Annotated in this window: 56 protein-coding genes and 1 pseudogene (1 of these 57 running past the window's edge); 23 read left to right on the top strand and 34 right to left on the bottom strand. The window is 50.0% G+C overall.

The window, feature by feature from the left end; genetic code table 11:
* Positions 1 to 109: 109 nt before the first annotated feature.
* Positions 110 to 478, top strand: a pseudogene (locus AB1611_12060) (transposase).
* Positions 479 to 503: 25 nt separating this feature from the next.
* Here AB1611_12060 and AB1611_12065 read toward each other — a convergent pair.
* The 6 genes from AB1611_12065 to AB1611_12090 form a co-directional block, all read right to left on the bottom strand.
* Complete coding sequence (locus AB1611_12065) at positions 504 to 1,397, bottom strand: response regulator (protein ID MEW6380325.1); 894 nt, start codon at positions 1,395 to 1,397, stop codon at positions 504 to 506.
* A gap of 15 nt (positions 1,398 to 1,412) precedes the next feature.
* Positions 1,413 to 1,838 carry a response regulator gene (locus AB1611_12070; protein ID MEW6380326.1) on the bottom strand — a complete coding sequence of 142 codons (426 nt, stop codon included), beginning with the start codon at positions 1,836 to 1,838 and terminating at the stop codon, positions 1,413 to 1,415.
* A gap of 30 nt (positions 1,839 to 1,868) precedes the next feature.
* Positions 1,869 to 2,978: an ATP-binding protein gene (locus AB1611_12075; GenBank protein ID MEW6380327.1), complete on the bottom strand. Its 1,110-nt coding sequence runs from the start codon at positions 2,976 to 2,978 to the stop codon at positions 1,869 to 1,871.
* A 201-nt stretch (positions 2,979 to 3,179) separates the two neighbouring features.
* Positions 3,180 to 4,199, bottom strand: a complete 1,020-nt coding sequence (locus AB1611_12080) for an RnfABCDGE type electron transport complex subunit D (protein MEW6380328.1) — start codon at positions 4,197 to 4,199, stop codon at positions 3,180 to 3,182.
* Positions 4,200 to 4,215: 16 nt separating this feature from the next.
* Positions 4,216 to 5,556: an electron transport complex subunit RsxC gene (rsxC, locus tag AB1611_12085; protein ID MEW6380329.1), complete on the bottom strand. Its 1,341-nt coding sequence runs from the start codon at positions 5,554 to 5,556 to the stop codon at positions 4,216 to 4,218.
* Between the two features lie 55 nt (positions 5,557 to 5,611).
* Complete coding sequence (locus AB1611_12090; GenBank protein MEW6380330.1) at positions 5,612 to 6,361, bottom strand: cytochrome b/b6 domain-containing protein; 750 nt, start codon at positions 6,359 to 6,361, stop codon at positions 5,612 to 5,614.
* A 407-nt stretch (positions 6,362 to 6,768) separates the two neighbouring features.
* Between AB1611_12090 and AB1611_12095 the strand changes: the two genes are divergently transcribed.
* Complete coding sequence (locus tag AB1611_12095) at positions 6,769 to 7,845, top strand: alpha/beta hydrolase (protein MEW6380331.1); 1,077 nt, start codon at positions 6,769 to 6,771, stop codon at positions 7,843 to 7,845.
* A 153-nt stretch (positions 7,846 to 7,998) separates the two neighbouring features.
* Here the strand turns inward: AB1611_12095 and AB1611_12100 are convergent, their stop codons facing one another.
* From AB1611_12100 to AB1611_12125, 6 genes are all read right to left on the bottom strand, one after another.
* The gene (locus tag AB1611_12100) at positions 7,999 to 9,378 is read right to left on the bottom strand and encodes a DUF333 domain-containing protein (protein ID MEW6380332.1); all 1,380 of its coding nucleotides are present in this window, start codon (positions 9,376 to 9,378) and stop codon (positions 7,999 to 8,001) included.
* A 393-nt stretch (positions 9,379 to 9,771) separates the two neighbouring features.
* Positions 9,772 to 10,818: a hypothetical protein gene (locus tag AB1611_12105; GenBank protein MEW6380333.1), complete on the bottom strand. Its 1,047-nt coding sequence runs from the start codon at positions 10,816 to 10,818 to the stop codon at positions 9,772 to 9,774.
* Positions 10,819 to 10,844: 26 nt separating this feature from the next.
* Positions 10,845 to 11,957, bottom strand: coding sequence for a hypothetical protein (locus AB1611_12110; protein ID MEW6380334.1), 1,113 nt, complete (start codon positions 11,955 to 11,957; stop codon positions 10,845 to 10,847).
* A 52-nt stretch (positions 11,958 to 12,009) separates the two neighbouring features.
* Positions 12,010 to 13,389, bottom strand: a complete 1,380-nt coding sequence (locus AB1611_12115) for a sigma-54 dependent transcriptional regulator (protein MEW6380335.1) — start codon at positions 13,387 to 13,389, stop codon at positions 12,010 to 12,012.
* A 54-nt stretch (positions 13,390 to 13,443) separates the two neighbouring features.
* Positions 13,444 to 14,844: an ATP-binding protein gene (locus tag AB1611_12120; protein MEW6380336.1), complete on the bottom strand. Its 1,401-nt coding sequence runs from the start codon at positions 14,842 to 14,844 to the stop codon at positions 13,444 to 13,446.
* Between the two features lie 44 nt (positions 14,845 to 14,888).
* Positions 14,889 to 15,167 carry a hypothetical protein gene (locus tag AB1611_12125; protein MEW6380337.1) on the bottom strand — a complete coding sequence of 93 codons (279 nt, stop codon included), beginning with the start codon at positions 15,165 to 15,167 and terminating at the stop codon, positions 14,889 to 14,891.
* A gap of 518 nt (positions 15,168 to 15,685) precedes the next feature.
* Here AB1611_12125 and AB1611_12130 point away from each other — a divergent pair.
* A complete protein-coding gene (locus AB1611_12130) occupies positions 15,686 to 16,690 on the top strand; it encodes an alpha/beta hydrolase (protein MEW6380338.1) in 1,005 nt (334 codons plus the stop codon).
* Between the two features lie 109 nt (positions 16,691 to 16,799).
* Here the strand turns inward: AB1611_12130 and AB1611_12135 are convergent, their stop codons facing one another.
* Genes AB1611_12135 through AB1611_12145 form a run of 3 tightly spaced genes read right to left on the bottom strand, consistent with a single transcriptional unit; the run spans position 16,800 to position 17,922 of the window.
* The gene (locus AB1611_12135; protein MEW6380339.1) at positions 16,800 to 17,384 is read right to left on the bottom strand and encodes a hypothetical protein; all 585 of its coding nucleotides are present in this window, start codon (positions 17,382 to 17,384) and stop codon (positions 16,800 to 16,802) included.
* Positions 17,381 to 17,749 carry a hypothetical protein gene (locus tag AB1611_12140; protein MEW6380340.1) on the bottom strand — a complete coding sequence of 123 codons (369 nt, stop codon included), beginning with the start codon at positions 17,747 to 17,749 and terminating at the stop codon, positions 17,381 to 17,383. The genes AB1611_12135 and AB1611_12140 overlap by 4 nt, the downstream gene beginning before the upstream one ends.
* Positions 17,750 to 17,781: 32 nt before the next feature.
* The gene (locus AB1611_12145; GenBank protein MEW6380341.1) at positions 17,782 to 17,922 is read right to left on the bottom strand and encodes a Gx transporter family protein; all 141 of its coding nucleotides are present in this window, start codon (positions 17,920 to 17,922) and stop codon (positions 17,782 to 17,784) included.
* On the opposite strand from AB1611_12145, the gene AB1611_12150 reads away from it, so the two are divergent.
* On the top strand, positions 17,882 to 18,022 hold the full coding sequence (locus AB1611_12150) for a hypothetical protein (protein ID MEW6380342.1): 141 nt from the start codon (positions 17,882 to 17,884) through the stop codon (positions 18,020 to 18,022). The genes AB1611_12145 and AB1611_12150 overlap by 41 nt on opposite strands.
* A gap of 51 nt (positions 18,023 to 18,073) precedes the next feature.
* Here AB1611_12150 and AB1611_12155 read toward each other — a convergent pair whose 3' ends face one another.
* Positions 18,074 to 19,435, bottom strand: a complete 1,362-nt coding sequence (locus AB1611_12155; protein ID MEW6380343.1) for an FAD-dependent oxidoreductase — start codon at positions 19,433 to 19,435, stop codon at positions 18,074 to 18,076.
* Positions 19,436 to 20,002: 567 nt separating this feature from the next.
* On the opposite strand from AB1611_12155, the gene lpxC reads away from it, so the two are divergent.
* Positions 20,003 to 20,959 (top strand): UDP-3-O-acyl-N-acetylglucosamine deacetylase, encoded by a 957-nt coding sequence (gene lpxC, locus AB1611_12160; GenBank protein ID MEW6380344.1) that lies wholly within the window; start codon positions 20,003 to 20,005, stop codon positions 20,957 to 20,959.
* Between the two features lie 63 nt (positions 20,960 to 21,022).
* On the opposite strand, the gene speB is transcribed toward lpxC, so the two are convergent.
* From speB to speD, 4 genes are read right to left on the bottom strand one after another with little or no spacing between them, the layout of a single operon-like run.
* A complete protein-coding gene (gene speB / locus AB1611_12165; protein MEW6380345.1) occupies positions 21,023 to 21,895 on the bottom strand; it encodes an agmatinase in 873 nt (290 codons plus the stop codon).
* Complete coding sequence (speE, locus tag AB1611_12170; protein ID MEW6380346.1) at positions 21,879 to 22,733, bottom strand: polyamine aminopropyltransferase; 855 nt, start codon at positions 22,731 to 22,733, stop codon at positions 21,879 to 21,881. Before speE ends, speB begins: the two co-directional genes overlap by 17 nt.
* 13 nt (positions 22,734 to 22,746) lie before the next feature.
* Entirely contained in the window at positions 22,747 to 23,214 is a 468-nt protein-coding gene (locus AB1611_12175; GenBank protein ID MEW6380347.1) for an arginine decarboxylase, pyruvoyl-dependent, read from the bottom strand.
* A gap of 8 nt (positions 23,215 to 23,222) precedes the next feature.
* Positions 23,223 to 23,642: an adenosylmethionine decarboxylase gene (speD, locus tag AB1611_12180; protein ID MEW6380348.1), complete on the bottom strand. Its 420-nt coding sequence runs from the start codon at positions 23,640 to 23,642 to the stop codon at positions 23,223 to 23,225.
* Between the two features lie 364 nt (positions 23,643 to 24,006).
* Here speD and AB1611_12185 point away from each other — a divergent pair, with 364 nt between their 5' ends.
* From AB1611_12185 to AB1611_12260, 16 genes are all read left to right on the top strand, one after another.
* Positions 24,007 to 24,225 carry a NifU family protein gene (locus AB1611_12185; GenBank protein MEW6380349.1) on the top strand — a complete coding sequence of 73 codons (219 nt, stop codon included), beginning with the start codon at positions 24,007 to 24,009 and terminating at the stop codon, positions 24,223 to 24,225.
* Between the two features lie 209 nt (positions 24,226 to 24,434).
* Entirely contained in the window at positions 24,435 to 25,958 is a 1,524-nt protein-coding gene (locus AB1611_12190; protein ID MEW6380350.1) for an Rne/Rng family ribonuclease, read from the top strand.
* A gap of 23 nt (positions 25,959 to 25,981) precedes the next feature.
* Positions 25,982 to 26,299: a 50S ribosomal protein L21 gene (gene rplU / locus AB1611_12195; protein ID MEW6380351.1), complete on the top strand. Its 318-nt coding sequence runs from the start codon at positions 25,982 to 25,984 to the stop codon at positions 26,297 to 26,299.
* Between the two features lie 26 nt (positions 26,300 to 26,325).
* Complete coding sequence (gene rpmA, locus AB1611_12200; protein MEW6380352.1) at positions 26,326 to 26,577, top strand: 50S ribosomal protein L27; 252 nt, start codon at positions 26,326 to 26,328, stop codon at positions 26,575 to 26,577.
* The gene (gene obgE, locus AB1611_12205; protein MEW6380353.1) at positions 26,577 to 27,614 is read left to right on the top strand and encodes a GTPase ObgE; all 1,038 of its coding nucleotides are present in this window, start codon (positions 26,577 to 26,579) and stop codon (positions 27,612 to 27,614) included. Before rpmA ends, obgE begins: the two co-directional genes overlap by 1 nt.
* A gap of 119 nt (positions 27,615 to 27,733) precedes the next feature.
* Entirely contained in the window at positions 27,734 to 28,888 is a 1,155-nt protein-coding gene (gene proB, locus AB1611_12210; GenBank protein MEW6380354.1) for a glutamate 5-kinase, read from the top strand.
* A 92-nt stretch (positions 28,889 to 28,980) separates the two neighbouring features.
* Positions 28,981 to 30,237 carry a glutamate-5-semialdehyde dehydrogenase gene (locus AB1611_12215; GenBank protein ID MEW6380355.1) on the top strand — a complete coding sequence of 419 codons (1,257 nt, stop codon included), beginning with the start codon at positions 28,981 to 28,983 and terminating at the stop codon, positions 30,235 to 30,237.
* A gap of 11 nt (positions 30,238 to 30,248) precedes the next feature.
* Positions 30,249 to 30,938, top strand: a complete 690-nt coding sequence (nadD, locus tag AB1611_12220; GenBank protein MEW6380356.1) for a nicotinate-nucleotide adenylyltransferase — start codon at positions 30,249 to 30,251, stop codon at positions 30,936 to 30,938.
* A gap of 6 nt (positions 30,939 to 30,944) precedes the next feature.
* Positions 30,945 to 31,331 (top strand): ribosome silencing factor, encoded by a 387-nt coding sequence (rsfS, locus tag AB1611_12225; GenBank protein MEW6380357.1) that lies wholly within the window; start codon positions 30,945 to 30,947, stop codon positions 31,329 to 31,331.
* A gap of 118 nt (positions 31,332 to 31,449) precedes the next feature.
* Positions 31,450 to 31,905, top strand: coding sequence for a 23S rRNA (pseudouridine(1915)-N(3))-methyltransferase RlmH (locus AB1611_12230; GenBank protein ID MEW6380358.1), 456 nt, complete (start codon positions 31,450 to 31,452; stop codon positions 31,903 to 31,905).
* 49 nt (positions 31,906 to 31,954) lie between these two features.
* Positions 31,955 to 33,157: a 2,3-bisphosphoglycerate-independent phosphoglycerate mutase gene (locus AB1611_12235; protein ID MEW6380359.1), complete on the top strand. Its 1,203-nt coding sequence runs from the start codon at positions 31,955 to 31,957 to the stop codon at positions 33,155 to 33,157.
* Positions 33,158 to 33,174: 17 nt separating this feature from the next.
* Positions 33,175 to 33,960, top strand: coding sequence for a ComF family protein (locus AB1611_12240; protein ID MEW6380360.1), 786 nt, complete (start codon positions 33,175 to 33,177; stop codon positions 33,958 to 33,960).
* Between the two features lie 125 nt (positions 33,961 to 34,085).
* Positions 34,086 to 35,093 carry a type I glyceraldehyde-3-phosphate dehydrogenase gene (gene gap, locus AB1611_12245; GenBank protein MEW6380361.1) on the top strand — a complete coding sequence of 336 codons (1,008 nt, stop codon included), beginning with the start codon at positions 34,086 to 34,088 and terminating at the stop codon, positions 35,091 to 35,093.
* Between the two features lie 45 nt (positions 35,094 to 35,138).
* Positions 35,139 to 36,332 (top strand): phosphoglycerate kinase, encoded by a 1,194-nt coding sequence (locus AB1611_12250; protein ID MEW6380362.1) that lies wholly within the window; start codon positions 35,139 to 35,141, stop codon positions 36,330 to 36,332.
* 47 nt (positions 36,333 to 36,379) lie between these two features.
* Complete coding sequence (tpiA, locus tag AB1611_12255) at positions 36,380 to 37,156, top strand: triose-phosphate isomerase (protein ID MEW6380363.1); 777 nt, start codon at positions 36,380 to 36,382, stop codon at positions 37,154 to 37,156.
* A gap of 252 nt (positions 37,157 to 37,408) precedes the next feature.
* A complete protein-coding gene (locus tag AB1611_12260; GenBank protein MEW6380364.1) occupies positions 37,409 to 38,023 on the top strand; it encodes a helix-turn-helix domain-containing protein in 615 nt (204 codons plus the stop codon).
* Positions 38,024 to 38,292: 269 nt separating this feature from the next.
* Here AB1611_12260 and AB1611_12265 read toward each other — a convergent pair whose 3' ends face one another.
* Entirely contained in the window at positions 38,293 to 38,895 is a 603-nt protein-coding gene (locus tag AB1611_12265; protein ID MEW6380365.1) for a porin family protein, read from the bottom strand.
* Between the two features lie 874 nt (positions 38,896 to 39,769).
* Here AB1611_12265 and AB1611_12270 point away from each other — a divergent pair.
* A complete protein-coding gene (locus AB1611_12270) occupies positions 39,770 to 42,121 on the top strand; it encodes an ATP-binding protein (GenBank protein ID MEW6380366.1) in 2,352 nt (783 codons plus the stop codon).
* Between the two features lie 33 nt (positions 42,122 to 42,154).
* Here AB1611_12270 and AB1611_12275 read toward each other — a convergent pair whose 3' ends face one another.
* From AB1611_12275 to AB1611_12335, 13 genes are all read right to left on the bottom strand, one after another.
* A complete protein-coding gene (locus AB1611_12275) occupies positions 42,155 to 43,588 on the bottom strand; it encodes a sigma-54 dependent transcriptional regulator (GenBank protein ID MEW6380367.1) in 1,434 nt (477 codons plus the stop codon).
* Positions 43,589 to 43,597: 9 nt separating this feature from the next.
* Positions 43,598 to 44,902 carry a response regulator gene (locus tag AB1611_12280; GenBank protein ID MEW6380368.1) on the bottom strand — a complete coding sequence of 435 codons (1,305 nt, stop codon included), beginning with the start codon at positions 44,900 to 44,902 and terminating at the stop codon, positions 43,598 to 43,600.
* Positions 44,811 to 45,743 carry a PAS domain-containing protein gene (locus tag AB1611_12285; GenBank protein MEW6380369.1) on the bottom strand — a complete coding sequence of 311 codons (933 nt, stop codon included), beginning with the start codon at positions 45,741 to 45,743 and terminating at the stop codon, positions 44,811 to 44,813. The genes AB1611_12280 and AB1611_12285 overlap by 92 nt, the downstream gene beginning before the upstream one ends.
* Positions 45,744 to 45,952: 209 nt before the next feature.
* A complete protein-coding gene (mfd, locus tag AB1611_12290) occupies positions 45,953 to 49,558 on the bottom strand; it encodes a transcription-repair coupling factor (GenBank protein ID MEW6380370.1) in 3,606 nt (1,201 codons plus the stop codon).
* Positions 49,524 to 50,051, bottom strand: a complete 528-nt coding sequence (gene rfaE2, locus AB1611_12295) for a D-glycero-beta-D-manno-heptose 1-phosphate adenylyltransferase (GenBank protein MEW6380371.1) — start codon at positions 50,049 to 50,051, stop codon at positions 49,524 to 49,526. Before rfaE2 ends, mfd begins: the two co-directional genes overlap by 35 nt.
* Positions 50,052 to 50,146: 95 nt before the next feature.
* Positions 50,147 to 51,460: a UDP-glucose/GDP-mannose dehydrogenase family protein gene (locus tag AB1611_12300; GenBank protein ID MEW6380372.1), complete on the bottom strand. Its 1,314-nt coding sequence runs from the start codon at positions 51,458 to 51,460 to the stop codon at positions 50,147 to 50,149.
* Between the two features lie 128 nt (positions 51,461 to 51,588).
* Complete coding sequence (locus AB1611_12305) at positions 51,589 to 51,885, bottom strand: nucleotidyltransferase domain-containing protein (GenBank protein ID MEW6380373.1); 297 nt, start codon at positions 51,883 to 51,885, stop codon at positions 51,589 to 51,591.
* A 10-nt stretch (positions 51,886 to 51,895) separates the two neighbouring features.
* Positions 51,896 to 52,327, bottom strand: a complete 432-nt coding sequence (locus AB1611_12310; protein MEW6380374.1) for a hypothetical protein — start codon at positions 52,325 to 52,327, stop codon at positions 51,896 to 51,898.
* Complete coding sequence (locus AB1611_12315; protein ID MEW6380375.1) at positions 52,314 to 52,604, bottom strand: nucleotidyltransferase domain-containing protein; 291 nt, start codon at positions 52,602 to 52,604, stop codon at positions 52,314 to 52,316. Before AB1611_12315 ends, AB1611_12310 begins: the two co-directional genes overlap by 14 nt.
* Positions 52,595 to 53,095 carry a hypothetical protein gene (locus AB1611_12320; GenBank protein MEW6380376.1) on the bottom strand — a complete coding sequence of 167 codons (501 nt, stop codon included), beginning with the start codon at positions 53,093 to 53,095 and terminating at the stop codon, positions 52,595 to 52,597. Before AB1611_12320 ends, AB1611_12315 begins: the two co-directional genes overlap by 10 nt.
* Before the next feature lie 130 nt (positions 53,096 to 53,225).
* A complete protein-coding gene (locus AB1611_12325) occupies positions 53,226 to 54,275 on the bottom strand; it encodes a glycosyltransferase family 4 protein (protein ID MEW6380377.1) in 1,050 nt (349 codons plus the stop codon).
* Positions 54,230 to 55,240: a glycosyltransferase family 2 protein gene (locus AB1611_12330; GenBank protein ID MEW6380378.1), complete on the bottom strand. Its 1,011-nt coding sequence runs from the start codon at positions 55,238 to 55,240 to the stop codon at positions 54,230 to 54,232. The genes AB1611_12325 and AB1611_12330 overlap by 46 nt, the downstream gene beginning before the upstream one ends.
* Entirely contained in the window at positions 55,221 to 56,480 is a 1,260-nt protein-coding gene (locus AB1611_12335; GenBank protein ID MEW6380379.1) for a glycosyltransferase family 4 protein, read from the bottom strand. The genes AB1611_12330 and AB1611_12335 overlap by 20 nt, the downstream gene beginning before the upstream one ends.
* 425 nt (positions 56,481 to 56,905) lie before the next feature.
* On the opposite strand from AB1611_12335, the gene AB1611_12340 reads away from it, so the two are divergent.
* Positions 56,906 to 57,671: the 5' portion of a glycosyltransferase family 2 protein gene (locus tag AB1611_12340; GenBank protein MEW6380380.1), read on the top strand. 914 nt of this gene lie beyond the right edge of the window; 766 of the gene's 1,680 nt are visible here — the first part of the coding sequence; it begins with the start codon at positions 56,906 to 56,908; its stop codon lies off the right edge, out of view.

A 57,671-nucleotide genomic window follows, 5' to 3' on the forward strand; every position in this document is an offset into this window, starting at 1 on the left:
TAAAAATTAATAAAACTAAATGCCAATCTAACCATTTAATCTTCTTCCGGCTTCCAACTCTTGATTCCTGGCTCTTCTTGCACCAAAGTTTGAACAAAATTTCTATTGTACGGGCAGTAAGGGCCTAACCTTTTTAACAAATAACTTCATACTTCCTGCCCTTACTATTGCTTTATTTTATAAATGCCGATGGCAAGTAGAATTATTTTTTAAATGGATCAAACAACATCTCAGAATAAAGGTCTTTTACGGAACTTCAGAAAATGCCGTAAGAACTCAAATATGGATAGCAATCTCGGTATATGTCCTTGCAGCTATCATAAAAAAGCGTCTCAATTTGGATCACAGTCTCTACACTATTTTACAGATTTTAAGCGTGAGTATATTTGAGAAAGAACCAATTTTACAAATACTTAATAAACAGGAATGTAAAATCCAAGAGACCAGCCCTTATAAGCAATTGTTATTATTTGACTAATAACCGGACACTAGTGATACATCCTTTATACCTGAGTCCTTCGCCCGGTGATATAATTTTCGAGCATCTTGTTGACTCGCTCAAGCTCGTTTGATTTTTCTTCGGTTTCCTTCAAAAGCTCCTCGATCCTCTGCTCGGCTAGTTTTCGTTCCGTGATATCTTTGAAAACGAGGCCGATTCCCATAGTGTCACCGTGATCGTTTTTAATATGGGAGAAGGAAGCCAGCACAAATTTCTTTTTATTATCCTTGGTAGTGATTTCAAATTCAAGGTCCCGTTTGGATGCAGTGCTTTTTACCATTTCCTGAAAGGATTCCTTCGTGCCGGAAGAATAGAACAGGTGGCCAAGATCAATATTGGCCATCTCATCGCGGGAATAGCCGGTGATTTTCGAGGATGCGGGATTTGCGGACAAAATCTGAGCTTCGGGATTGAGAATAATAATCCCGTCGAGTGATGTTTCGAACAGGTTCCGGTACCGCTCTTCGGATTCCCGGAGTTGACTTTCCAGCCTGGCCTTCTCCTGTTCAAAAAGCAACCGCTGTAAATTCTCTTTAATTACATAAGGAATGCGTTCAACGTAATTATCCTTCTTGATGACGTAATCGAAAGCCCCCTCTTTCATAATCTGGACAGCGATATCTTCACTCCCATGAGCAGTGATAATGATAACCGGCAAATCAGGCTTTATCTTCTTCAAGGAGCGCAGGACACTTAAGCCGTCCATTTCCGGGAGCGAGTAGTCGAGGAGGATAATATCGAATTCGTTTTCATTCTTGATCAGATCCAGGCACTCCTCGCCTGAAGAGACGTGAGTGAAGAAGTACTGCATGGTGCTTTTGTCCAAAACACGCTTGACCAGCTTGGCCTGAATCAAGTCATCTTCTACCAATAATATCCGGGGATTCTGGACTTGCATTGAGGTACTCTCCTTTCAGTAAATTATCTCATTGACTGTCAGCCAATAGTACTCGATAGAGCGAATTTTCTGGTTAAATTCATCATAATCCAATGGCTTGATAACATAGCTGTTGGCATGGTATTCGGAGCATTTCTCCAAATCGGTCCGGTTGCTGGAAGTAGTTAATATTACCACCGGGATGTGCTGCAACTGCGGTGATTGCTTGATCCTGCGCAGAATCTCAAGGCCATTGATTTTCGGCAGATTAATATCCAGCAGGATCAGGTGAGGGTAAACAAACTCCTCGCCCGATATCTCGGTATTCTGATTGAAAAGATAGTTAAAAACCGCTTCTCCATCTTTGATAACTGTTAACTGATTATTAAATCCACTTTTTTTTATAGCCCGTTCAACCAGTTTGATATGAACTGGATCATCCTCAACCAGGAGAATATTCATATAATTGTAAATCCTATCCAGGGGGTTGTCTTATATTTTTCTTACCGGAAGGGAAAAATAAAATGTAGACCCCTTTCCTTTTTCCGATTCAACCCAGACCCGGCCTTTATATCCTTCAATAATACGTTTGACAATGGTTAACCCGACTCCGGTGCTATTTGGATCCTTAACCTCATTGAGTGTCTGGAAAATATCGAAAATCTTCTGATGGTATTTCGGCTCGATACCGATCCCATTGTCCTGAACAGAGAAGATGTGGTAATTATCGCTGACTGTATGGTTAATGGTGATACTGGGATTCCGGTTATCTTCTCCCATGAATTTGACGGCATTATTCAGCAGGTTGACCAGGGCAAGCACAATCATTTCCTTGTCACAGAAAATAGTCGGCATATCTTCACCGATTATCAGCTTAACCCCTTTTTCTTTCAGAGATAATTTAACCTTATCGACCGACTCCTGAATAATCTTTCTGGCAGGCACCTCCTCACTGCGATTCTGCCCCCTGCCGACGCGGGAAAGATCGAGCAGGTCCCGAACGAGCAGACCCAGGCGATGAACACTGTTTTTAATATCCAGAAGAAATTCCCTCCCCTGCTCGTCCAGTCGATCGGAGTAGTCTTCCAGGAGTGCTCCGGCCAGTCCCTGCAGTGAAACCAGGGGAGATTTCAAGTCATGAGAGACGGTATAGACAAAGTTTTCCAATTCGGCATTCTTGAGCTTCAGCTCCATATTTCTGATCCGCAGTTCCTCTTCCAGATTCATCCTTTTGGTAATATCCCGGACTATGCCGATAACCGAGCTTGTTGTGCGCTCCTGTCCCTGTATCTCCAGACAGGCGGGGACTGAAGTAATTTCAAGCCAATGGCCGTATTTATCTTTTTTAACCTGCTGCAGGGCGGATTTTCCCTCTTTCAGAATCTCTTCGATCGGACAGATGTCCTCACAGGGAGAAGTCCGGCCAAAAAATATCTCAAAGCAATGCTGGCCTACCTGGTCACCATACATATCGAGAAGTGGCTGGTTGAGGAATTCAATCTCTCGCCGCTCATTTTTGATGATAATCCCGTCTCCCATATTCAGGAGAGCATTGCTTAAGTTATAATCTTCTAATTTAATGGCTTTTTTCGGGGGGGTCACAAGGATTCCTCTTTCTTTGGGCTGGGATTGGCTCTCTCTTAAGTTATCCGTGCATCCTGTCGGCCAGCAGGTTTTTCATGAAATATCCTTTCGTTGATATACCTCATTAATAGTATTATGCAAAGAAAGGGCAAAGTCAATAAATAAACAAAAATAACTATCGGTTAATTGCTCAACAAACTGCTCTCAGCGCCTGCAAAACTAACCGCCAAAGCGGCGCGGCTGGGTAAAGCGGTCAATGAAAAGAGCAATGACATTCATGTGAAGAATAGCCGTGCACATTCCCTCGACCCGGGTTCCATAGTTTCTCACGAAAAAGGTAAAAATGCCGATGCCGATGCCGTAAATGATTTTCCCCCGGCTGGTCACTGGACTGGTGACCCAGTCAGTGGCCATAAAGAAGGCCCCCAGGATTAACCCTCCAGCCAGGATTTGAAAGAGAGGGTCCTTGCCAAAAGCGATGGAGAAAATGGCTGTAGTGATCAGAATGCTGCCCGGAATATACAGATCGATATGCTTCCGGTAAATGAGGTAAGCGGCGCCGATCAGCAGGGCTAACGAGGACCCCCCAAGAACGCCGCCGATATTGCCAAGAAGCAGACTCCCATAGCCCGACAGCGTGCTGAAGACCGGCGACCCTGCCCGGCTGATAGCCAAAGGGGTAGCGGCAGTAATCCCATCTATCCTTTTCCCTGATACAAGGTCAGTGATAATCACCCCGTTTTCAAAAAATCTGGCGGTCAGAAGTTGAGTGAATGCATAAGATTTCCACCAGAGAGGTTTAATATATTCTTCCACCAGGGGATGATAGACGGTAAAGACAAAGAGAAAAGTCCGGGCAAACAAAGCAGGATTGAAGATGTTTTTCCCCAGTCCTCCAAAGAGCTCCTTGGCTATGGCAATAGCCATTATCCCTCCCAGGGCTGCCAGCCACCAGGGAGTAGTCGGCGGCAGGGAGAGTGCCAGGAGCAGCCCGGTCACGACAGCGCTCCCATCGGTAAGGCTGAAAGGCCGATGAAGAACCGCCCGGATGAAGAATTCGGTCAGGGTGGTTGACAAAATACAGACAAAGGTTACAAAAAGTGCATTGACACCGAAAAAATAGACTGCCAAGAGCAGGGTCGGGATAAGAGCGATGATTACATCGCGCATGGCTTCGGAAATACCGTCGGAAGTTTTAATGTGAGGAGGAGGGGTGACTATTAACGGATATTCCTTCATGAAGTTTAACCTCTCATCATTTCATCATAGGTTTTCTCTTTTGGGCCATTATCTGGGCTTTGGCCTTTCTGATAAGCTGAATCATCGGTCTGCGGGACGGACAGACAAAGGCACAGGAGCCGCATTCCATACAATCCAGGGCCCCGCATTCATCCGCCTCACGGTAGCGTTCCTTTTCCGAATAATATCCAATCAGGTTCGGCGTCAGGAACATGGGGCAAATGTCAGCGCATTTTCCGCATTTCAGGCAAGGCCAGTATCTATCGGGATCAGGAACCAGATGCCGGGGAAAGACCACGATTCCGGATGTTCCTTTGACGATTGGAATATCAAGGTTTGCAATAGCAAAACCGGTCATCGGCCCGCCAACGACTATTTTCCCCGGCGGGCCATCTTTCCATCCGCCGCAGAAAGAGATCAGATGGCTGATAGGAGTTCCCAGTTTGGCCAGGATGTTCTGAGGAGTCTGTATTCCCGGCCCGCTCACCGTCAATACCCTCTCGATCAGCGGCTTGCCGAACCTGACGGCTTCATAAACGGCCAGAACGGTTCCTGCATTCTGGACAACGGCACCGACCTCGCTGGGAAGTTTCCGGAGAGGAACTTCCCGGTTGAGCACCGCTTTGATAAGCTGTTTCTCACATCCTTGCGGGTACTTGGTTTCAAGGGCAACTACCTGGATGTTGGAAAATCCGGCTGCTTCGATGCGCGCACGAACAGCCTGTATAGCGTCAGGTTTATTATCTTCAATGCCGATATAGGCGCTCTGAGCTTCGATGGCCCGCAGGACCAGGTTGACCCCTTTCAGGATGTCATCCATCCGTTCCAGAAGCAGACGGTGATCACAGGTCAGGAAGGATTCACATTCACAGGCGTTGATAACCAGACTGTCAATCCGCTTGTCCTTGGGCGGGTACAACTTGACAAAGGTCGGGAAGGCAGCCCCCCCCATGCCCACGATACCGGCCTCTTTGACGAGCGTCTTTATCCTTTCTGCCGGCTCTTCTTCCGGATTGGCTATCTCCGGAAAAGGGACCGACTCCTGATTCCGGTCCGGAATGATGATAATGCTCATCATATCCACCCCGGTGAAATGAGGGTGAGGTGCGATCGATTCGACAATGCCGGAAACGCTTGCATGGATCGGTGCAGAGATGAAAGACTCGGATTCGGCGATTTTCTGGCCTGCCTTGACCTGCTGTCCGACTTTTACCAGAGGCTTACAGGGGGCACCGATATGCTGACTTAAAGGAAGAATTATTTTTTCGGATATCGGTGCGGTAACAATAGCTTTATGTTCTGTCTCGTGTTTGTGATGCGGAGGATGAATTCCTCCTCTAAAAGATGATAATTGCATACCTTTTTCCCGATCGATTAAAGGATAGAAGGATGAGACTTTTTGTTCATGAGATTCAGTGAGCTGATTCTTCAGCTATTTTGGGTTCGATATTGAAAAGGATCAGCTTAAATAATGGCCACCCCTCCATACAGGCAATATAGGCATGGATAGTAGTAAAAATAACATAGAACCACATGATGGCGACATGGATGCCGGTAAAAAATTGTTCCGCCTGCTGAACGGACCCAAAATAAACTGCCAGGCCGGCTAATAAAAATCTGGGCCACAGGATCAAAAACCCGGTTATGCCCTGAATGATTAACATAATCCAGAAAAGGTTGTAGGTCAGCTTTTGCATCGAGGCATACTTGGCGATATGAGGATAATGGTCCTCAAGGAAAAGATAGTATTTGAGGACTGCGGGCGTATTGAGAATATCCTCCTTCCCGAAGGCGAAATCCTGATAGGTTTTTACCTGCCCATGGAAGGCATACCAGAATCTGACGAGAAGATTGGCCAGGATAACGATCATGAAACAGTAGTGGTGAATCTTCATCTGAGTGTGCTGCGGTTTGAGCCAGTCGAACCGAAGGCAGAGGCCGGTAAAAGTAAGGCCTATGATAGATATCAGATGGATCCAGTGCATCAGTCTGACCGGCGACAGAATGTATTCCTTTTCCGTTACCGGATTATAGTTACCTTTGAGAAACCGGTTTTGGAAACGGCCACTCAGAATATTGCCCAGGAAGTGAAGAAGGATGACAATCAGTGAGAAACCAAAGATACCTACTGCGATGCGATCAATGACAGGATACGCAACCATGCCTCTTTTACCTCCGGGAAAGATTATCGGTCCTGATGATTAATTATGACACCTTAATTACGAGGTCGTAAAACTGTTGAGGCTTTTAAATTACCAAAAGGGCTTGTAAGCACAAGAAGCCCCTCCATATATAGCACAGATATATTTTTTTTGTCAAGCATAAAGAGGCGCGTTTATGATTAAATCCTGACTTATTGAAGTATGAAGCCTCTACAGATTGAACCGGAATGAGGCAGTATTTGCATTTTTTCTCCGAAGCAGGCTTTCGGAGATAGCGATAAAATCATAGGTGATATTAGCTGCATTTTTAACATATTATTACTATATTTTTACTATGTATTAAGCTTCTTTTTTTGCACTTCTTATGCTTCAAGCTCATCATATTGACTTACAGAGGAGATTACCCTATGTCCGCCAAAGCAAAGCTGATAAATAAAAACTCTGTGACCAGTTTCCTGAACGGCTGCATTCTTTCTCTCATGCTGCTTCCCATCCTTTTCTCCCTCCCTGTCTCCAGTGTCCGGGCCGCAGCTCCACCTGCTCAACCCCTCAGCGGACCGGGCGGGTCCGATTACCCGCACACCGGAGTCATCTCCTCTGTCCATGGGCAGGGAGATCTTAAATATTATATCTTTGAACCGCATGGACCGAAACCCGAGATTGCGCCGCTCATTGTTTTCGCTCATGGATGGGGTGGCATAAATCCTACCGACTATGGCAGTTGGATCAACCATCTGGTCAGAAACGGGAATATTGTGGTTTATCCCGTGTATCAGACATATCGAGACATGTTCACGGGATTCTCAGCATATACCGCACATTGCATGACAGCCATCCAGGATGCCCTGGAAGAGCTCCGGAGGCCAGGGCATGTAACACCGGAGCTTGATAAATTCGCAACGGTAGGACACTCTCTTGGAGGGCTTCTGGCGGCTAATATTGCTTCCTCCTGTGCAGCCGCAAGAGCGGCAGGGCGGGCTGATCTGCCTGTCGCCAAAGCGGTTATGTCGGTCGAGCCGGGCGGAACGCCGGTTTTGCCGCTCGAGGATTTATCCCCGATTCCCGCTGATACGCTTTTGCTTACCGTGGTAGGCGATCAGGACAAAATCGTCGGCAGTTTTGATGCCAGGAAAATTTTTTCCCGCACCTCGCAAATCCCGCTTGAGAACAAGGATTTCATCACTCTGGTGTCTGACTATCATGGACAGCCTGCCCTGGTTGCAGACCATTTTGCCCCAACGTGCGAATCACCTCTGGGCAGCAGCCTGATGCCCAGCTTGAGCGATGTGTTCGGTGGTCAGAAATACGCCTCTAATGCCCTTGATTTTTATGGCACCTGGAAATTATTCGATGCGCTCACCGATGCCGCCTTTTATGGGAAAAACCGGGAATATGCTCTTGGCAACACTCCGCAGCAGCGCTATATGGGCACATGGAGTGATGGCAGGCCGGTAAAAGAGATGGAAGTCACCGATACGCCGTAGCAGTTGTCCCGGTTATATGCCTGAAGTATTTCGGATAAAATATAAAACCCGGCCGATGCTCTCCTCGTCATCGGCCGGGCAACCATAAAGGATGTAATTTTGCAGTGTGGGAAGCCTGCCAGGGGTTTCCCCCGGCAGGGTGCCTTTATGGCTTTAAGGCTGGCACTCACCCCTGAAGTAAGCCCACTCTTCACATTCAGTCTTGTCGCTGAAGATGCAGACTCCGTACTGGCTCCCATCTGCATCGGTTCTGATTTCACTGATTCCGCCATTTTCTTTGCAGTAGGCCGAAGCAGGATTGCCTATGCCGACACTTCCTGTCTGGCCGCCGAGTTGAGGAGCTATCTCAGGACCGCCGTAAAATTCGGGGCCTTCGTAAGACGACTGGCACTCACCCCTGAAGAAAGCCCAGGCATCGCATTCGGTCCCGTCACTGAAGATGCAGACTCCATTCTGAGAGCCGTCTTCAGCGGTTCTGATTTCATAGATGCCGCCATTTTGTTCGCAGTTGACCGCTGAAGGATTGGGTATGCCGGTATTTCCCGTATTTCCATCATAGCGGGGTGCCACGGGCTCCGGCCTGGACGTGGTGTCTTCACAAGACTGGCACTCGCCCTTGAAGTACAGAGAATCGGGGCATTCACATCCATCACCATAGATGCAGACCCCGCGCTGGCTGCCGTCTTCATCGGTTATGATTTTGTAAGTTCCGCCATGTTCCTTGCAGAAGGTTGCAGCAGGATTGGCTAAGCCGATATCGTTTGTATGGTCATTGGAACCGGCAAGTATGCCGCTGAAGTTGTAATTAAACGGACCGAAGCTGCTGTTAAAAGGATTGGCCGACCAGCTCGATGTACCATAGGTACCGAAAGAATTCCTGGACCAGTCAACCGGATTGGAACCGGCAGCAGTAGAGGGGAGCCCAAAGAGGCTGGAATTGCTGATGGAGAAAGAATTATTGAACCCGAACAGGTTAGAGCTGCTGGTCGAATTGCTGCCGCTCCAGCCAAAATTGAAGGCATTGGCAGGATAGCTGGACCAGACCGGGGCTGCATTGAAGGTGTTGCCATAAGAATTTCCGAAAGAGGCAGCGGTCCTGCTGTATCCGCCAAGGTCGGCAAACGGGCTGTAGCTGGTGAGTCTGCCGAAGCTATAAGAGCTTGCTGGTGCGATCAGAACCGGCTTGGCAAAGAGCAGCGAGGGCTGCGGCGATATCAGGTATTTGTCAAATATTGGCTCGGGAACTTCTTTACCGGGGCCGATCGATACTATTCCAACTTCCGCATATGGGTCATCCGGGGCTACGAGATTATCCGGGATATTATTGCCTTCAGATACCCCCTTGCCAATGCCGATCGATACTATTCCGACTTCCGCGTGCGGATCATCCGGGGCTGCGACAACGATTTTTTCTTCCCTCGAAAACCCTTTGTCAATCTTCCTTTGGGCAATCGACGGGGTAGTAAAAAAGCATACTAAAGCCAATGAGGTTACTGCAAAGAAGAGTTTGTTGAATCCAGTCTTGCGTTTCATGATTGATGCTCCTTTCGATATTCCTCTGTTAGAAACTATCTTACTTAACCTATACTGAAGAAGAGAGATTGGAAAATCTTATAATAATATGCAGCTACTTTACCCTTAAATTTATCTGAACCTGAATTCTGCAATAGGAGTAATGCAAGGGTCATGCCAGGACAATTTCTCTTGAATTTTCTGGATACAGGATCAGGAGAGCGGCAGAGGACTGGCAAAAGGCCCAAAACTTCTGGCTGGTTTGGGGATCGAGGGCATAACGTGGAGGGGATACCTGTGCGCAGGTATCAGATTTCTGAGAAACCACACTCAAAACCGGGAAATTTTATATCAAAAATCTGAGAGTTTCTTTCAGAAATTTGATGATAGCTGAAAACCCCATGAAAAAGCTGCTTAAAACAAATAGCTCACCGTCGCGGAGTATGATTGCTTCTGATATTTCTCTGATGATGAGGAAGGGTCTGTCCGGGAGAGCAGGTACTTCATTTCCAGAGAATAATTATCTCGAATATCCTTCGAGAGACTCAATACCAGGACATTATTCGATTGTTCAATGGTATCATCATCCGGCACCGAGGATATGGTGGGCTCCTGAGAATCGTATTTACAAAGCTGCAATTGCCCGTAGCATTGCAGGGTCACCTCCCAGCACAGCGGCAATGCAGTGAGAATTGAGAACTGATGGGCGTTGAACGAGTATTCTGCGTGGTCTGAAGTGTTCCTTTGAAGAGCATAGGCTGGGTTGATAAGAAGGCCATGAATCCACTGACAGCCGAAAGAAAGCTCATAGAAGGTGTCGGCATGTTCCTGAACAAGGGTTCCCCGATGTTTTTCGAACCGGAAGATCTCCACCTTGGCGCTGAGGCAGCCGGTCAGGGTGCTGGTGAAAAGGGCATTGGTCATGAATTGGATCTGGTGATTTTTTGAATCAAGAAATTCCCGGTCCACGTAGTTCCGGTGATGGTATAAGTATCTGATGCCACTATCAAAAGCGTTTTCACAGTATTTCAATACTACCCCACTGTTCCAATACCGATATCCATATTCGCCCTGAATGGGCACATCTTCAGCGCGAGAGATGCTCTTGTATTTTACCTTGCCGAGGACCTCAGAGGAGACTTTTGGTGAGATAAGGAGGGAAAGTCCCAGGTCAGCCTGATTGAGGAGAATATTTTCATCCTCGCTTACCATCACCCTGGAACCATTTTGGAAACGAAATACACCTCCAAGGCGTTTGGAATGAGGGAATAATGAAATCCTGGAATCCAGGTGGACACTGGGAAACAAATGATTTGTCTTTGATGCGGCCTGGGTGAGCACGATATTATCATATCCCAGGGATAATCTGCCCGTAACTTTGCCGTTCTCAGTTCCCGGAGCGGAACGAGGGCAGGAAAATGTTCCGATAAGTGCAAGCAATAAAATGATAATCCTTCTCACTGACCCGTAACTTCTTGAGCCCCTGGTCAGGGCTGCTTCTCTGGATCCAGCTCCTTGGCCCGCTTGTAGAAGTTGTGCGTTTTTTGCTGTAATTGTTGAATCTGGCTTGCGAGCCGGGACTTTTGCTCTTTCAGGAGCTCGATTTGCCTGTCTATACTGTTTCGGGATAGGATTAAATCAGAGGGTGAAGAATCGACACCCTCTCTCCCGACAATGAACGATGGGGCCCCGGTTTCCGGGCTGGCTGGAGGAGACATCGGCTGGCTCTCCAGGGGAGGGACCCCGCGTAAGGGGGGGGTAGCCAAAATCATCGGAGGCGGTTCTTCCTTACCCCCTTCCGGCTCCCCGCCTTGCCCGCTGTTGGTCTTGGAGGCCGGTTCCCGGTGGGCAATCTTTCGTTCTTTGACCATGAGCGTATCATCAAAAAAACTCATCCCATCAGCAAATTTTCTTACTTTATCGCGGAGCGCTTTTTCGCTCTCCAGCCTGGTAACCTGGGCCTCGATCTGGAATATTCTGGCCTTGAGCAATGCAGCCTGGTCGGAGAGGAAATCGGCTTTTTTGCGGATTTGCGAAGAAGTATCGTTATCCTGAACTTCCAGGTTTACTTTCAGCGTTTCAAAAGCTACCGGTTTTTCGAGGCCTTCGGATTCTTTCAGGTATATCAGCAAGTGCTTTAAAAGAGCCTTCCGCTCCCTCTCACCCGGTTGCTCTTCGAGCCGTTTCACCAGAGCGGTGATCGCCAGTGAATATTTTTGCCTCAGTTGTGATTCGGTATCCGCTGTCTGCCTCGAAACAGTTTCCAGACTGGATACCAGCCGCTGAGAATCCTGCATCAGCGAATCCAGTTTCCGGTTTCCCCTCCCTTCCGATTTTTGCTTTTCCTGTAAAATTTTCTCTGCCAGCCGGTCGATTTCCTTGAATAATCTGGTCTTTTCCGATTGCTGCTCAGCCAGCACCCGGCTGAGCCGGGAAATAGTGTCAGCCATGTCTGGAGACCAGGAAGGGGCGGCATCCGGGGCCGCTATTGCGGTGTATGCAGGGGACGCTCCGAAAATCAGAAGAATGCCAGCCAGCACAATCCATCCGATCAAATTCTGACTCCTGACTCCTGACTCCTGACTCCTGAACTTACTCATAATCCCTTTCATGGTATTTTTGCCTCGTTGTATCATGCTGCTCTATAGAAGATTACTCGATCAGTTTATATTTTTCCAGCTTATAATATAACGCGCTGGTCTTTATCCCCAGAATCTCCGCCGCCTTTGTTTTCACCCCGCCTGCTTTCTCCATTGCCCGCTTGAGGAGCTGGAGCTCCAGACTTTCCAGATTTGGATTGAGCGATAAATCTTCTTCAGACAAATGCACACCATTCAGCTTGTCCTTTTCCAGGAAAACGGGGAAATCGCAGAGCTGAATCTCGTCCCTGTCGCACAGAACCAGTGCCCGTTCTATCAGATTCTCAAGCTCCCGGATATTACCCGGCCAATCGTATTCCTGCAACGCCTCGATGGCTGTTGGGGCTATTTTCGATACCGGCTTCTTGAGTTCAACCCCTTTCTTCCTCAGGAAATGATCGACCAGAAGAGGAATATCCTCCTTCCGATGCCGCAGGGGCGGCAAATCAAGAGGAATGACATTTAAGCGATAGTATAAATCCTCCCTGAACCTGCCCTGTTGAGCCAGCTCAAAAAGGTTTTTATTCGAAGCCGCAATAACGCGCACATCGACTTTTTTTGTATGCTCTCCGCCTACCCGGTCAATTTCCTTCTCCTGAAGAACCCGCAGGAGCTTTACCTGCACATTCTCGGAAATATCGCCGATCTCGTCCAGAAAGATCGATCCGCCGTCAGCCAGCTCGAACTTGCCCCGCTTTTGCCTGATGGCATTGGTGAATGCACCTTTCTCATGCCCGAAGAGTTCGCTTTCCAGTAACCCTTCCGCCAGGGCACCACAATTCACCTTGATGAAGGGATTATCCTTGCGGGAGCTGAGATTATGAATAGCGTGGGCTATCAGCTCTTTGCCCGTGCCGCTTTCCCCGGCAATGAGGACCGAGGAGTCTGTCGGGGCGATCTTCCTGATCTGCTCGAAAACAAGCTGCATCGGCTTCGACTGCCCGATGATCTGACCAAAGTTATACTGCTGGGAGACCTGGGTACGCAGGTACTGGTTCTCCTCGCCAAGACGCTGGTTTTCCTCCCGGACGGCTTTATTTTGCAGCACTTTTCTGATTCTGGTCCGAAACTCTTCGAGGGAAAGAGGCTTGCTCACACAGTCCGATGCGCCTTTAGTCATTGCCTGGACAGCAAGCTCCATCGTTCCATAGGCCGTTATCAAAACCACATCGGTTTCCGGGTTGATTTTTTTTATTTCTTCGAGTACTTCAAGGCCGCTCACCGGCTCCATGCGGTAATCGGTGATTACCAGATCGAGATTCATCTTTCTGCACAGCAGGAGCCCTTCCTTCCCGTCTTTGGCCGAGTGCACCTCATGCCCCTCTCGCCTGAGGCTGTAGCACATCCCTTCCCGCATGGTGGAATCATCCTCAATCACCAGGATCTTTCTCATGCAACTTCTCTCCTTCCTGCAATACCTCGACGATACATCCATGAAGAGTCCCGGCTAAACCGGGATCCGGATCGCGGCCGTGGTCAGTCCGCCTTCCCGGCTTTGAATCTCGATACTCGCCCCATGATCGGACAGGATTTTCTGCACAATAGCCAGCCCCAATCCCGCCCCCTTCTCCCTGGTCGTAAAAAAGGGCTCAAACAGCCGTGACAGGTTGTCATGCGGAATCCCCGGCCCATTGTCACTGACCACAACTTCCATCAGGCCATCCTTTTTTTCCGCCCGGACAGTTATTTTCCCCTGGGGAATGCCACCCTGTTGTATCGCTTGCAGTGAATTTTTTAAGATATTTATGAATACCCGCTTGAATTGCTCCGGGTCAACGGAGACTTTCAGGCGAGGTTCGATCTCGGACCGGAACTCGATGCTGGCTCCTTCAAATTCCAGGGCCAGCATCGAATAAGCCGCCTGGATCAGCTCCTCCAGGTAAATTTCAACCTTCTGAGGCGGTTTGGGCTTGGCGAAATCCAGAAACTCGGTAATGATCTGGTTCAGTTTCTTCACCTCTCTGGTGATTTTTTCAAGATGCTCCTTTGCAGGAATAGCAGCCATAGCGGAGCTTTGTCCATCCTCCGCCTGCCCAAGCTCCTCTGCCAGAATGCCGGCGAACAGCTCGATGCCGCCCAAAGGATTTCGGATCTCATGAGCCACATTGGCAAGCATCAGTTTCATCTGGGCATCCCTCTTTAAGATAGAAAGGCGCATCTGCTCAATGGTTCTTCCCAAAAACCCTATCTCGTCATTGGCCCGGATTTTGATTTCAGTTTTGAAATCCCCGGATCCGATATTCTCGATAGCGGCCACTAATTTGTGAATCGGATTGGTAATCGTCTTCGAGACAATATAGCCGATAGCCAGACTTATCAGAATACATGCCAATCCGAAGGTCATGACGTTGCGTTGAAATTTTTGTAAAATTTCCAGAAAGACCGCACTGGCATCTACTCCTACTATTGCAATAACCTTGCCATCGAGCAGCACCGGCGCATACCCTGACTTATAATAATTCCCATCCTCACCTAAAAACAGGACCGAAGCCATGCCCTTCTTCTGCCAGACACTTTCAAGCTCGAGCTGATCAAACTTCAGTTTCAGATACTCGGTTCCGATCGCGATTGCAGGCTGAGTATCGAGCAGGCTGCGGTTATTTTTATCGAAAACGTAAATCCGATTGGCTGCGGTCGCCTGCCTGATCTGGTCCAGCTGCACAATCAGATTCCGGTAAGTCAGACCGGACTCATTGCCGGGGGTGAGCTGTTTGACGATATCTCCATCCAGGTGAAGAGCAATGGTCCGGGCGATATCGATCAGACGCTGGCCAAGCTCCTGGTCGAGATAGTGCCGCGTATACCCGTAAAAGTACCATCCACAGGCAAGAACCGATAAAAAAATCAATACGCCGAAGATTATAGCCAGTTTATTGCTGATTTTATACATTCTTAATGTAAGGAGCGGTCCTCGACCACGATATTCGATACAGGCATCTCTGGTTTGAGATTTTTTACACTCCTGACCTGTCCGATTTTTCCTGTACCACCGCCTAAAATATGCTTATCCTTCAGGCGATCCAGGACTTCCTGCTCAAAGTTATAGTGTATGGGTCGCAGTTCTACGATATCCTTCCCACGACGACATACTCTTACAATCTCCCCGTGCTCAACCTTTTTCAGAATAGCGCTCAGATTATCTCTGAGCTGCTTGACCCCTACGGTTTCCATATCATTCTCCTCATCGGCAATCATTTGCTTTACAATAATAGCCACATTTTTCGGCTTCTGTCAATTCACCGGCAGTATCGAGTATGCAGCCTGTGTCTCTCTTCTGATTCTCTGGCATATACTGTCACTTTCCCCCTTATTCAGCAATGAGTTATTTCATCCTGCACGAAATAAATATATTAAACAAGTAAATTTATCATAAAATTACTGCAAAACAAGATAAAAAAAGCGTGACAAATTGAAACTTATATCGTATGATACCGCGCATTCGTTACTAACCTATCAGTAATCTTTATTATCATATTTTATAACCTATTTACTTATAAACCTAATATACCAAGAAAGGAGGAATGTTCTCGGAAATATCGTGTCTTACCCTGCAAATTGAGGCTCATGAGGTATCGATTCCATTTGGTTCAGGAGACAGCATAGAATTCAAAGATTACCGGAACAGCAAAAAATAACAGCAATGCTCGAACCTTACCGTTATTAATTTTAGCCTGAAATAGGAGATTGTAGTGTCATTACGGCGTCAAACCATAAGCAATACTGTCATGAGCGGTATGTTCTCGAAAATTGTGCAAGCATTTCTCATTTTATTGTGTACAGGTCTTGTTTCCACTTCCACTGCTACTGCTCTGGCTGCCTCATTGCCAGCACAGCCATCAACCGGGCCTGGGAGTACGGATTATGCCCACAGCCAGATTATCAGCAGCAGTCATGGTGCAGGTACCCTGCAATACTATATTTATGAACCGGACTCGCCAAAGCCGAGCCGTGCACCCCTGATTGTCTTCCTGCATGGATGGGGAGGAATGGATCCGAGTAATTATGAAGCATGGATCCGCCATATTGTTAGAATGGGCAATATAGTTGTTTATCCTGTATATCAGACCATGGCCACTACATCCACGCACTATAATTCCAATTCTCTTGAAGCAGTGAGGAACTCTCTGGAAACACTGCACAGCGGAGGGCATGTAGTGCCTGATCTTGGCAGATTTGCCATAGTAGGTCACTCAGTCGGCGGGATACTCGCCGCCAATATGGCTGCTTTGGCCGAAGCTGCCGGACTGCCTGCTCCCAAGGCAGTCATGTCTGTTGAGCCGGGCATCAGCACCATGTTTAATCTGGAAGACCTTTCGACCATTCCTTCCGATGCCCTGCTTCTCAGTGTAGCTGGCGACCGTGATAGCGTTGTCGGTGATTCGGACGCCAAAAGCATTTTCCGGAATACCCCGCAGATTCCTCCTGAAAATAAAGATTATATCACCATGGTTTCGGATAACTACGGCTCTCCCTCCCTGCTGGCTGACCATTTTGCCCCCTGTTGTTCAAATTCCAATAATGTAGACCCCCTTGACTATTACTGCCTCTGGAAACTGTTCGACGCTCTGACCGATGCGGCTTTTTATGGGAGAAACCGGGAGTATGCCCTCGGTAATACACCGCAGCAGCGGTACATGGGCAAATGGAGCGACGGGACCCCCGTGAGGGAGTTGATCGTTACCGATAATCCCTAGCCAGGAGAGGGATTATCAATACCCTCGCCGGGTAGAGAAACCAGATAAAGAGCGGGGAGGAGCTATTCCTCCCTGCTCTTTTTGCATAACTGACGCCAGTCCAAAGAAATCACAACAGGTAGCTCGCCAGAACGTCCACATGGCTGATAGCCGAAGATATGGTTGAAGACATCGCATATCCCCCGCCATGAACAGAGAGAACCGGACAGGATACCCGCTTTGCCAGATCGAGCACGTATCTGGTCAATAGCCGGTAATCCTGCACAGACCAATCGGTAATGCCCCTGCCGCAATCATCCCGGTGCGAATCATAACCGGAGAAGATGAGAATCAGCTCTGGAGTCCAGGGTATGTGCTCTACAGCGGACTGAAAAGCAGGCAGGCTTTCAGGGGCACGATAAAACCTGCCAGGCAGACCTGTTCTTTCGATAAAATCATCCTTATAGAATTCGTCCAAAAGAGGAATGTTACACTGTCCAACCGCCTCAGCCGCTGTGGTTGTACCCTGCTCCACGACCCGCATCGTCATCATGTAAAGGTCTAATGCGCTGTGGATGCTGATGCAGTAAACGCTCTGGTCATTGGCGAAGATGGATTGAGTGCCGTCCCCATGATGGATATCCCAGTCTACAATCACCACTCTTGTAAAACCCTGGGCTTGGGCATAGCGGGCTGCGGCTGCCAGAGGATTCAAAAGACAGTATCCATGTCCCCAATCCACATAGGCATGCTGCCCGCCCAGACTCCAAGTCCGTACAGATATCCCGGCAGGCAGTATTCAAGCCCCGTACATTCAAGGCTTAACCTGGGCAATTCTACTCCAGGTTCACCGCAGGCCATCATTCTGAGCCTATTGAGATAGGATTCGGCATGCACCCGAAGATAATCCCGATCTTCGGCCTGTCTTATGACAAGTGCAGGATAGTGTGCCAATTCCTTTGCCAATTCTTCTCTGATCCGGCTAAAGTGAGGATAGGAGTGGCCGATAAACCTGATCTGCTCGGCAGGCTTTGATAGATAACAGGTATGGAGATGGAGATAGGTGGCAAATCCTGACATTGGTATATTATAGCAGTTTTCGCTTGAATAAACTACAGTAATAGGAAAGTGCCGATAAGTATTGACCCTACGATAGCCCGGAGGAAAGAAACTAACAGGCCGTCCTTCACCCCATACAGAACGATGACCACCATGATGATGATATTGGCCAGTCCCAGCCTCAGCCAGGGCACAGGATTGGGAATGGCCGACTCGACAATGAAAAAGATGACGGCCAGGCTCGACAGCAGGGAAAGGAATACGGTGCGGTTGATTTTCTTCCGATTGCTGTGATCTTCAATCCTTTCCAGCCAATCTAAAGCGGGAAAAACCCCCTTGAAGCAGTTAGAAGTATGTTTCTACGAGCTTTTTAGAGTATCTCAATACTCTTTCGGTGCCTTCGAGGCACATAATTCCTCCTGCATAGTAAGTACCATTTTTCCCCTGGGAAGCCTCTATTCTGTCGTAGAAGCCATCATGCAGGGTCTGGGTCTTGACATGAGGGAAGAAGCTCCACTGTTTTTGTATGATTATGCTTTCAACCTGTCCGCCTAATTGCTTCACGTCTTCTTTAACGAAGCTTATGAGCTCGTCAGAAGGAGTTCCCCAGGGAGCTATTTGGTACGATTTCCAGACTCCTGGAGAATCCTCTCGATTGAGAAGGCCTAAAACATGTCCATTCCTTTCCGGCACATTATTGGCCATGAGTACCACCAGGCTTCCATTCCTATAGTTTATGCCATGAGCGTGAAAAAAATGGACATCATAGTTATAACTTTGCACCTGGGAAAAAAGTTCCTGTTCCTCTTCGGTAGCATCGAGGAATTTTAAAGATTCTTTAAGGTCACAGGTAATAATGATGCGGTCGAAGGTCTCTGTAACTCCATTGGCGGTTACTTCGATCGACACTGAATTGCTGTCACTCTGCCGCTTCACTTTTTCTACGGTGTGGTTGAGACGAACATCATCCAGGTCTTCCGCAATCTTCTCCCACAACCTTTGATAACCGTCCGGGACCCTGTGGAGCGTAATGAAAACAGAGTCGAGATCCCTCATAGCAGGCATCAGGGCTTTGAGAACGTACAGAGCAGGCACTTCGTTATAATAACCAAATCCGCCGTTTGTCCACCATGTTTTAAAGCCATAGGCAATCGGCTCGATCTGATACTTCTGGGAAAATTTATCAAAGGTCATGAAAAGTTCCGGATCTGCCCCTGCGAAACCTGTCTTATTGAGGCTTCTGAATTTTATTTGAATCTTCTGGAAATTGGCCAATGCTGCGTTGGTTTCAGATGAACCATACTTTGCAATAACATATTCCTGTGCACTTTTATAATTCGTGTTATTGGCGTCGCGAAAAATAAAATCAGCTTCATCCAGTTGCAAATCGATATCATATTTGAAGGCCAATCCGTAAATATTACGATAGTATTCTTCGATCCACATGGCCCCGAGTTCATGGGTATGACCATCGTACGTAAAGGAATGAACCTTGCCTCCAACCTGGGGCTCCTTTTCATAAACGGTGACATTTTCGTAACCTGTATCTTTCAGATAATATGCCGCAGACAGCCCGGCAACTCCGGCTCCTACGATCGCTATGCGCAGATCCTTTGGTTGTTTTGTTTCGGCTTCCGCTATGCCCCCAGTTACAGGCTGGATAGTAATAACTAAAAGTAATGTGATTAAGTATGCTATCTTCCTCATATTAATGTGCCTTCTACTGTTATTATCTATAGATTAAAATAATATAATATATATCATATTTAGCTTATATTATATTCTATTCAGTTTGACATACATGTCAATCGGTGCAGTTGCCTCCATGCAACTACCATGATCAAGCAGCTCCGGCATTTTCAACAGACTGAAATGAAAAACCCGGCCAATGCAAGCTGCCCATTTTCACTATTCCACCCCCCTGTTTAAATTAATAGACAGTGCTAGCCATTGATTTTTTTGCTGATCATTCAAAAAACATACCTCCTTCCGGGCAAAGTGTGGTAGTTTTATCACAAAAATAGCAGCCATCTTTTTAACCATAACCTAACATAATGATTTATCGAAAGAAAATTACTCCAGCCATACTGGCACGCAAAATGCATTCCTATCAGTGGATAGAGTATTCAGCAAGCTCCTGAACTAAACCGAGAACCCAGTAACAGAACCAGGATTCTTTGACCGAGTACGAGAACAGGTTAAAAGATAGCGAGTTGGGAAGATTGGAAGATCACAATTTCAAGCCAACTCGGGCGAAAGAGGCAGGGCACGAGAATGATTTCTTACCAGAGAACAATCAGAGAGAGAATCAGTTGTACCGGCATCGGCCTTCATTCCGGAAAAAAATCAAAAATGACGCTCGTTCCGGCTGAGCCTGACAGCGGAATTCGATTTCAGCGTACCGATGTGCCGGGAAAGGGTTGTTTGATCGAGGCATCATACCGGAATCTGGCAACCGTGAACTATGCAACTACATTATCAAAAGACGGGCAGAGCGTTCAGACAGTTGAGCACCTGCTGGCTGCTGTGGCTGGCGTGGGTATCGACAATCTGCTCATCGAAATCGATTCAGAAGAAGTGCCGATCATGGACGGTAGTTCGGCACCATTTGTCTTCCTGCTGCAGGAAGCGGGAATTTTAGAGCAGCCGGCGCCTAAAAAATATCTCAAGATCAAAAAAGCCATTCAGGTAGGTGCGGACGATAAATTTATCAGAATTCTCCCCGCGAAAGAGCTGGAAGTTACCTACACCATCAATTTTAATCATCCGCTCATTAATACCCAGCAGGCACATTACGTCATTACCGAATCCTCCTTTATCAAGAAAATATCCCGCGCCCGTACATTCGGCTTTCTCCACGAAGCCAAACAGCTCCGGGAAGCGGGATTGATCAAGGGAGGATCTCTGGACAATGCGATTGTGGTCGGTGATTATCACATTCTGAATGGAAGCTTGCGGTTTGAGGATGAGTTTGTCTGCCATAAGATCATCGATTTCATTGGCGACCTCTATCTGCTTGGACGCCCGATAATCGGCCATGTCATTGCTTATAAGGCGGGGCACGGGCTTCATTCCCTGCTGGTTAAGGAAATCGCCCAATATATCCATACATGGGAGTTTATTCCTGAGCTTGAAGAGACAACCAGCCTTCCTGAAACGATTATATCTCCTCAGGAGATCGTTTACTCCTGCTCCACCAAGCCAAGCCTGGCAGCTACAACAGCCTCCTGAGGTCAAAAGGGAACCGCACGAGGCTGTATCATCCGGCCAAGGGAAATCTCAAAATTGAGACAGTCAGGAGGAAGCGAAGTACAGCAGCAGGGCTTCCCGGATAATTTTGGCTGCCACAATACTGCTCACCTGATGAGGGGTCTGATACGGCAGAAGCTCTACCACATCCATACCAACCACCCGTGCGGCACGAAAAATGGATAAGACCTGCATCAATTGATGAAAACTGAGCCCGCCGGGCTCAGGTGTACCGGTTCCCGGCAGGGCCGAAGGGTCCAGGACGTCTAAATCAAGACTGATGTAGACAGGCTGCGCCTGAATTTTTCGCTCTATGATCTCAAGGTCGGCCTGAGAAGTTTTATGGTGAGTTTTATATTCACCGCCAATCCGGCGGGCAATCAGAAACTCCTCCTGGCATCCTGACCGGATGCCCACCTGAATCAAACGGGAGTCTCCGATCATCTCCAGAACTCTGCGCATAACCGTGCTGTGCGACAGCCGCTCTCCCAGATATTCATCCCGCAAGTCTGCATGAGCATCGAGGTGAATCACCAAAAGGTCAGGATAATGCTTCCGAAAGGCCGTAATGACAGGCAGACTGATCAGATGCTCTCCTCCCAGGGTGATGGGAACTTTATGGTCGTTGAGCACCTGATCGATGGCCTGATTGATGAGGTCAAGGGCCCGCTGGGTATTCCCGAACGGCAATTCCAGATCGCCGAGGTCACAGAAGGCGACTTGCGACAGGTTCCTGTTTAAATCCGGGCTGTAACTTTCCACGGCCCAGGATGCTTCGCGGATAGCATTGGGTGCGAATCGTGATCCGGGCTGATAGGTTGAAGTGCCATCAAAAGGGCAGCCGAGAAGCACCAGAGAAGCATCGGCATATTCTGCGTTGGCATCGAGAAAGTGCAGGCGGTTAAAGCGAGCTTCCATTCGGCAGCATTTCCCTTATGAAATTCGGCAGGCTGAAGGATGCGCGGTGAATCTGCGGATTATAATACCTGGGTCTGGGCTGGAGCTTCTCATACCGCTCTCCATCGGGGTGCTCGCTGTTATCGGTCCCCTTCGAACACCAGGCAAAGCTCCAGCAACCGGCCGGGTAGGTAGGGATAAAGGCCAGGTACATTCTGGAAACCGGGAAGACATGCCTGAGTTTCTGATGCATGGGGCGGATTATCTTCTCATGCAGGAACGGTGATTCCGACTGGGCTGCCATAATACCGTCCTCCCGGAGTGCATGAGAAATATCCCGATAGAAAGACTCGGTAAAGAGACCCTCTCCCGGACCGATAGGGTCGGTCGAGTCAATGATAATCACGTCATACTCGGGCCGGGAATCTTTAACGAATTGTATCCCATCGGCTACATGAATGGTAACCTTCGGGGAACTTAATAATCCCTGGCTGAGGCCAGGGAAATACTCCTTACATTTTTCAATAACCATTTCGTCGATTTCAACCAGGTCAATGTGCTCAACACCGGGGTGCTTCAGGGCTTCGCGGACAGTTCCCCCATCGCCCCCTCCGATAATCAGAATCTTCCGGGGGTCGGGATGAGAAAGCAGGGGAACATGAGCGATCATCTCATGGTAGACAAATTCATCCCGCTCGGTTACCATGACCAGACCATCCAGCAGGAGGATTTTCCCGTAGTGCGGTGTCTGAAGAATCGCGATGTCCTGATATCTGGTTCTTCCCTGAAACAGGCAGTCGGTAACCTTAATTGTAATTCCGGTATTCTCGGTATGTTTTTCCGTATACCAAAGTTCCATAGTCAACAGCTCCTCAATCCCATAAGACTACTGCGGCAAACGCAGCCCCGATCTTTTTAACCTGATATTCAATGGAAATACTCTGGATTTCTCTGATGTCCTGCCGCCGAAGCTTCATTCCCTGCTCAGCCATATGCCGGACAATGATTTCAATATCATGCTTCCTCCCTTGAGCGGAGTACTCCATGATCAGGCCGGGATAATCCGGGTCGGCAGGGAAAGCGGCAGCTACAGCAGCGGAGATAAACTCATCCTGCATATCGCTGCTGATCGAGGCATAGGCCACGGGGACGAGTGAGCCAGCCGGAATGGAACAGGGGGGAATCTTCACGCACCTTGGAGGAACGATGCTGCTCATTTTCACCAGGTTCAGATTCCCGATACCGGCGTCCAGGAGAGCACCGTCAAAGGCATTCAGGGGAGTATATCCTTCAGATGCTCCGGCAACGAAAAAATATTTGGTCGGTGTTTTAATGATCATCCTACTCTCTAACCTTGCTTATTGCCAGATGAATTAAGGGTTTCTACCAATGGCTTGTAAGGGAGATGCTGATTGGGTAAATCGAGCTGTCCTCTTTTCATTTCCATTGTAGTAGCATAGGAAGCTTTGAGCTTCGTTTTCAAAAATTCAAAGGCTTTCCATGGATCTACCGTATCGCCGCAGGTGAATATATCAACCGCTGCATAGCCATACTCCGGCCAGGTATGAATGGCCAGATGCGACTCGGCAATAACGACTACTCCGCTGATTCCATGCGGATTAAATAAATGAAACACACTTTTCACGATGGTGGCGTTGCAAGCCTCGGCAGCGCTTTCCATGTATTTCTGAATAAGGTTACAGCTATTCAATATGCTATGATCACAGTCATAGTATTCAGCAAGTATTTGGCGGCCTAGCGCTATCATAAGCTACCCTCCTTCTTTGCCCATTATACCTCCCTTGCTCATTAATAAGCAGTCCACAAAAAGAAGAGGACTATTCTACCCTATTTAATGCGGAATGTAAAGAATTATTTTTCCAAAAAAACATTTGCTATGTGCATGATTTTATGGTAATTTTAACTGAACAGGCAGAAGTTGAAAGAGAATAGGGAAGGTCCGAAATCATCATAAGGTGAAATTACACCGCAGAAAGCTGCCAGCATGCAGTCTGGAAAATCATATTGACAATCGGTTTGATTTATGAGATTCTGTCTGCTGATAAGTATCTCTAAGATATTTAAATTTAATCGATTTTTTATTACAATCTCAGTTTCAAGGAGAAGAGAAAATGTTTGACGAGGTAAAAAAAGCCCTGGAAGAAATTCGCCCCATATTGCAGGCCGATGGAGGGGATGTGGAACTGATAGGGGTTTCCGATGGTGTGGTCAGGCTGAAGCTGATCGGGGCCTGCTCCGGATGCGCCATGGCTAAAATGACCCTGAAGATGGGTATCGAGAGAAAATTGAGAGAAAAGGTGCCTCAGATCAAGGGAGTGGAAGAGGTATAGGTGTGGCAGGGAAGGGAATGATCCGGTGGTATCAGTTCTGAGGCGGCCGGTTGGAAATTGAACCGTCAAGGCCGTACCGATTAAAATTATCATTGCCGCGATAAAATAATTGACAAGTACGCCTTTTTTTCATAGAGTAATATACTTCGCTCTGCTTTGTTGTCTGCGGATCACGGAAACTATCAAAATTCTAATTCGGGTATACGAATTTGAAAGAGATTATTATAAATGCTAATCCTTACGAAAAACGAGTCGCTTTACTGGAGAACCGCCTCTTAACGGAAATTTATATTGAACGACGAAGAAGCAAAAGGATAAATGGTAATATCTATAAGGGAAGAGTAGCCCGGGTTCTACCCGGAATGCAGGCGGCTTTCGTTGATATTGGCATTGGACGGGATGCTTTTTTATATGTAGTGGATGTTACCGATCCATCACTGGACTATGATAAGGTCATGCTGCCTGACGATGTCGATGCCCTTGACACTGCCGAAGATATCATCGAAGAAAAAAGCCCTTCTCACTACAACGGCGCAGCCATTGAAGATTTGCTGAAAGAGGGGCAGGAGGTGCTGGTCCAGGTTTCCAAGGAGCCTCTGGGAACAAAGGGAGCACGGGTTACAACCAATATTACCCTTCCCGGCCGGTATCTGGTGTTTATGCCGACCGTGGACCATATCGGGATTTCCCGGAGGATTGAGGATAAAACCGAGCGGTCCAGGCTGCGGGATTTAATTACCCGGCTGAAAAAGCCCAATGTCGGCTATATTGTCCGGACCGTAGGTGAAGGAAAAGATGAAAAGCACTTCCGGGCTGACATGGATTATTTATCGAAGCTCTGGGAAAATATCCTTATTAAAAGCAATAGCTGCTCCGCTCCCTGCCTGGTTCACCGGGAATTGGATATCCTGCTGAAGACCTTACGCGATATTTTCAATAATGACGTTGACCAGTTGGTTATCGACTCCCGAGAAGAATATGACCGGTGCAACGAATTCCTCGAATCATTTCTTCCCAGTCTGACTGACCGGGTTAAATTCTATGCCAAGCCGAAGCCCATCTTTGATGAATACGATATCGACCGCCAGATCGAGGATGCCCTCTCGCCAAAAGTCTGGCTCAAATCCGGCGGGTACATCGTTATTGACGAGACCGAGGCATTGATTGCCATTGATGTCAATACCGGAAAGTTTGTCGGTGAAACGAGCCTTGAGGAAACCATCTTCAAGATCAATATGGAGGCCATTCAGGAAATCGTCCGCCAGGTGCGGCTCAGAGATCTGGGGGGAATTATTGTTATCGATTTCATCGACATGGAAAGTGAGGAAAACCGCTCCAGAGTCCTTCAGGCCCTGGAAGAGGAATTGAAGCGCGACCGCATGCGAACCAAGGTCCTTCAACTGACCGAACTGGGACTGGTTGAAATGACCCGCAAAAGAATCAAGCAGAGCCTGTCGAACATCCTCACTACCCCCTGCCCCTATTGCAAGGGAACCGGGCGGGTAAAATCGGTTCTCACCATCTGCCGGACCATCCAGCGGGAAATCGACCGGCTGGCACCATCCTGTAAAGGAGATGAAATTCTCATTAAAGCCCATCCCAGCATCGCCGCTTTCTTCTATAAGCAGGAGGATGCCCTCCTGGAATATCTGGAAGGAAAATATAACAAACGGATTACCGTGCGGAGTGATCCGGAACTTCATTATGAACAGTATGACATCGTTGTCTTGTAACCTTCGAGGAGGTGTAAGCGTTAATGTATGCAGTGATTGAGACAGGGGGGAAACAATATAAAATTTCCCCGGGCGATACTATCGCCGTTGAAAAACTTGACGGAGAAAATGGCACCCAGGTAGAGTTCGATCAGGTGCATCTGATTGCCGACAATGAGAAAATCTGGTGCGGGCAGGGAGTAAAAGGTGCCAGGGTGCGGGGGACGATCATGGGCGAGAAAAAAGGGAAAAAAGTGATCGCCTTCAAGTATAAAAGAAGGAAAAGTTCCCGGAAAAAAATCGGACACCGGCAGCATTATACCAGCATCCGGGTGGATGAGATTCTGCCTGCGGCGGTTTAGCTGAACGGGAGAAAGGAGGTGCGATCATGGCTCATAAAAAGTCCGGAGGAAGCTCTGTTAACGGAAGGGACAGTGCCAGTAAACGGCTGGGAGTAAAGAGGTTCAGCGGACAGAAGGTGTCCGCCGGAAGTATCCTGGTGAGGCAGCGGGGGACAAGGATCTATCCTGGCCACAATGTTGGCCGCGGTGGAGATGACACTCTGTTCGCCCTGATTGACGGGGTCGTTCAATTTGAACGAAAAGGCAAAACCAGAAGACAAGTCAGTATCTATGCCTGATGTTTATTGATGAGGCCCTAATCCGTGTAAAGGCAGGAGATGGCGGAAACGGCTGTGTAAGTTTCCGGAGAGAAAAATATGTCCCGAAAGGAGGGCCGGACGGCGGCGATGGAGGGGATGGCGGAAGTGTCATTCTCAAAGCCACGCCGTCGGTCAGGACTCTGCTTGGCCTGCGCCATCGGGCCCTGTTCAGGGCCGAACACGGAGCTGCCGGAAGCGGAAGTAAAAAATCCGGCAAACGGGGAGATGACCTTATCATCACTGTCCCCGTGGGCACGGTGGTCAGGGATGCGCAAACCGGCGAGGTTCTGGGCGACCTGAAAGCTCCAGGGGATTTTCTGGAAGTTGCCCGTGGCGGCCGTAAGGGGCGCGGTAATGCACGGTTTGCGACCTCGACTAACCAGGCACCCCGCCATGCAGAAAAAGGGACTCCCGGTGAAGAGCGTCAACTCAACCTCGAGCTGAAACTTATCGCGGATGTCGGACTGATCGGTCTGCCCAATGCCGGAAAGTCCACCCTCATATCAAAAGTTTCCGCAGCCAAACCCCGAATTGCCGACTATCCCTTCACCACTCTTCACCCCAATCTCGGCATGGTGATGACCGAGGGTTATCAGAGCTTTTGCATGGCCGATATTCCAGGGCTGATTCAGGGAGCACATCAGGGTATCGGGCTGGGAGACCGCTTTTTGCGGCATATCGAACGAAGCCGCCTCCTTGTGCATCTGATCGATGTATCCCGAAGCACCGGCCCTGATCCGATCGAAGCATTCCATACGGTTTTTGAGGAAATGAGGCTCTACAGCCAGGCTCTGGTTCAAAAAAAACAAATCGTTGCAGCTAACAAGATTGACGATGTGGATGAGGAAAAATTGCAGGCACTGGAATACTTCTGCCGGGATGCGGGATATCCTTTCGTGAAAATTTCGGCGGCCACGGGTGAAAACACCGGGGCTTTGATTCAGATCGTTCAGCGGATGCTTGCCGAGCTTGATGAGGAAAAATCCGGGCAGACGGATGATGATGGGGGAAGGTGATGCGACCAAAAACAATTTGAACCACGAAATACACGAAACACACGAAAAATACAAAAAATACTTTCGTGTATTTCGTGTATTTCGTGGTTAATATTCTTTTCTCAGAGGTAAAAAAACCTATGGACACAGATCAGGAGCAACTTGAGCGCAAGCGGAAAATTCTGGAAAATGCCAGGCGGATCGTCGTCAAGGTGGGCAGTGCGGTTCTGGCTGAAAATGGTTTTGCCTTAAATCGCCAGGCTGTTGCCGACCTGGCCGGTGAAATTTCGGCCCTCACGCAGAATTCTCACGAGGTAGTCCTGGTTTCCTCCGGAGCCGTTCTGGCCGGGATGGAGCGGCTCGGCATGAAAACCCGGCCGCGGGTTATCCCCCACAAGCAGGCCATTGCGGCCATCGGGCAAAGCTCTCTGATGCGGGCCTACGAAGAGTGCTTTGGGGAAAACAACCGCACCGTGGCCCAGATTCTGCTGACTACCGATGATATCAACCACCGGCAAAGGTACCTGAATGCCCGGAATACGATTTTCACCCTGTTCCGCTATGGAGTAATCCCCATCGTCAACGAGAATGACACCGTAGTGACCAATGAGATAAAATTCGGTGACAATGACCGGTTGTCCGGTCTGGTTGCAAGCCTGATCGGTGCGGACCTGTTGATTATCCTCTCCCACGTCGAAGGGCTCTACACCAGTGATCCGACAGAGCAGCCTGCCGGCGAGCTTATTCCTTTCGTGGAGAAAGTCACCGAGAAAATCAGGGGGCTGGCCAGAGGCAAAACCTCGTTCATCGGCACCGGCGGCATGCAGACGAAAATTCTCACGGCATATGAGGCGGCCAAATCCGGCATCGCCACCTGGATAGTCAATGGCAAGTCTCCGCATATCCTTTCCCGGATTTTGCAGCACCCCGACCGGAAAATCGGAACCTTTTTCTTCCCGGAAAAAGATAAACTGGCCAGCCGAAAAATCTGGATCGGCTATGCCCTGCGGCCCAAGGGAAAAGTGGTGGTCGATGATGGAGCCCGGCATAAGCTGATCGTCGAGAAGAAGAGCCTTTTATCGAGCGGAATCGTGCAGATCGAAGGGACTTTCGGAGCTGGAGATCTGGTGCAGTGCGTGGGGCTCGATGGCCGGGAATTTGCCCGTGGGCTGGTAAATTACAACTGTGAGGAGCTGCAAACCATCAAGGGGAAAAAAACCGGGGAAATCGAAAACCTTCTCGGCTATAAGTATTACGATGAAGTGATTCACCGGGATGATCTGGTAATTCTTTAGGAGCCATTCATGAATAACTTGATGCTTTTCTCTGTGCCTCTGTGTCTCTGTGGTGTCATTTGTCTTTTTCTTTTAATGAGGGAGGAACCATTATGGACATCAAGCAGGCAGTCTTAGCCCAGGCCAGGCTGGCCAGACAGTCAGCCCGGAAGCTGGCCACGCTGTCTTCGTCGGTTAAGGATCAGGCACTGTTATTAATGGCTGCCAGGATCGAGGGGCAGATGGAGGATATTCTGAGTGCAAACCGCAAGGATGTCGAGGCGGGAGAGCAGAAAGGGCTTTCCAGAGCCATGATTGACCGGCTGACCCTGACCCCTGCACGAATTGCGGCTATGGCCAGGGGCCTGCGTGAGATCGCCGCTCAACCGGACCCGGTCGGTGCGGTTGACCGGATGTGGAAGCGGCCGAACGGGCTTGAAATCGGGCGGCTTCGGGTTCCCATCGGGGTGATTGCCATTATTTACGAGGCCCGGCCCAATGTGACCTCCGATGCGGCAGGACTCTGTCTGAAGGCTGGCAACGCGGTAATTCTGCGGGGCGGATCGGAGGCCATTCATTCCAATCTGGCCATTGGCGAAATCATCGGCCAGGCGCTCGTGCAGTCAGGTCTTCCCAAAGAAAGCGTTCAGTTGATATCGCTCACTGACCGGCAGGCTGTCCTGGAGCTTTTGACGCTCGATGATTATATCGATGTGGTCATCCCCCGCGGAGGGGAAACCCTGATCAGGACCGTTGTCGAAAACTCAACGGTTCCGGTTATCAAACACTATAAGGGGGTATGCCATACCTATGTTGATGATCAGGCAGATCTTGCCATGGCCAGCCGGATTGTCATGAATGCCAAGGTGCAGCGACCGGGTGTGTGCAACGCCATGGAAACCCTGCTGGTGCACAGAGATATAGCCGCCCAATTCCTGCCGCCGATGATCGCCGAGCTTCGCCAGGCGGGGGTCGAGATTCGCGGCTGTCCAAAGACAAAGCTTCTTGTTCCCGATGTGATTCCGGCTACCGAAGATGACTGGTATACCGAGTATCTGGACCTGATTCTCGCTGTCCGGGTGGTGGATGACCTGGAGGCGGCGATCGATCACATCGCCCAGTATGGATCCATGCACTCGGATGCCATTGTTACCCGGGATTACAGCCGGGCGCGGAAGTTTTTGCACGAGGTTGATTCGGCAGCCGTTTATGTCAACGCTTCAACCCGGTTTACCGATGGTGGAGAATTCGGCCTTGGTGCCGAGATCGGTATCAGCACGCAGAAGCTCCATTCCAGGGGGCCAATGGGAGCGGAAGACCTGACCACCACCAAATACATCATCTTCGGTGACGGCCAGATTCGCGAGTAAGAGGAGCGGCTGTGCTGAAATTTGCCCTCTACGGGGGAACTTTTAATCCTGTGCATTATGGTCATCTGACTATTGCGGAAGAGATCCGGCAGCGGTTCCAGCTTGACCGGATATACTTCATCCCCTCGGCTCTTCCGCCCCATAAGAGCACCGAGCGGGTTGCTTCCCCGTTTGACCGCCTGGTGATGGTGACTCTGGCTACGATATCAAACCCCGCTTTTTTTGCTTCCTCCGTAGAGATAGACCGGGGGGGGAAATCGTACTCCATTGAAACGGTGCAGCAATTTCGGCAGCAGTTTGGTCAGGAAGCGCAGATTTACTTCCTCATGGGCCTCGATGCCTTCTGGGAAATTTCGAGCTGGAAAAATTTCGGCGACCTCCTGACATCCTGCAAACTGATCGTTACCAGCCGACCGGGCCTTGATCTGCAAGCTGCGGTGAAAAATTTACCGAAGATTCTGGTAAACCGGGATCGAGGGTTACGCTTTTCTCTCTGGGAGATGAAAGCTCCACGGGAGATAACACCGGTGGTGGATACCGGAGAAGAGCTTTTTTTTGTTGAGGTTACCGGAATCGGTATCTCATCCACCATGGTCCGCAATCGGGCGTCTCGGGGTCAGTCTTTACGCTATCTGGTCCCTCAGGCGGTGGAGGACTATATCAGGAAACACAGCCTTTATAATTACAGCAAAGGAGAGTAACGTTACATGCACCGTCCCAGTGCTGAAGAAAAGGCATTACAGGGGAGCCGGGCGGCACTTGAAAAGAAAGCTTCAGACCTCGTGGCCTTCGATCTGCGGGGAATCTCCGACATGGCCGATTTTTTTCTCATTTGTACCGGAACAACCGACAGGCACGTGAGGGCCATCGCCGATGCCATCGAGGAGGCTCTGTTGCAGATCGGCGTCAGAATGGACCATCGGGAAGGGTACCTGGAGTCAACGTGGATTCTTCTGGATTATGGAGACCTGGTGGTTCACATCTTCACCGAAGAAAAAAGGCGCTACTACGATCTTGAGCGCCTGTGGGGAGATGCACCCAGACTGGACCTGTCCGTGAAGCCCCAACCTCCCTGGATGCCCAAGCTTAATTGAGGATGAGTGATCGACCGCAGGGGGAATGATGACAAGAACCTCAAAGCAAAGAAACCACAGAGACACAGAGACACAGAGAAAAGCTCAGGAGAGCGGTCTTTGTTCTTTTGTTCCTTGAGTGGTTATCCTTCACCTTGGGATGCGGATCAAGGTCATTTGTATTGGAAAAACCGAAGAGTCCTACCTTCGGGAGGGAATTCAGAAGTTCCTGAAAAGAATTTCTTTTTTCGTCAATGCAGAAATAATTGAATTAAGGCCGGAGAAAAACCGGGATCTTGCCGAAAAGATAAAGAAGATTTCCAAGGGGTATAAAATTCTGCTGGATGTCGGAGGCAAGGAGCTCAGCTCGGAAGAGTTTGCAGCTCTGATCCAGGATGGAATGAATCGAGGATATCCTGAAATCGATTTCCTGGTAGGAGGGCCTTCCGGATTTCCTCTTCCGTCAGAAGCGGTGGCCGATCTGTCAATCTCTCTGTCACGCTGCACTTTCACTCATCAAATGATCCGATTACTCCTGCTCGAACAGATATACCGGGCCTTCACTATTCTGAAAGGGCATCCCTATCATAAATAACCTTTGCAGTAAAAAAAAACAGGCTTTCGGAAAGGGGTTAATTGAGGATATGAGTAAGGATCTTATAAAGGATTTGGCTATCACATCCAATTCCAAAATCGTTCTGATTGTCTTTGACGGGTTGGGAGGATTGCCCCGGAACGCCGGAGAAAAGACGGAGCTTGAAACAGCCTATACACCTAATCTTGACGCTCTGGCTGCCCGGTCAATCTGTGGTCTTATGGATCCCATTGCGCCGGGCATAACACCAGGCAGCGGGCCGGCCCATCTGGGGCTGTTCGGGTATGATCCGGTCCAGTATGAGATTGGCCGGGGCATTCTGTCAGCCCTTGGTGTGGACTTTGATCTTCAGCCAAGTGACGTGGCGGCACGGGCAAATTTTGCCCAGATCGATGCCCGCGGCAATGTGATTGACCGCAGGGCAGGGAGAATTTCGACTGACAAGAACCGGGAGCTGTGCGGCCTTCTCTCCCAGATCAAGGTTCCGGGAGTTGAAATTTTCATCCGGACAGAAAAAGAGCACCGGGCGGCTATCGTTTTCCGGGGCCAGGGCTTATCGGGTCGCCTGAGTGACACGGATCCGCAAAAGGTTGGCGTTCCTCCACTCAAAGTGGAACCCCTGGCCGAAGAGGCCCGCAAGACCGCTGACATTGTTAATCAGTTTGTGGATCAGGCAAAAGAGTTGCTTTCCCGCGAGGAGCGGGCCAATATGCTTCTTTTGCGGGGTTTTGACAAATACGAGGCCCTGCCAAGCTATGCACAGCGCTACCGGCTGAATGCGGCGGCCATTGCCAACTATCCCATGTATCGGGGAGTGGCCCGGTTACTCGGCATGACCATTTTGCCCACCGGAGATACAATTCAGAGCGAATTCGAAACCCTGGCCAGTCATTTTCAGGACTTCGATTTCTTTTTCCTGCACATCAAAAAGACGGACAGCATGGGTGAGGATGGAAATTTCGAGGGGAAGGTCAAGATCATCGAAGAGGCTGACCGATCATTTCCCACGCTGCTGAATCTGCAGCCTGATGTCGTAGTCGTGACCGGGGATCATTCGACTCCGGCAGTGCTGAAGGCTCACAGTTGGCATCCGAATCCGGTATTGCTCTTTTCGAAGTATTGCCGGCCAGACCAGGTAAGGGCCTTTTCCGAATCCGACTGCCTGCATGGCGGCCTTGGGCGATTTGAGGCTGTACATCTCATGACCCTGATGATGGCCAATGCCCTGAAGCTGAATAAATATGGGGCCTGACCGGAGGGTATTCAGCAATGGGGATTGCCAGCCGAGAAGAAATACTCCTTAATCCGATCAGGCTGCTGCGCGACCTTGGCCTTTCGATTCTCTTTCCGGCAACCTGCGCAATCTGCGGCTCACATCTGGGGTGGCGGAGCGAGAATCCGGTTTGTGCAACCTGCTGGGAGGAAGTGCGCCTGATTCAGCAGCCGATCTGTCCGATCTGCGGGCAGCCTTTTTCCGATGAAGCCGGCACAGATGTATCCAAAAAGACCTATTGTAACTCCTGTCAAGAGTGCTCCCCGGCATTTATCCAGGCCAGATCGATCTTCTTTTATGAAGGGGCGATCCGCCACCTGATTCATGAGTTCAAATACCAGGGAAATATACGAATCGGAAAATTCCTGGCCCGGTCGATGGTGAGCTGCTGGGACAGCAGTGAAGCCGATATTTCCTCCGTGGACTGCATCGTCCCGGTGCCGATCGGAAGAAAAAAACTCCGGCAGCGGGAATTCAACCAGTCCTTGATTCTGGCCAGGCAGATCGGAAAGAAGCTGAAAGTGCCGGTATATCCCTTTGGCCTGGAAAGAGTGAAGGAAGTAGCTCCCCAAATGAAATTATCCCGACTGGAAAGAATGCGGAATATCCAAAATTCCTTCCGGGTGAGAGATGGCCGTAAGGTTTGCGGCCGGAAGGTCCTTCTGGTAGATGATGTGTTTACCACCGGAGCCACCGCCCGTGAATGCAGCCGGGTTCTCCGCTATTCCGGCGCGGAAGAGGTCCGGGTATTGACGCTGGCCAGAAGCGTTCGGACCCGGTGAGCAAGCGGGAGTGAGATTGAGATATTGAATGCCTGTTTCAGGAGATAGAGGCTCCCTCATTTTCCTGCGGAAAGATGCGGGGAGCATGGGGTTTATCTTTTCTAACCGAGAGAGGGGGATAAAAAATGTCAGTACGAGTTGGTATTAATGGATTTGGAAGGATTGGCCGGAATGTGTTTCGGGCCAGCATGGGCAACCGGGAAATCGATATTGTAGCCGTAAACGATATCACCGATGCCAAGACGCTGGCGCATCTCTTGAAGTATGATTCCATCCTCGGACCACTGAATGCTCAGATCGAGGCCAGAGAGGGAGCCATTGTGGTCAATGGCAAAGAGATCAAAGTCGTGGCCGAGAAGGACCCGGCCAAGTTACCCTGGAAGGCACTTGGGGTCGAGCTGGCCGTGGAATCTACCGGGCTTTTCCTGGATCGGGAGAAAGCGGGCAAACACCTTGATGCAGGTGCCAAACGGGTCATCATTACCGCCCCGGCCAAAGACCCCGATGTGACTATTGTCCTTGGGGTGAACGATGAAATGTATCGCCCGGAAAGCCACAGGATCGTTTCCAATGCCTCCTGCACCACGAACTGTCTTGCTCCCGTGGTCAAGGTTCTGCTTGGCCGGTTCGGCTTCAAACGGGGGATCATGAACACCATCCACTCTTACACCAATGATCAGAAGATCCTTGATCAGCCCCACAAGGACCTGCGGCGGGCCAGGGCAGCCGCGCTGTCCATGATTCCCACCACCACTGGCGCGGCCAAGGCTGTCGGGCTGGTTCTGCCTTCGGTCAAGGGAAAGCTCGATGGCTTTGCCATGCGGGTGCCGACACCTAATGTCTCAGTAGTGGATCTGACGGCCGATCTCGAACAGAAAGTCACGGAAGATCAGGTCAATGCCAGCTTCAGAGAAGCGGCTGAAGGATATCTGAAGGGAATCCTCGGTGTTTCCGAAGAACCTCTGGTGTCCATTGACTTTCAGGGGAATTCATTATCTTCGATCGTTGACCTGGCCCTCACCAAGGTAATCGATGACACCATGGTCAAAGTGCTGTCCTGGTATGATAACGAGTGGGGATATTCGGCAAGGGTCAGAGACCTGATCCTCTTTATGGCCCAAAAAGGACTGTAATCACGGGATAATAATCCTGGAATCGGAAGCAGGGGAGGGTTGGTCGTGAATAAATTATTCGTTGATCAAGTCAATGTCAAGAATAAGAGGGTTCTGGTCCGGACGGACTTCAATGTCCCTCTCGACAGCATGGGGGAAATCAGCGATGACACCCGGATCCGGTCGGTATTGCCGACCATAAATTATCTGCTGGACGAGGGTGCCAAGGTCATTTTGATGTCCCACATGGGAAGGCCGAAGGGGAAAAGAGACTCCAAGCTGAGCTTGTCCATTGTGGCCAGGCGGCTGCAGCGGCTGCTTCAGAAGGATGTCCTGTTCGTAAATGACTGCATCGGCAATGAAGTTAAAGCCGCTGTCCAGAGAATGCGCAGCGGCGATGTGATCCTGCTGGAAAACCTTCGCTTCTATATTGAAGAAGAGAAGAACGATGAAAACTTTTCCCGCCAGCTCGCCGAGCACGGCGAGGTATTTGTCAACGATGCCTTTGCCACTGCCCATCGGGCGCACGCCTCCAATGTCGGGGTGACGAAATTTATCTCTCCCTGTGTCGGGGGATTCCTGATGAAAAAGGAGATCACCTATTTTCAAAGCGCCATGGAAACTCCGATTCGTCCCCTGGCGGCCATTTTCGGCGGGGCCAAGGTTTCCGGTAAAATCGAGGCTTTGAAAAATCTGATCGATAAGGTAGATAAAATCGTTATCGGCGGCGGCATGGCCTTTACCTTTCTCAAGGCCAATGGATTCGAAGTCGGCAAATCCATGGTTGAGGAAAACATGATCGAGGTGGCTCTGGATATCATGAAGTCAGCCAAAAAACAGGGGGTAAAGCTCTACCTGCCGGTCGACGTGGTCATTGCCGAGGAGGTTGATCCCCGGGCTGTCACTAAAGTCGTACCGATTCAGGATATCCCGGCCAACTGGATGGGGCTGGATATTGGCCCGGCCACGACATCACTTTTTGCCGAAGCCCTTGAAAACGCCAAAACCATTGTCTGGAACGGGCCGATGGGAGTGTTTGAAATCGATGCTTTCAGCCGCGGCACCTTTGCCATGGTCAATACGGTAGCCAATTCCTACGCCATGACCATTGTCGGCGGCGGCGATACCGATGTCGCCGTCCACCGGGTCGGTGAATCCTATAAGATATCCTATATCTCGACCGGAGGCGGGGCATTCCTGGAATTGCTCGAAGGAAAGGAATTGCCGGGTATTGCCGCCCTGACTTCCAAGGAAGATTAGGGGTTCCAGTTAACCGGGGCCTTCGGTTGAAGTTAAGGGGAGAACGTATGCGAAAACTTATCATTGCCGGAAATTGGAAGATGTACAAAACCGTGGCCGAGTCTGTGGACCTGGTAACCAGGCTGAAAGCTTCTCTTGCGGAAGTGTCTCCCCTGGATATCGATGTCGTGGTAGCGCCGGTCTACACCTCTTTGTATGCAGTTTCCGGAGTATTGCGCGGCCACTGGATCGGCTTGAGTGCCCAGGATGTCTTCTGGGAAAAGGAGGGTGCCTATACCGGAGAAGTTTCTCCAGCCATGCTCAAGGATTGCGGCTGCAGCTACACCATCATCGGCCACTCGGAAAGGCGGCAGTATTTTGGCGAGACTGATGAAACCGTGAATAAAAAGCTGCACGCTTGCCTGCAGGCCGGGCTGTACCCCATTGTCTGCGTCGGAGAAACACTCTCCGAACGCGAGCAGGGGGAAACCTTTCAGGTCGTGGACAGGCAGATCAGAAGGTGTCTTATGGAGATCAGTCCTGCTATGATGCACAAGGTCATTATCGCCTATGAGCCGGTCTGGGCCATAGGAACGGGAAAGACAGCAACCCCTGAGCAGGCGAATGAAGTCCATGCCTTCATCCGGGACCTGGTGTTCCGGCTCTATGGCACGCAGACTGCCGATGAGCTTCGCATTCAGTACGGCGGAAGCGTCAAGCCCGCCAATACGAAGGGATTAATGGAACAACCGGATATCGACGGCGCCCTGGTCGGCGGGGCCAGCCTGGAAGCGGATTCCTTTACCGCTATTGTCACGGGAGCCCTGGCTGCAGCCAGAGGGTGATGAAGCTGCCTGCTGATAAGCAGCAATCTGGCGGGGCAGGCAGGATGCTCCTGCCTGCCTTTGCCTTGATATCGTCTGAAGGCGTAGTTTTGCGCAGGTTATTTTGCGTGTATAGTAAGTCCAAGTTTGATTTTTCAGGGCATATAAATTGCATGAGTTACATTAAATACTTTCTGATACTTCTTATGGCTTATAACTACCTCTACGAATGGGACTGGACTATGGATATAGCAAGCTACCAATTTCAAAGTGATGAAATCCAAATGCTCAACAGATACCGAGATGAACAACAGGACGTTTTCCTTAAGGTACGCTCTATTGCCCTGCCCATGCTCGCCCAAGGGGTTAGGTGTTGAGATCATTGCCTCTTCAATTGGCAAGTCAGTGAGAACCATTGAGAACTGGTTTCAGCAATATAGAGTGAAAGGAATCGACAGCTTAAATTCTTTCAGCTACAAGCCCAAGCAAGCATTTCTTAATAAAGAGCAAATCGAACAGTTAACCACATGGGTAAAAAGAGAAAACCCTGCAAAGGTTAAGCAAATCAAAGCCTATATCAAAGAGCACTTTGGTGTAGACTATAGTGTTGAAGCCGTAAGGCAATCGCTCCATAAGCATGGACTGGAATTACTCCGCCCTAAACTTATCCCTGGCGATCCTCCCAGTGAGGAGGAGCAGAGAGAATTTATTGAAAAATATCACACTATGAAGTCCTCCAGCGAATCCGGAACCGTGACCTTATTTATCGATGGCATGCATTTGATTCATCAGCTCATTGCCGGTCTTTGCTGGGGAGATCCCCTTGATCCACCAGTGATGGAAACCAATACTGGTCGCAAGAGACTGAATATCTTAGGGGCTGTCTGAAAAATACCAGGGCTTGATTGTCTAATTTTACTAACCGGCTATAGCAAAGAGTTCCTTCTATCTTTTTTTATATTTTATATCCCACAAAATTTTCATGTCTTACACCTTATTTCGGAGCAGTCCTACTTATAAATCACCTCAAGATACTCCCACTTATTTTTCAGACAGCCTCTAACAGGTTGGTTTTCAGGTATGAAAGCAGAGGGAAAAAGATCGGGGGAGTTTCGTGTGTTCATGATCTCTCCTCCCCCTATCTTATTCCTGATATTTTACATATGGACAGCAAAACCGATCATCAGAGAAAGATTGGTATAATCCGCATCATCCCCGTCAAAGCTAAACTTGCCCATGGTATACCGGAGTTCCGGATTGATGGAAACGCTGTCGGCAAGGAAGTAATCCAAGCCTGCCTGGGCTCCATATAAAAATGTGGAATCGTCAGTTGAATATCTGACCGGCTGTTCATATTCGTATTCCCGGTTAGCGAAAGCCAGATTTGCTCCGATATAGGGGCATACCTTGCCGGTGGGATTAAAATGTGCATTGACCCTTGCACCGAGCGCATAATCAGTGAACTTCGCTTCATCATGACCACCATTACTGGTCTCTATCTTAGATTGTCCATAAGAGATTTCAGGGCCAACCTCAAACATACCGCCCATAAAAAAACCAGCTCCACCCAGTATATCGTATCCGGTAAGTTTTAACTCACCACCAGAATCATAATCAAACTTTTCATTAGCCACATCAACCTGCATATTTATCCTCAGCTTCCGGGTAGCCGGAGCTTGAGCCAGTGATGGCATGGAGAAAAAAATGATCATCACTACAGATAAAATACCTGCTCCCAACACCTTCAAAATTCCTTTCATGGTTACCTCCTTAGAGTACAAGGTCCTCGATAATAAAAGAATATCCATAACCAAATCTCCTCCTCCCTGGTCTCAATCAAAGATCGATAGGAGGCAGTTCAAACAGGATATCTGCCCCTTTTCTTTTCATGTAATTTCCTCCTTATTTTTGGGTATCCATCGGAAGTAATCCAAACCACATGGAAAAGGGCAATCCCTCACCACCTCCTCATTGAGTAAATGAATAATTGACCGCCGTATATACTCGGCCATAGTGACTCTCTCCTTGAGCCTATTTTCCGCAATAATCATCCGTTTCCTTTATGTATGGGAAAGTCCCTTCTCAAGCTAATCCGACCAAAACCAGGTCCCGCACCTTGGGCGAGGTTATTAATATATCGTGGTTTTTCTGTATTATCTAGTAGGAGGGAAATAATTTTATTCAAGGAAATGAGGATTCAATTCCCTCTCCCCAGAGAGGCGAGGGAGAAGAGGTGCCCTCAGAGAGGGCAAGGAAGGCAAGTGGTACTCTCCCTCAAGGGGAGAATTCACAACCTGTAACATTTCCTGAGAGGCTGTCTGAAAAATAAGTGGGGGTATCTTTGAGGTGATTTATGAGTAGGACTGCTCCGAAATAAGGTGTAAGAGCCTGTTTGAAAAACAGGCTCTGAATTTTTAAGCTGGAAGGTCTCCTGTTTAAAGGTTGATTAACATATTATAGTATGCTATATTCCGAAAGCAGGTGTTTTTCACCTGATAGACTTTTTTCTCAATTTACTATGACTTCATGATCAAAAAGCCTTACCTGGATAAGGACGTGAAAACAATTCGTTAAGTTCATACATAACAGATTTTCATGCTCAGCTTAACCTGGCGGTAAACTAAAAACTTCTCGATGAAGCAATCCCCAACCATCCCCTGGCGGGATAAGATCAAAAATAAACTTATCGTTTCCCTCTCCACCGTTCTTATCCTCTCCCTTGTCCTCTTTGGCCTGATTTGCACTTTCTCCTTCAAAAACCAGGTAATTCAGCAGATTGGAAGCAAAAATGTACAATTGGCAACCAGTATTCAAGAAGATGCGCAAAGCTTTCTCTCGGTGATCATGAATGACCTCTCCTCCCTGGCCGGCAGCCTGGGAGAGGGCGGGGAATTGATAAGCCAGCAGGAAATGATGGACCGCTATTTACACAAGATACCTGATGTCCATCGACTGGCTCTTCTTGACAATTACGGTAAGGAATATCTGGTTGTGATCAAGCAGCCCGCTGACCTCGGCGGTGGCCGATCAGCCAACAGCCAGCATGGTCAGAATAAAGTTTCCTTTCGTGAAAACCTGTTTGTCAGCCCGGTATATCCATCCTACCAGGCTGTACCGATGGTTGATATTTCGATTCCCATCGGGAATTTTTCTGATAATAACGTCAGCGGGACTATCAAGGCCGGGGTATCACTTTCCGGGCTCTGGTCAAAAATTTCGGCCATCAAACTGAGGCCGGAAACAACGGTCTATCTGATAGATAAAAATGGGAAATTGATTGCCCATTCCGATATCGGATTGGTTTCGGCTGCCATTGATTTCAGTCACATCAGAAAGGTACGGCAGTTTATTTTCGGGGCCAAAGAGAGCGACCTCCAGATACCGTTGATCTATGTCGGTAATAAAAACACCAAGGTCATTGGCGTGGCGGCTTCGATCGAGAAGGTAAAATGGGGAATCGTGATCGAAGAGTCGGTGGATTCGGCTTTAGCTTCTTACCGTCATACTCAGGGTATTGTCTTATTCTCTCTGGCCGGACTTATTATTCTGGCAGGCATTACCCTTGGCTGCTGTGTCACCCGGCTCACCCGGTCGATCGATGCCATCACCAGACAGGCAGAGGCCCTGAATGGCGAAGAGCATGCCCCAATGATTCAGGTGGATTCAAAGGATGAAATCGCTCATCTGGCCGGAATCATCAACCGGATGCAAAAACAGCTTTTTGAGAAAAATGAAAACCTGAAGCGCCGGTACAAGGAACTGGAATCCATCCATGACGAATTCCGGGAATCATATGAAGAACTGGAAGAGGTCAGCGAAAAACTGCAAGCATCGCAATCCGAGCTGAACAAGCAGAAGGAATTCGAGAAGCAGCTTATCGAAACGGCCAATGTCCTGATTGTGGTTTTAAACCGTAATGGCGAAGTTATCCTCTCAAATAAAAAATGTGAGGAAATAACCGGATACAGCAAAAATTTTATCCTTGGCAAAAGCTGGCTCCAATTGATGACCCCCGCGGAAGTGAGAGAGGAGTATACCAGCCGGTTTACTGCCTCTCTCAGCAGCAAAACTCCTTCTTCCTGCGAGTGCCCGATAGTAACTCACGATGGGGCCATCAGGATAATATCCTGGCATAGTACCCCTGTGATCGATCAGACCGGCAATATCATTGGTATCATCAATGTCGGAGAGGATATCACCGAAGAAAAAAACCTCCAGCAGGAGCTGGAAGCCAAAAACAAAGCCCTGGAAGAGAAAAATGAGGAGTTGCAAAACTTTGTTTCCATTGTCTCCCATGATTTGAAATCCCCGCTCTATATTCTGCAGGACTTTACGGCTATCCTGCTGAATGATCATAAAAATGAATTCGGTGAGGATGTGATTTACTATCTTGAGCGAATCAGGAAAAATGCGGAGAATATGGAAAAGTTAATCATCGATATCCTGGAATTCTCGAAAATCGGAACCACGGAGGGAGACTACCAGAGCTTTCCCATCACCCAGATCGTTCAAAGAGCTGTCGATGAATTGAAACCCAAAATCGATGAGAAAAATATCCGGGTGACTATCAGCAGCGAATTTCCAACCCTTTTATGTGACCCAGGCAGGATATTGCAGGTCTTCACCAACCTTATCTCAAATTCGGTCAAATTCATGAACCCGGATGAAGCGGCCCCGATGATCGAAATCGGATGTCGTGCGCGAGAGGGGGAATATGAATTTTTCGTTAAAGATAACGGCATCGGAATTGAAAAAGAATATCACGAGAAGGTTTTCAAAATTTTTCAACGGCTGAAGGAATTAAAGCACGTGGAAGGAACCGGCGTAGGTCTGGCCATTGTTAAAAAGATCATTGAAAATCACGGTGGAAAGGTTTGGGTTGATTCCGCAAAGGGAAAAGGGGCAACCTTCCATTTTACTCTGCCAGCATCAAAACCAGCCCCCACCGGCAGAAAGCCGCTGATTTCCTGTCAGAATTCAGAATAACCGCTTTTCCTCCCCCAGGCTCCCACCCTAAGCTCAAGCCAAGCCGATGTCTCGGTGTTGTTTCAGGAGTGCATACAGGCGGGACCGGGAGAGACCGGACATGCGGCAGGCATCTCTGATATTACCTCTGGAGAATGACATAAGATCGTGGAGATAGCGGCGTTCTGCTTCGGCCAGCATGGCGGCGCGAAAATCTCCCAGCTTGGGAAACTCTCCGGTAAAACTGCTTCCTGTCCCTTCCGCTTTCTCCTCCCCGGCCTGAACCTCCTCGCCGGTCCGGGCCTCCTTTCCGATTGCAGCCCGGGCTGCATGGACTCGGATATAGGTTGGCAGATGTTTAGGGAACAGAAAGCGGTCGTGGCCTGCTGCGGCCAGGGTTCTCTCCAGTGTATTGACCAGCTCCCGGACATTTCCTGGCCAGGGGTAGGTGTCCAGAACATCGAAAAATTCCGGAGAGAGCTCCTTTATGGCCATCCCGTAGCGGTTGCAGAGCCTGTCGAGATGATACCGAACCAGCTCTCTGATGTCTCCGGAGCGGTCCCTGAGAGGAGGGAGCTCGATTACGAAAGAGCGAAGCCGAAAGAGAAGATCCTTCCGGAACTGCCCATTCTGGACCATCTGGTCGAGATCCCGATTGGTCGCGGCCACCAGTCTGAAATCACTCGCTATCTCCTGTTTGCCGCCCAGCGGGCGAAAATGGTGTTCCTGCAGAACCCGCAGAAAGGTTTTCTGCAGGGAGAGCGGAAGCTCACCGACCTCATCGAGAAAGAGCGTACCTCCATCGGCCTGTCTGATCAGACCGTCCCTGGTCTTATCCGCTCCGGTAAAAGCCCCCTTCTCATACCCAAACAGCACGCTTTCCACCAGGGTTTCCGGGAGTGCGGTACAATCGACCACCACGAAATTGTTCTGGGCTCTTCTGCTGTTCTCATGAATGGCGCGGGCGAAAAGCTCTTTACCGGTGCCGGTTTCACCGATAATCAGGATGCCTGCTTCACTGCCCGCTGCCTGGGCCAGAAGATCGAAACAGGCCCTCATCTGCGGGCTGTTTCCGATAATACCTTCCAGTTTCAGTGCTGCCGCAGGCTTTGCGGCCTTCTTCTCCTGCCGGTATTGGAGGGCACGAAAAAGCGGGGCAGTTATGGTATTGATCGCGGAAGGCTTTTCAAGGTAATCCCAGGCACCGCATTTAATGGCCAGCTCAGCTCCATCAGGATCACCTGCTCCGGTAATGACAATGACCTCGGGAGAGGAGGGTGTCGCCCGAAGCTTGGGCAGCACATCCAGCCCGTTGCCATCGGGCATCTGGACATCGAGAAAGGCCACGTCAATCGCTTCGGATGCGGCCTTTTTCAAACCATCCTCAAGGGTATTGGCGCAGGTGACCTTACACCCTTTGCGCCTGACCACGCAGGAGAGCATCTCACAAATCTTCTGGTCATCATCAATGATCAGCACCTTAGCCATGAAGATTTCTCATCCCCTTTCCGATAATACGGTCCGGATAGTCCGAGCCACCTCCTGCATATCGATCGGCTTGATGATCAGATCCCTGATGCCGAAATCCCTGATCCTTTGCCGTGATGCATCCTTATGGAATCCGGTGCACAGGATGATCGGGATATCAGGCCGTATGGCTATGAGCTCCCTGGCCAGTTCCGTACCGGTCATGTTCGGCATGGACTGGTCAACAATGACCAGATCAAATTGCTGCGGCTGAGCACGGAAGGCTTCCAAAGCCTCAAGGCTGCTCGTTCTCGAAAAGACCTTGTAGCCGAGATGACTCAGTATCTTCTGCCCGACGAAGATGACCGCTTCCTCATCGTCAACAAGGAGGATGCTTTCCTCTCCCCGGAGAAAGGGAGCGGACCACCCGCCCTTCGGCTTCATTGGTTCCTGCTCCTGCCCCTTCTGAACATTGCAGTCAAGAGCCTGCCTGAGCAGCTCCCTGGCCTGCTGAATAGCTTTGAGCATGGCATGAAGGTGGGACAGGGCCGGATTTTTCTCGGATAGGCCATCGATTATCTGCTCTGCATAGCCCATCATGGATGCCAGGATATTATTTAAATCATGGACAGTCCGCTCGGCCAGAGCATGATCAGCCTTCCGCAAAGCTTCTTCGGTCAGCCTGCATTTGACGATTTCCCCGATCAGACCGGCTGAAATACCCAGATAACGCTTGACAAGATCAATCAGAAGGGGAGACCAGTTGCTGGACGAAGATACCTGCAGGGCGAGACAGTCGGCTTCAAGACCATACTTTTCGGCAATTTTCCGAAGCCTCTCACGGGACCGGGGCGGATTTCCATACCCCAGGCTGATGCTCCCGGCGATTTCCCCTCCCGCCAGGATCGGAACTGCAAACAGGTGAATGCCACCCTGACAATTGCTGTCAACCGGACGGCCTGTTTCCATGGCCTGTTTTGCAGCTTCCCAGCACGATTCATGACAGTGCCACCTGCCGCTCTTCAGTGCTTCTTTATTGTCGTCGGTATTGCAGAGATTGCGGGATGCCTGGTCAAGCAGGCGACACCAGCCCGAAGAGAAAATACCCAGAACATAATCTCCATTTTTTTCGTAGATGGCTACTGAAGCTCCAATCAAGTCAAAGAAAGGATTTACAATATCAAAAAGCAGGTCCTCTCCTACCGAATCCGCCAGCAGTCGGCAGGTATTGAGCTCTCCGAGGTTACCATAGGGCGGTTCGTAAATTCCCCTGTGCTTTCTCCGCTGAGATGATTCGGGCTCTCCTTGTATGGCTGATATCACTTGATCTTCCACATCGCGTCTCCTTATGCTGCTCCACTTCAGCAATCTCTATCCACCGACCGATAATTTCCTGCGGTCTGCTGTCACTGTCTCTCATCAATCCAAGCACATTATGCACCAGGTGATAGGTGCCATCCTTATGTCGAAACCTGTAACTGAAGGTATAATATTCCTTTTCTGCCAGACGGGTCAGGAGGGTGAGGATGCGGGTAACATCCTCCGGATGAACATGATCGATCCAGAACCCCGGATCGCTCAGGAATTCCGCTGGTTCATAGCCGAAAAGAGCCTTTACTTTCCGGCTTACAAAGGTAAAGGGATAACCACCTGTCGGCTGGCAGGCGTATATAACCGGCGAGCTGATAAGGGGAAGACATTTTGATCGCCTTCGGCCACCCCTGTTTACCTGCCGCACCTTCCGGCATTCATTACTGATATCAGTAATAAATGCATAATAATACTGGATATTCCCTTCAAAATCACAAACCGGATGAATGAACACCTCTACGATAACTCTCGATCCGTCCTGGCGGATACACTCTTTCTCGTAGAGCTGCGGCTGGCCCGTAAGGTGCAGATATTCCAAGGCCCTGGTTTCCGTTTCCCGCCACTCGGAGGGTGTAAGATCCATAGCCCAGTCCATACTTCGTAATTCCCGTTCAGGGTAGCCAAGAAGCTCACAGCACGGGCGGTTGAAAGCGATTATACGTCCATCAAGATAACCCACCCAAAAAGGTTGTGAGGTACGCCTGCTGATATCAGCCAGATACCGTAACCGTTCCTGATCATCTTCCTCCCGATCGGGGGACCAGATTGGCAGCCTCTTTTTTTCATTTTGCATTTCAGATTGCATTTTAGATGGTTCACACTTCACAACATTCACCTGCCATGGATCAGGTTTTCTATCATCTGTTTGAGAAAGGCTCTGTGATGGCTCCATTATCGTTATCGGCATGGTGGGCGGTTAAATTTGGATAATGAGGGGAGTGAGTGGGAATTGGAAACTTATTCAGGCACACAGGGACAAAGGCACAAAGGGATAAAGAAGATACAATAGTTGGTTTATGATTCCCGCTCCCCTCTTCCTTCCGCCCCCGTCGCCGCCTTTTCCAGAACCTGGAAAAAATCCTGGACCTCCCGCATCAGGGCTTCTCCATGGGTATTGGCTACGGTCATCGAGAGGTCGCCGGGGGGAGAGAGGCGCAAGACTTTGCCGTTCTTCTGGACAAGCTGAATCAACGCCGGCGGAGAAATCGGGGTTCTCTCGTCAAAGGTAAAGCTGACCTGATCCCCGGCCCGGTGGACGGCTTTTACCTTCCATTTCTGGCAGAGCAGGCGCAGTTGCAGGTGCTGGAAGAAGAGCCTGGCCGCATCCGGCAGAGCGCCGTATCGGTCTTCCAGCTCCTCTTTCCATGACTTGAGGGCTTCATCATTTTCGAGCAGGGAGGCCCGCTTGTAGAGGTTCAGCCGCTGATTGGTGTCCGGCACATAAAAGTCGGGCAGATGGGCTTCGACCTGAAGATCGATGGTAATATCGAGGCTGGTTTCTACCGGCTCACCCTGCATTTCCTGAACAGCCTGGCGGATCAGGTCGCAGTAGAGATCAAAGCCTACGGCTGCAATCTGGCCATGCTGCTCTGCTCCCAGGAGATTACCCGCACCCCGGATTTCCATGTCTCTGGCTGCCAGGCGAAACCCCGATCCCAGTTCGCTCAGTTCCTGGATAGCCACCATCCGCTTCCGGGCCTCCTCGGTGAGGGCATCCTCGCCCGGAATGATCAGGTAGGCAAAGGCCCTTCGGCTCGACCGGCCAACCCTTCCCCGGAGCTGGTACAACTGGGCCAGCCCGTAGCGGTGGGCCTGGTTGATGATAATCGTATTGGCTGCCGGAATATCCAGCCCCGATTCGACAATGGTGGTGCAGACCAGGATATCATACTTGTGCTGCACAAAATCCAGCATGATCTTCTCAAGCTGCCGCTCTTCCATCTGGCCGTGAGCAACGGCGATTCTGGCCGATGGAACGAGGCCGCGGACATAATCGGCGATCTTTTCGATATTTTCCACCCGGTTATGGACGAAAAAGACCTGCCCTTCCCGCTCCATTTCCCGGATAATGGCCTGGGTGATAATATCCGGATCGAATTTGATGATATGGGTCTGGATAGCCAGCCGGTCCGCAGGGGGGGTGTCGATAACGCTGAGATCCCGGACACCGGTCAGGGCCATGTTCAGGGTCCGGGGGATAGGGGTGGCGGTAAGGGTCAGGACATCCACCGAGCTTCGCAGGGTTTTCAGCCGCTCCTTGTGGGCCACGCCAAAGCGCTGCTCCTCGTCGATGATGACCAGGCCAAGATTGCGAAATTCGATGTCTTTTTGCAGCAGCCGATGAGTGCCGATCACCACATCCACCGTACCGTCCCGAAGGCCCTGAATCGTCTCCTGCTGCTGCCTGCGGGAGCGAAAGCGGCTGAGCATCTCGACCTTCACCGGATAGGGGGAGAGTCGCTGGGAAAATTTCTGGAAATGCTGCTCCACCAGAATGGTGGTCGGAGCAACCAGGGCGACCTGCCTGTTGCCGGTGATGGCCTTGAAAGCCGCCCGCAGGGCCACTTCGGTCTTCCCGTAGCCCACATCCCCGCAGACCAGCCTGTCCATGGGCCGTGGCTGCTCCATGTCCTCCTTGACATCCCGGATGGCCCTGGCCTGGTCCGGGGTCTCCTCATATTCAAAGGATGCCTCAAACTCCCGCTGCCAGGGTGTGTCGGCGGGAGCGGCAAAGCCGCTGGCAATCGAGCGGGCTGCATAGAGCTTCAGCAGATCCTCGGCCATTTTTTTCACCGAATTCTTCACCCGCGCCTTGGTTTTGCCCCAACTGGTGCCGCCCAGTTTGTCCAGCTTGGGAATGGCACCGCCCGAACCCGAATACTTCTGGACCATGTTCAGTTTTTCCGGCGGGATATAGAGCTTGTCGCCATCACAATATTCCACCAGCATGAAATCCTTGCGGATGTCCCCGACAGCCAGCTTCTTCAGCCCCAGGTAGCGGCCAATGCCGTGCTCCACGTGCACCACATAATCCCCTTCTTTCAGGTCGCGGAAGGTAGAGATAACCGCAGCCGGGCGACGGCCTTTGAATGCAGGAATTTTTTTCCGCTCACCGAAAATCTCCTGGTCCGTGATCAGTACCAGCGACAGGCCGGGCAGGTAGAATCCGTGTGAAACCTCTCCCAGACAGATCAGGGGAGGCAATACTGCTTCATCCCCTGCCGACAGGAGCGGGACCGCATCCTCCTCACCCAGACGCCGTACACCCAATTCATATTCCCGGAACAGTTCCTCGAGCCGCTCGGCCTGGCTTTCACTGCCGCAAACCAGAACAATCAATTGATGCTTCCGGTGCCAGGATTTGATCTCCGAAGTCAGATTCTCAAGGTACGAGGTGCGGTCCCGGCCCATGATTTTCGATTTTCCAACCAGGCCGCTGACCGATTTTACCGTAAAGGAAACAGTATCCGGGGCTGATTCCCCGATTTCAGCCAGGGTCGCTGTCTTCAGGGCGCGCAGGGAAAAAACCTGCCGTCCGGGGAAATATTCCTGCTGAATGTCCGTCCACTGCCGGTACCCTTCCCTGGGAGGGGGATAGGGGAGATTTTCCCGGTGCACCTGGTGGTATCTTCGTTCGACTTCGTTCTGAAAGTCCTCGGCAGCCCGCTGTACGGCACCGGGTTCGGAGAGAAAAATATGGCCGTCTGCGGGCAAATACTGAAAGAGGGTATCCGTGCGGGAGTAAAGGTAGGGGATATAATGCACCAGACCCGGAAAAGGAACTGCCTGGTCCAGTTGGGCCTGGAGCAGCTCGATCTTCGACTGGTACAAATACGAATCCCCAAACTCCTGCCTGAGCCTGAGGGAAAGATGGTGGCAGTGCTCCCGGTTGAGAATGGCCTCCGTCACCGGCAGGACGATCACTTCCTCCAGGAATTTCTCGGACCGCTGGGTCGAAGGATTAAATTGCCGGATCGATTCGATGGTATCGCCGAAAAACTCCAGGCGTACGGGCGATGAATGACCCGGCGGGAAAATGTCCAGCACCCCACCCCGGACGCTGTAATCGCCAGGATCTTCCACCAGGTCCACCATCCGGTATCCTCCCCGCACCAGCAGGCCGATGATTTCCTCCCGCTCGATGGTCTCTCCGGCCCCAAAAAATCCTACCGTGCTGTTAAACACCCTCTTGGGCATAAGGTTTTGCAGGGCAGCCTCAACCGGAGCCACCACCATGCCTGCCGGGTGGTTGAGCAGGGCATAGAGTGATTCGATCCGGCGGCTGACCACTTCAGGCAGCGGCGACTGGGCCTCATAGGGGAGGATTTCCCAGGCGGGAAACAGGTGAACGGAATACCCGGCTGCCTGCGGATGGATCATGCGGACAAAAAACTGCAGATCCTGGTAGAGCTTTTCAGCCAGCTCGCAAGAGGGTGCCAGGATGAGAAAATTCCCGGTCAACTGCCCCCGCAGGAGAGCGATGAGGAGCTCTTTACTGGTTTCCCACAGTCCCTCGAGATGAATATGTTTTTCTCCCTTCTCCAGGGCTTTTAAAACCGGAGCAAGGAAGGTATCGAGATTGCTGTTATTTGGCATTTCCCTGCAAAGTGCGCTCGCCATTTCCTCCAAAACGACTTCGGATGAGGTTGATAATGGTGGTGGTCGAAACATCGGGAACCAGCGGGATGCGGACAACCCTGCCTCCCCCCGCTTCCACCACCTCACGCCCGATGATCTGATCATATCCCCAATCGGCCCCTTTGACTAAAATGTCCGGCTGCACCAGGGAGATGAGCCTGAGCGGGTCAGGCTCATCGAAGACAACCACCAGGTCCACACATTCGAGGGCAGCCAGAACCTCCGCCCGCTGCTCCTGGGGGAGAATCGGACGGCTCTCCCCCTTGATGAGCCGGATAGAGCGGTCACTGTTCAATCCGATCAGGAGACAATCGCCGCAGGCTCTGGCTTCCTGGAGATAGCGGGTATGCCCTACGTGGAGAAGATCGAAGCAGCCATTGGTGAAAACGATCTTCTCTCCTTTTGCCTTTCGCCCGGTGACGATATCCTGAATCCTGTCAATCGGCTGAATTTTCAGCCTGGGATCTACGAGCACTTCACTCCTTTCCTTATCTATACTTAAAGCGGACCGACAACCTCCTGCCAACTGCAGATGTCTTTACTGGCCACTGGCCACTGAGCACTCCTTCCTCACGGTCTGCCGATGCCGTAGTAGATAAATCCCCTCTCGCGCATCAGTTTGGGGTCATAGAGGTTGCGGCCATCGAAAATAACCGGGGTCCGCATGAGTTGCTTGATCCGGTCAAAGTTCGGGCGGCGGAATTCGTTCCATTCGGTGATTACCAGCAGGCCGTCAGCTCCTTCGAGGCACTCGTAATTACGGGAGCAGAGCTGAATTTTATCCTTGAAAATCTCCCTGGCCCGGTCCATAGCCGCAGGATCGTAAGCCCGGATACTGGCCCCTTCAGCCAGCAAGTGGTTGATAATATTCAAGGATGCAGCCTCACGCATATCATCGGTCTGGGATTTGAAAGCCAGTCCCCACAGGGCCAGGAGCTTTCCCTTCACTCCTTCCTGACCACAGTTCCTGAAATGCTCACATACTTTGAGTCCGAGAAGGTTTTTCTGACAGTTATTGACCTTTTCCACAGCCCTTAAGATTTCCATGGGATACTGGTACTTTTCAGCGGTACGGATAATGGCCTTGACATCTTTGGGAAAGCACGATCCGCCATAGCCGACGCCGGGGAAAAGGAACGAGTGGCCGATCCGGGAATCGGTACTGATGCCCATCCGCACCATGTCAATATCCGCGCCCACCCGCTCGCACAGGTTAGCCAGCTCGTTCATGAAGGAAATCCGGGTGGCCAGCATGGCATTGGCGGCGTATTTGGTCATTTCCGCAGATTTGATGTCCATGATAATGATAGGGTTTCCGGTCCTGACAAAGGGGGAATAAAGCTCCCTCATGATATCGGCTACCTTGGGACTATCACAGCCGATAATGACCCGGTCCGGCTTCATGAAGTCCGCGACAGCCGCCCCTTCCTTCAAAAATTCGGGGTTGGACACTACATCAAACTCAATTGGGGTTTCCCTGGCTATTGTCTGGCGTACCAGTTCGGCTGTGCCGACCGGGACAGTGCTTTTATCCACAATGATCTTGTAGGAATCCATGATCTGACCGATGGACCTGGCTACAGCCAGCACATGCTGCAAGTCTGCTGACCCGTCCTCGTCCGGAGGAGTGCCTACGGCAATGATATTGATCAGAGATTCCCTGACCCCTTCAGCCAGATCGGTGGTGAACTGAAGCCGCCCTTCGCGGCTGTTTCGCTGCACCAGATCCTCCAGGCCAGGTTCGTAGATGGGGATTTTGCCCTGCCTGAGGCCGGCGATCTTTTGCTCGTCAATGTCCACACAAATTACATCACTGCCATTTTCAGCAAAACAGGCACCGGTTACCAGCCCTACATAACCAGTTCCTATGACACAGATATTCATCAGGTATCTCCTTCTGTATCTCTTATGAGTTATTTCCGGGTTCGGATCCGTTCGTTCGTTGACGCTGGTCCAAACGTGTCAGATAAGTGATGATGCAGACCTTGCTCTCCCTTAACCTCCTTCCAAGATCAGTAAGCTGTGTGAGGTCCCTGAGCTTCATAGAGAACTTTTTCTTTTTTCTCTATATATCGTGTGAAGCGGGTTGCCGGGCTCAGTGGAACGATGTCAACAGGAGTATGCAGCTCTTCCTCTAACATGGCTCCGAATTCAAAAATCTTCCACCCTTCCAGGCCATCACAGGCCAGGTCCAAATCATGAGCCTTTTCCAGCTCTTCCAGGGCGCTTCCAAAAAGAACCAGCTTTCTTACACCATATTTTTTGGCTAAAGTTATGCAAAGCTCTAACTGATTTTGATTAATCCCCATAAGACATCGGCTATTTCACCGCCTTAATCCCGGCATCCTCAAGATATTTTTCTATTCTCCCAAGGCTCTCGAAAATCGTCCGGGATTTATTGACGATTTCGTTATAGATATCTTCCAACTGCTCCGGCAGGTAGACATGGGCTATCTTATTTCGCAGCAGTCTTGCCTCCAGCCAGAATCCGATATCGTCGATGAGTCCCATTTTCTGCATCATCAGCAACCGGTCCCTGAGCGTGTCGCTGCTTTTGGCATTGATGAAAATTTCCAATCCCTTAAAGAAGCCGAGAATCAGTTCAACGCTTTTTTCAAATCTGAACGAAAGGGAGTCGTAATATTCAAGCTCAGGAGGAGTATACAGTTTTTCCGGGTCATAGGGGGAAAACCTCTCTATGGAGGCTTTCAACAGGTTGCATCCTTTTTTGAGATTCTTAAATTCGTTCAATATCAAGCCGCTGCGCACCTTTGATTATCTCCTGGCAAAACGGGTCATCCTCCTTGTATATCACAACATCAAGCTGCTGCTCGCATATCGAAAAGAATTTGGCTTGGATGCGTAAAGAGAGTTGTAAGGGATTACCCTCTGTCTCTGGCACGAGGAGAATATCGATGTCCCCGCCTTTTTTCGTATCGTCAAGCCTTGAGCCGAAAAGGTAAACATCACCCTGAAAATCCGCCAGACAGTATTTGAGAGCCCTTTGTTCACACTCGTCTAGTCGCATGACGGGCGATCGATCTCCTTTTCTACGGTATCCAGGAATTGGGCAATATCTTTCTGATAAAGCCCTTTGAGCCTCCTGGCACTGTCGAGTGGTATTTTCACCTTTTCATAGCGAAGCTCATAGGAGTATGCATGCCGGAAAAAGTACCGGAAGGCACGAAGCTCATCGAGCTCTCGGTAAGCTTCATTCGAGATCAAGGGGGGCCGTAAGCCCTCCACGGAGAGGGTTATCCTGCGCAACAGCACCTTACACTGAGTGCTATCCTTGGACAGCATCCCCAGGATACGATTCTCAAAGCAGCAGGCTACTATCTTAAAGAGATACTCAAATGCGCAGTACAGATTGTGCAATTGGTAGCCAAGACTTTCAAGCTTTGCCTTACTTGCTTGTGCTCCTCTTTCTCTATCTTCCACTTCGTTATAAATTCTCTCTATCTCTTTAACTTGAGCCTCTATTTCGGCTTTGAGAAGGTTGAATTCTATCATCTCCATTTTCGTCTCTCTGCTGCCAGGTAAAGGTAACTGCCCATAACGCCTGGTCCTTCTCCTCCATACCTGCATTCTAAAGCCAAAAGGGACCATTGTCAAGGATCAGCAAGGCAAGAGATTCTCCCACTTACCTTTAAGACAAAAGGCGTGAGGAAAGCTCATCGGCAAGTTTCTTCCCGACAGCGGGAATGGAAAAATGCTCCTCCACCTTCCGGCGGGCATTGGCGCCCATTTCCTTTCTCAGCCCGGCATCGGTGATGAGGGTATTCAGGGTCTGATAAAACCCCCCGGGTGATGAAACCACAAATCCCTCACGGCCATGCTCGACAATGTCGCGGTTACTGCCAACATCGGAGCAGACAGCAGGGACTGCAGCAGCCATGTATTGCAGGATCTTGTATCCGCATTTGCCCTGCGTCCACTGGTTATCGGGCAGCGGCATCACCCCGATATCGAACCGGGCTACCTCCTGGTCCTGGATCTCGAGTGTCCAGGGAATGTGCCTGACCGTGACTCCGGGAATATCGATTGCGGCATCACAGACAACATTGACCTGAATATTATGACTGCGCGCCAGAGACTGAAATACCGGAGACAGCATCTTCAGATGGTGCAGGTTGCCTTTCCCCCCCACCCAGCCGATAATGACCCTGACAGGATCACCGGTACCGGCATCGTTTTGGTAGCATTTCTGCGGTATATTGCGGGTTTCCACTGCCGACGGGACTACGGTCACGTTGTGGTTGAATTGACCGGCATAATCAGCCAGAATCCGGTTTCCGGCAACCACAAGGTCAACGCTGCGGACAAGGCATTGAAATTTCAGGCTCCTTGTTCTGCTTTCCGCCTGTGCATGCCGGTCATCATGGTAATAGATGGCATCATCGAAATCAAAGACCAACTGTTTGGCATTGTGCCTGAAAAGCCGGGCCTCAAGCGGCGTAAGCAGCTTCTTTTGCAGGTAAATGATATCAAAATGTCCAAGCTGCCGGAGAATTTTGATCTTTTCAGGAATTGTTTTTGGATAGGGGACGGCAACCGGATCAATTCCCCGGTTGCGTATTTCCGGTACCAGGTTCAAAACCCTGATCCGGCTGCTTGGCAGCTTCTCGTCCTGATAGATAAACAAAATCCTGTTCATGTCCTTGATTTCCCCTGACCGTGCGGCCTGCTGCCGCACCATAATCTCTCCCTCAGACAGCCGCCCCCCGGAGGCAACCTTCCCGCTTTTCCCGTGATCCCGTGGAACGCTCCCAGGGCTATGGCATACACCTTGAGCATCTTCCGGTCTTCAAAAAGAAGGATTCGGGCGATATCCTTGCGGCTTTTTTTGAGCACCCGGACCGTACCCCGGATTTTGCCATACTGCTCGCGTGCCAATATGAGGCGATTCCGGGTCATGTAATACCGCCTGAGCGGGTTGTGGTGCGATGTCTCCAGAGTCTGCCAGAGAAACTTATGACTTCTCCGGGCACCCACCGGATGGAGCATGCCGAGAGGGAGCGAGAGAAGTATCCTGTACCCGAAGTTGCGGAGTCTCAGACAATACTCATGATCAATCTGGTCAATGAATAACTCTTCGCGGAAAGGACCGACTCTGTCAAAAGCCGCAATGGACAACAGGCTGCCGGAGGTAATCAGGGTTTTTTCTTCTACCCATGATAGCGCAGGCTCACCCGCAACCCTGGCACAGAGCGGTTGCCGGTAAACATATCCATTGTTCGGGTCCTGATAATTAGTTCCTATCATGCCTGTTTCTTCCCGGAAGGGGCAGTCCTGATAGGCAGCGGCCAGATTGTCTACCATACTTTCCAAAGGTATAGTATCCTGATCGAGCGTTAAAGCCCAGAGGCACCCTTGCGCCCTGGCCCACCGCACACCCTGGTTAAGCGCAGCGGCAACGCCCAGGTTATCGGCGTTGAGAATCAGGTGAGCGTTCAGGGAGGGAGCAGCTTTATTCAACATGGCAACCGCCGGACTGGAGGAGTGGTTATCGACAATAACCATACGGCCGGCCTGTTTTGCTGCCTTTATTGCGCGTTCAGGGAAACCGGCATCGGGATGATAGGTAACGATGATGGCACAAATATTCTCCTTCCTGGGGCCGACAGCCTCTTGCATGGTTTTATCAGCAGTATGATCTCCCATTGTCCTTATCTTTCATCTTCCCTGCATCCTCATTATCATTGCGGTCTGGTTCCCTTTCCGAAATCTTGGGTTTCGGCAGGTCAGATTTCAGCACATCGGAAACGATGCTTCTCAAATTTTCAGCAAAATCAAGGTACTGAACGCTGTCTCGAATCTGCTTTCGATACAGGGGATTTGCTGCCCGTTGCATTACCTGGGTAAAATCCTCGACACTCTTTCTGAGCTGATCGCTCCGGACCGGGAATGACAGAATAACGCCGGTATTGCCTGGCTGAATGACCTCGGCGCAACCGTTGCGGTCGGTGGTCAATACCGGGACTCCTGCTGCCAATGCCTCCAGAGAGGCGTTGCTGAAGGGATCGTATCTGGTCGGCAGGATAAATCCATCAGCCAGGGCTAAATACCGGGAAGCTTCTTCCTGCGGTCCCAAAAAATGAATCCGCTCCGAGATAAAAAGCCTGCCGGCCATTTTCCGGTAAGGCCCCGTCTCACCCTTGCCGACAATGAGCAGATGGAAGTCCGGCGGCAGATGCTGCATCCCTTCGATTGCATATTCCAGCCCTTTCCTCTCAAAGCCGGTGCCGGTAAAGAGGAGAAATCGTGAACCTGCCGGAAGCTGGTGCCGTGCCAGAAGCTCTCCCTTTATCTCGTCCTTATGATGAAAGAGATATTCAAAAGATTTCCACTCCACCCCGTTATGCACGACCTTGATTTTCTGTGGAGAGATACGGTAACGGGCTGCTATTTCCTGCTTCACCATTTCCGAGTTGCAGTAGAGCCTCTGTAACCGGGGGCTCTCAATGGCTTTTTTTTCATAGGTCAGCTTCAGCCGGTGAAACATACTGGCAGAGCGAAGTATCCGGGCGGGAATACTCCTGGTTTCATCCCGATATTCGAGAAAAGACCGGTGAGTTCCTCCCCCTGCCCGCATATGGGTCTGGCCGTCCGTGTAATCGATACCGAACACTACATCATAAGAATGCAGTCGCACATGGCGGCTTACCGCTGTCTGAAAGGCGATGAGCCGTCCGGCCCTCCCCAGGTTTTGATGCCCCAGCGGGGTTATGGCAAGCCGATCACGATTATGGTCCGGCCAGTCGTCCGGCCATTTTTGTCCCGGCAGCGTAAGGAGGTTGACCGAGCAGCCAGCCTCAAGAAAAGCGTGGATAAGCCGGACTGAGTATTTTTCAGCTCCACCCGGTGTTTTATACGTAGCCTTGACGAAAGCTACCTGCTTCATGGTTCCCTGTGATTCTCCCCGCCATTCAGTGATCAGTGGCCAGTGGTCAGTGATCAGTAAAAAACTGGAAATTGGAAACTGATGTTTGGCAACTGACAACTGGTATTTCTTTCCCTGAATTATATGGGGATTCGATTCCCTGATGCAAGCGAATTGTTATTGATAAGGCTTATAATAAAACCAGGAAATGACGGTTCAGGCGATTGTAAAATATTCCTTGCACATCGGAACGGAGATGCTATAAAATATAAGCTTATGATTTTGAGAATTTGTTGGGTTAAGATATTCATCAACAGGGAATTTCTTTATGATTGCATGCCTCCGCTGCCGCTCAAACCTCTTAATACCCACTCCAAGCAGTGATTTTCTTGAACACCAACCGAATATCTTCTCGTACAAATCAAAAATTTTTAAGGGCTAACTAAATGCCGAAGATAAGAGACTATCCAGCAGTAGTCGCCAATTTCACCAGGGATCTTGCCAGGGGAGATTTCCGGGCCATCTGGAACAGGCTGTTCGGTTACTTCCTGTATAAGCTCCACAAAAACTTGAAGGATGACAGCCCTATCAGATATTCGCTCTGGAAATATTATCATTCCAGGAGACGATGTGAAAGCGATAGCTCTGCACAGGTAAGGTTTGCCATTATCTACTTCTTTGACGGAAAACTGGACAGGTCGGCTTATCACAAGATAACGAAACGGTTGCAGAACCAAAACTACAAGAATTACAGTCTCTTAGTAGCTGGCCCAGACAGTAATATCGATCAGCTTATCCATGAGCTTGACAGGGGACAGGGAGTGGAGCAGGCAACTGAACATGTATTTATTTGCTTCATTGAGCAGGGGGATATGATAGCCCGGCACGCTCTGAGCAGTGTAGCCAAGGCATTTCAGGATGACAGCAGCAGGGAATTATTTTACAGTGATGAAGATGTCATCAATAAATATGGCATACGGGTGAATCCCTATTTCAAGCCGCAGTATGCTCCCCTGATGCTCATGAGTCATAACTACCTGAATGCCTTTCTCTGTATTCGGTTAACCGACCAGGTTATGCAGGGAATCAGGACTATCGGAAAAATCAATCAGGCTTCACTCTACCGGCTGGTGTTAAAGCTGACCAGAGGCCGGATAAGGATATCGAGAATCGCTGATGTCTTATACCACCGGCACTGGCAGAATGCCATCA

The sequence above is a fragment of the bacterium genome (assembly GCA_040755755.1).
Taxonomy (GTDB): Bacteria; SZUA-182; SZUA-182; order DTGQ01; family DTGQ01; genus DTGQ01.

What these genes read in the sequence shown, in the direction of transcription:
- proB (MEW6380354.1), top strand. Translation starts at nt 27,734, where the DNA reads ATGGACACAGATCAGGAGCAACTTGAGCGCAAGCGGAAAATTCTGGAA.
- AB1611_12285 (MEW6380369.1), bottom strand. Translation starts at nt 45,743, where the DNA reads ATGCAATCTGAAATGCAAAATGAAAAAAAGAGGCTGCCAATCTGGTCC.
- rsfS (MEW6380357.1), top strand. Translation starts at nt 30,945, where the DNA reads ATGCACCGTCCCAGTGCTGAAGAAAAGGCATTACAGGGGAGCCGGGCG.
- mfd (MEW6380370.1), bottom strand. Translation starts at nt 49,558, where the DNA reads ATGGCGAGCGCACTTTGCAGGGAAATGCCAAATAACAGCAATCTCGAT.
- AB1611_12185 (MEW6380349.1), top strand. Translation starts at nt 24,007, where the DNA reads ATGTTTGACGAGGTAAAAAAAGCCCTGGAAGAAATTCGCCCCATATTG.
- tpiA (MEW6380363.1), top strand. Translation starts at nt 36,380, where the DNA reads ATGCGAAAACTTATCATTGCCGGAAATTGGAAGATGTACAAAACCGTG.
- AB1611_12215 (MEW6380355.1), top strand. Translation starts at nt 28,981, where the DNA reads ATGGACATCAAGCAGGCAGTCTTAGCCCAGGCCAGGCTGGCCAGACAG.
- AB1611_12305 (MEW6380373.1), bottom strand. Translation starts at nt 51,885, where the DNA reads ATGGGGATTAATCAAAATCAGTTAGAGCTTTGCATAACTTTAGCCAAA.
- AB1611_12065 (MEW6380325.1), bottom strand. Translation starts at nt 1,397, where the DNA reads ATGCAAGTCCAGAATCCCCGGATATTATTGGTAGAAGATGACTTGATT.
- AB1611_12125 (MEW6380337.1), bottom strand. Translation starts at nt 15,167, where the DNA reads ATGGAAACCGTAGGGGTCAAGCAGCTCAGAGATAATCTGAGCGCTATT.
- AB1611_12325 (MEW6380377.1), bottom strand. Translation starts at nt 54,275, where the DNA reads ATGGTGCGGCAGCAGGCCGCACGGTCAGGGGAAATCAAGGACATGAAC.
- AB1611_12260 (MEW6380364.1), top strand. Translation starts at nt 37,409, where the DNA reads ATGAAATCCAAATGCTCAACAGATACCGAGATGAACAACAGGACGTTT.
- AB1611_12150 (MEW6380342.1), top strand. Translation starts at nt 17,882, where the DNA reads ATGATGATGATATTGGCCAGTCCCAGCCTCAGCCAGGGCACAGGATTG.
- AB1611_12335 (MEW6380379.1), bottom strand. Translation starts at nt 56,480, where the DNA reads ATGAAGCAGGTAGCTTTCGTCAAGGCTACGTATAAAACACCGGGTGGA.
- gap (MEW6380361.1), top strand. Translation starts at nt 34,086, where the DNA reads ATGTCAGTACGAGTTGGTATTAATGGATTTGGAAGGATTGGCCGGAAT.
- AB1611_12330 (MEW6380378.1), bottom strand. Translation starts at nt 55,240, where the DNA reads ATGGGAGATCATACTGCTGATAAAACCATGCAAGAGGCTGTCGGCCCC.
- AB1611_12115 (MEW6380335.1), bottom strand. Translation starts at nt 13,389, where the DNA reads ATGAGAAAGATCCTGGTGATTGAGGATGATTCCACCATGCGGGAAGGG.
- rsxC (MEW6380329.1), bottom strand. Translation starts at nt 5,556, where the DNA reads ATGCAATTATCATCTTTTAGAGGAGGAATTCATCCTCCGCATCACAAA.
- lpxC (MEW6380344.1), top strand. Translation starts at nt 20,003, where the DNA reads ATGATTTCTTACCAGAGAACAATCAGAGAGAGAATCAGTTGTACCGGC.
- speE (MEW6380346.1), bottom strand. Translation starts at nt 22,733, where the DNA reads ATGGAACTTTGGTATACGGAAAAACATACCGAGAATACCGGAATTACA.
- AB1611_12265 (MEW6380365.1), bottom strand. Translation starts at nt 38,895, where the DNA reads ATGAAAGGAATTTTGAAGGTGTTGGGAGCAGGTATTTTATCTGTAGTG.
- AB1611_12155 (MEW6380343.1), bottom strand. Translation starts at nt 19,435, where the DNA reads ATGAGGAAGATAGCATACTTAATCACATTACTTTTAGTTATTACTATC.
- AB1611_12175 (MEW6380347.1), bottom strand. Translation starts at nt 23,214, where the DNA reads ATGATCATTAAAACACCGACCAAATATTTTTTCGTTGCCGGAGCATCT.
- AB1611_12300 (MEW6380372.1), bottom strand. Translation starts at nt 51,460, where the DNA reads ATGAATATCTGTGTCATAGGAACTGGTTATGTAGGGCTGGTAACCGGT.
- AB1611_12100 (MEW6380332.1), bottom strand. Translation starts at nt 9,378, where the DNA reads ATGAAACGCAAGACTGGATTCAACAAACTCTTCTTTGCAGTAACCTCA.
- obgE (MEW6380353.1), top strand. Translation starts at nt 26,577, where the DNA reads ATGTTTATTGATGAGGCCCTAATCCGTGTAAAGGCAGGAGATGGCGGA.
- AB1611_12110 (MEW6380334.1), bottom strand. Translation starts at nt 11,957, where the DNA reads ATGAGTAAGTTCAGGAGTCAGGAGTCAGGAGTCAGGAGTCAGAATTTG.
- AB1611_12315 (MEW6380375.1), bottom strand. Translation starts at nt 52,604, where the DNA reads ATGCGACTAGACGAGTGTGAACAAAGGGCTCTCAAATACTGTCTGGCG.
- AB1611_12080 (MEW6380328.1), bottom strand. Translation starts at nt 4,199, where the DNA reads ATGAAGGAATATCCGTTAATAGTCACCCCTCCTCCTCACATTAAAACT.
- rplU (MEW6380351.1), top strand. Translation starts at nt 25,982, where the DNA reads ATGTATGCAGTGATTGAGACAGGGGGGAAACAATATAAAATTTCCCCG.
- rpmA (MEW6380352.1), top strand. Translation starts at nt 26,326, where the DNA reads ATGGCTCATAAAAAGTCCGGAGGAAGCTCTGTTAACGGAAGGGACAGT.
- AB1611_12235 (MEW6380359.1), top strand. Translation starts at nt 31,955, where the DNA reads ATGAGTAAGGATCTTATAAAGGATTTGGCTATCACATCCAATTCCAAA.
- speD (MEW6380348.1), bottom strand. Translation starts at nt 23,642, where the DNA reads ATGATAGCGCTAGGCCGCCAAATACTTGCTGAATACTATGACTGTGAT.
- AB1611_12070 (MEW6380326.1), bottom strand. Translation starts at nt 1,838, where the DNA reads ATGAATATTCTCCTGGTTGAGGATGATCCAGTTCATATCAAACTGGTT.
- AB1611_12095 (MEW6380331.1), top strand. Translation starts at nt 6,769, where the DNA reads ATGTCCGCCAAAGCAAAGCTGATAAATAAAAACTCTGTGACCAGTTTC.
- AB1611_12140 (MEW6380340.1), bottom strand. Translation starts at nt 17,749, where the DNA reads ATGTCAGGATTTGCCACCTATCTCCATCTCCATACCTGTTATCTATCA.
- AB1611_12320 (MEW6380376.1), bottom strand. Translation starts at nt 53,095, where the DNA reads ATGGAGATGATAGAATTCAACCTTCTCAAAGCCGAAATAGAGGCTCAA.
- AB1611_12270 (MEW6380366.1), top strand. Translation starts at nt 39,770, where the DNA reads ATGAAGCAATCCCCAACCATCCCCTGGCGGGATAAGATCAAAAATAAA.
- AB1611_12275 (MEW6380367.1), bottom strand. Translation starts at nt 43,588, where the DNA reads ATGGCTAAGGTGCTGATCATTGATGATGACCAGAAGATTTGTGAGATG.
- AB1611_12240 (MEW6380360.1), top strand. Translation starts at nt 33,175, where the DNA reads ATGGGGATTGCCAGCCGAGAAGAAATACTCCTTAATCCGATCAGGCTG.
- AB1611_12090 (MEW6380330.1), bottom strand. Translation starts at nt 6,361, where the DNA reads ATGGTTGCGTATCCTGTCATTGATCGCATCGCAGTAGGTATCTTTGGT.
- speB (MEW6380345.1), bottom strand. Translation starts at nt 21,895, where the DNA reads ATGGAAGCTCGCTTTAACCGCCTGCACTTTCTCGATGCCAACGCAGAA.